The sequence below is a fragment of the Saccharibacillus deserti genome (assembly GCF_013618475.1).
Classification (GTDB): Bacteria; Bacillota; Bacilli; order Paenibacillales; family Paenibacillaceae; genus Saccharibacillus; species Saccharibacillus deserti.
Window position 1 is genome coordinate 1 of the sequence record NZ_JABJVN010000002.1, and the last position, 57,671, is coordinate 57,671.

A 57,671-nucleotide genomic window follows, 5' to 3' on the forward strand; every position below is an offset into this window, starting at 1 on the left:
TCACGGCCGTGACGATCTCGACGCCGAACGGCGATACGGTAGCGGAAAACGCGACGCTGGCGCTTGAGGCAGAGGTCACGCCAAACGGATCGAATCAAGAAGTAACCTGGGCGGTCGCTGCCGGAACGGGAACGGCCACGATCGATGCGGAAACCGGCGTACTGACCGGCCAAACCGCAGGCACGGTGACGGTCACGGCGACGTCGGTCGGTAATTCGAACGTATCGGATACCCAGGTGATTACCGTAGTGAGCACGCTATAGGCGATTAATTAAGAAATTTTCGGTCAAAATTCGAAAGAGGAGCCTTTCAAGGCTCCTCCAACGTGTCGAGAAAGTCGTATTCTGAACAAAGTGAGGAGGCGGAGGGAGAAATTCAGTGTAGGAACGATAGTGTTCGCCTTTGAAATCGAGAAAATTCTGCTGAAATTTAATCTTCTTCTCGATTTCAACACGCGACCGGAACGAATTTCTCCCGCAGCTGACGAACTTATAAAACGAATAGGACTTTCTCGACAGCCAGGAGGAGCCTTTCAAGGCTCCTCTTTTTTGAGTGAAGATTTGCGGATTTCTTTGCATACGAGTATGTTAAAATGAAAGTGTTAAAATGAAAGCAAACAATCAAAAAGAAACCGAATATCGAAGGGAGAACGAAATGCGTAAACTTGTATTTTTCGTAGGAGGCGCCGGGAGCGGCAAGACCACGCTGGCAAAAGGAATCACCGACAAGCATCATGCGGTCTTCCTTGATATGGATACCGTGTCCCGCCGGGCAAGCGAGAAGATTATGCGGATTGCGGGCCACGATCCCGACGACCGCGATTCGGCGGCTTACAAAGAATTGTGCAGGGATCTGGGCTATGAAATGACCATGGATGTGGCGCGGGAGAATCTGGAGCTGAATGCCGACGTGTTCGCGGTAGGTCCGTTCACCAGCGAGATCCGGAATGCGAACTGGATTCACGAAGAACTGGCGAAGATCGGCGCCACCGTAAACGACGTCGAAGTCAAAGTCGTGTACGTCTATCTCGCCGATATGACGCAGTACAAGAAGCGTATCGAAGAACGCGGCCACAAAGCCGACGAGTGGAAGCTGGCGAACTGGGACCTGTTCGTGAAGCGCATGGAACGGACCGATGTGGAGTGGGACCTGCCGGGCGATTCGGTTCTCTATTTCGACAACTCCGCTTCGACGCTGGAAGAAAACACGCTTGCGGTCGAGCGTTTTGTGTACGGCACACGGGATTAGGCGGAAAGTTTGCGCGCCGCCGGAACAATAGGCCGGGCGCATCGCACAAGAAAGCGAGGCCTCTCCGCAGGGAGAGGCCTCGCTTTCGGCCGTGCTTATATCGTATTTGGTGGGTACGACCCTGTCCAACCGCGGAACTGTCTGCGATAGACGATCACGCGAGCTTACGGTTCTTCTTCCCGGTCGTACAGCCTGCTCTTCGGCTGTTCGCTCTTCAGCTCCTTCGACAAGCGGCGGAAATGCCGCATATGCAGCACGAACGTATACCCGCGCAGCGCAGCCAGCAGAACAGGCAGCAGAATGCCGGGCAGCGTATACAATTCAAAGTAGAAGATGGCGGCAATCGCCAAGGCGACAAACAGCACATCGAACATCATTTTCTGCTGCAGGCGAAGCTGGAGCTTCCGCTTATCCATCCGCAGGTTCTCCGCTGCGGCCGCCTGCCGCTTGGCCTTCCGCCGCTTCCCGCAGCCGGACGGCAAATTCGTCTTCCGACAGGATCCGGACGCCGCTGCCGCCCGCCGCAAGCCGCGCGGCCGACTGCGTCTTGCCGCTCATGTACCCGCCTGCGGCGTATTTCGCATAGTCGCTGCGTCCGACCACCACATAATCGGTCTTCCATTCGACCGATTCGGCGCACAGCGCGCCCAGTCCGGCGGCTGTGCGCTGGGCTTCTTCGCGTTTCATGCCGCTCAGGCGCCCCGAGAACACAATCCGCTTGCCGTAGAGCGGATTGCCGCGGTCGGCCGCCGTATTCGGCGCCGGAGGCGCGGCTTTGCTCTTCGCAGCCCGGCCGGGTACGATGCTGCCGGCCGCGGAACCGCCGGTCTTCCCGGCGGCCGGTACGCTTCCCGTTCCCCGCGCGGCGGAAGCCGCTGCTTTTCGGCTCCGTCCGCCTTTGGTACCCGAAGAAAAGGTGAGATGCTCGCCGCTGTCGAGCATCTGGCCCAGCCGGTAGCCGTAGCGTTCGGCCAGACCCCCGCAGTCCGATGCTTTGCCTTCTTCCAAGCAGCGAAGAAAGATACGGGCGGCCGCCCGCGCGTCTTCCAGCGCGTCGTGATGCTTGAACGCATTCAAGCCCAGTTCGCGGGTGACCGTATTCAGCTTATGGTTGGGCATATCCGGCCAGATTCTGCGCGCCAGCAGGCACGAGCACATGTAGCGGATATGCGGCATTTCCAGTCCGTGAGTCACGGCGCTGCGCCGCAGTACGCTCATATCGAACGAAGCGTTGTGCGCGACCAGCACGCGATCTTCGATCCGCCGCCGCAGTTCCGGCCAAATATCGGCAAAAGACGGCGAGTTGACGACCTGGTCCGGCGTGATGCCGTGTACCGCGATGCAGAAGTAATCGAAGTCGTCGTGCGGATTGACGAGCGTATAATATTCGTCGACAATTTGTCCGCCGCGCACGTCGACAAGACCTACCGCGCAGACGCTTGCCCGTTTGGCATTGGCCGTTTCAAAGTCGATGGCCACAAAGTCCATAACGTCGATCCTCCTTTTAGGGATAAAATGCCGGTCAGCTGCCGATAAACGGACAGCGCCGGACAAAATCGGGTTTGCCGACCTGGTCGACCAGAAAGCGCGCAACGTCCCCGTTGTAGATGCGGTTGCCCGTCATCCGTTCGGGATCGGCTTTGACCGCGCATCCGCCCTGGCCTTCCTTGACGACCGGCAGGCGCACCAGCGTCCATTCCACGGAACTGTGCTGAAGCACGTTCAGTTCCCGCAGCCGGTCGGAAGCGAACTGCGGATGAAGCGAACGCAGCATGCGGGAGACGACGCGGCCTCCAAACGACTTGCGCTCGCCCTGAACTTTGAGCGACAGTCCGGTTACGCCGATATAGCGCCTTACGCCGGCCCGTTCCATCTCTTCGATCACACGGCAGGTCACCGTGCTGTAAAGCGGTTCTTCCTCCGGCGGTCTGCCGAACGTATTGATGACGGCGGAGCAGCCGGCCAGCAGTTCGCGCAGCGAATCGAAACGCGTGACGTCTCCCTGCACAACGGAGAGTCTCGCGGCCATTTCCGGCGGAAGCTGCATGCTTCGCACGTTCCGGACAAGCATCCGCACCCGGTAGCCCTGCTGCAGCGCACAGCTGACGACATAGCGTCCCACGCTGCCCGTTCCGCCGATGACGGCGATGAGCTTAGACTGATTCATGTGACCCTCCATCTATATCGATCCTGAAAATTCGGTATCGGGATCTGCCGCCGCAGCGGCGGCAGTCCTCTTTACCATTATGCGATTCCGGCGTTCCGGTTTCAACTTTGCAGCCTGCGGGGCGGCAGACAAGGAGGGGCTTTTTACATAAATCGTAATCTTTCTTAATACGGGGCGAATGTTTCTTTCCTACACTGGAAAAGGTTTGAAACCCCATACAGAAGGAGCGGATTGATTTGCAAAAGGTTGGACCTGCACGCGGAAAAAGCAAGGCGGCTTGGATGGCGGGAGCCCTGTCGGCGGCCATGCTTCTCGGAACCGGAGCCCAGGCGGCGTCGGCGGCCGATCAGCCCGAAATTCAGGCGCAGAACGTAATTCTCTTGATTCCGGACGGTATGGGCATGGACGGCACGACACTGACCCGCTGGTACAACGGCGGCAAGCCGCTGGCCATGGACGAAATGGCCAGCGGACTGGTGCGGACCTATTCGGCCGATGCCGCAATCGCGGACTCGGCGCCGGCGGGCACGGCTTTTGCGACCGGCTACAAATCGCATACCGGTTATGTAGGCGTACTGCCGGACCGCAACACGATGCCGGGCCTCGATCCGATTGCAAACGGCGACGCCAAGAAGCCGGTCGCGAACGTGCTGGAAGCGGCGCGTCTGTCCGGCAAATCCACAGGGATCGTAGCCACTTCGGAAATCATGCACGCCACGCCGGCGGCATTCAGCGCCCATTATCCGGATCGCAGCAACTATGATGCGCTGAGCGAACAGCAGGTCTACGCGGATATCGATGTGGTGCTCGGCGGCGGCGCGAAATACTTCACGCCGGCCGGCCGCAAAGACGGAGAAAATCTGCAGCAGGTTATTCGCGACCGGGGTTACGACCTGGTAAACGATACGGCAGGCATGAAAAAATCCGGATCCGACAAATTGTGGGGCATGTTCGCGGAGACCGCGATGAGCTACGACATGGATCGCGATCCGGCCAAACAGCCGAGTCTTGCCGAGATGACGTCCAAAGCGATCGATGTACTGGACCGCAGCGAAGACGGATTCTTCCTCATGGTCGAAGGCAGCAAGGTCGACTGGGCGGCCCACGCGAACGATCCGATCGGCATCATCAGCGACGTGAATGCTTTCGACAAAGCCGTAGGCGAAGCGCTTGAGTTTGCCAAAAAAGACGGCAATACGATGGTGATCGCGGTTACGGACCACGGCAACGGCGGCATCTCGATCGGCGACCGCGCAACGACGGGCACGTATGACAAAGAGCCGCTTGCCACGTTCACCGCGCCGCTGCTCAAAGCGAAGCTGACGGGCGAAGGCGTCGAAAGCAAGCTTGCCAATCCGCGGACCAACAGCAATATCAAACAGGTGATGGCCCAATACTACGGCATCAACGATCTGAGCAACAAGGAAGTCGAAGCGATCCGCCGGGCGGAAAAAGGCAAATTGAACTCGGTCATCGGACCGATGATCAGCGAACGCGCGCATATCGGCTGGACATCGGGCGGCCATACGGGCGGCGATGTGGTCTTGTATTCCTACGCGCCGGACGGCCGCAAGCTGAGCGGGCTGCTGGAGAACACGGACATTGCACGGGCCATGGCTTCGGCGCTGGGTCTCAATCTCTCCGAAGTCTCGAAGCAGCTGTTCGTACCGGCCGAAGAAGCGTTCAAAGCCAAAGGCGCACAGTGGAAAATCGACAGCGCGGACAAAGCCAATCCGGTGCTGGTCGTGACCAAAGGCAAAGACACGCTGCGCCTGCCGGTGTTCAAGAGTACGGCGGAACTTAACGGCAAAAGCGTACAGCTCAAAGGAAACGTGATCGACAACGGCGTGAAACTGTTCGTGCCGCAGGATGCGGTGGATCTGCTGCCTTAAAAAGGCGATAATGAGCGGCCCGGCATGAACCCGATTCCGCCCGCCGGCGCACGGTTTGACGCCGGAGCGCAGAGCCGGCAGGATCGGACTTCAGCGTTCAGACTTCGGAGGATGTTTTCCGGAGTCTTTTTTTGTCTTGGCGTGATACCAAGCATCTTCAATCGGGTATTGATACAAGAGCAGCCTGCCTGCTCGATCGGCCGAATTCCATGACAATCAACCCGGGAGAACACTATGATCCTATTTGAAGAAGTAACCAAAATTTATGACGACGGGCGTACGGCTGCCGCCGGATTGTCTTTTGAAGTCCAAAAAGGCGAATTTTTCGTTCTGATCGGCCCAAGCGGCTGCGGCAAAACGACGGTGCTCAAGATGATCAACCGTTTGATCGAAGCGAGCGGAGGGCGGATCGGTATCGACGGCCGTCCGATCGGCGGATACAAGCCGAACGAACTGCGCTGGAATATCGGGTATGTGCTGCAGCAGATCGCCCTGTTTCCCCATATGACCGTGGCGGAGAATGTCGCGGTCGTGCCGGAGCTGATGAAGAAGCCCCGCGAAGAGATCGACAAGACGGTAGACCGTCTGCTGCACCAGGTGGGACTTGACCCGGACGTATACCGCAGCAAACGTCCGGACGAACTGTCCGGCGGCCAGCAGCAGCGGGTAGGTGTGGTGCGCGCGCTTGCGGCCGACCCCGATATCCTGCTGATGGACGAGCCGTTCAGCGCCCTGGATCCCGTTACGCGGGAAAAGCTGCAGAACGATCTGTTGGAACTTCAGCGCACCATCCGCAAGACGATCGTATTCGTGACCCACGATATGCGGGAAGCGCTCAAGCTCGGCGATCGGATCTGTCTGATGGACGGCGGACGGATCGTACAGATCGGCACGCCGGACGAGATCGTGAATCGCCCCGCGAACGACTTCGTGCGCGAGTTTCTGGGCGGGGAGAACGCCGGACTGCCGCTGCGCGGAGCCCGTTTGTCCCTGACGGCCGCAGAATTGTGCGAGCCGCTCGAACCCGACAGCCGTCTGGCGGCGGACGGCGCGGTCACGATCGGAGCCGATACCGAACTCGGTGATCTGCTGTGGCATCTTGCGGCGGAAGAACGGCTGCTGGTGCGAAGCGGCGATGTGGTGATCGGACTGCTGGAGCGTGAACGGACGCTCAAACGGATTGCCCGCGAACTGGCAGAAGGGGGCGAAGAGCGATGAATACTTTTCTCGATGTGCTTGGCGAACGCCAGGGTCAGCTCTGGTCGACGCTTGGCGAACATATCGCCCTGTCGTTCATTTCCCTGCTGATCGCTTCGCTGATCGCCGTTCCGCTCGGTCTGCTGCTGGCGAGAAGTCCCCGCTCCGCGGAAGGCGTGATCGGGGTCACCGCCGTTCTGCAGACGATTCCGTCGCTGGCTCTGCTCGGCCTGATGATTCCGCTGCTGGGAATCGGCCGTATCCCGGCCGTGGTCGCGCTCGTTATTTATGCGCTGCTGCCGATTGTACGCAATACGTACACCGGCGTGCGCGAAGTGGACCCATCGCTGCTCGAAGCGGCCGACGCGATGGGCATGAACCGCCGCCGGAGGCTGATCCGTGTCGAGCTGCCGCTGGCGATGCCCGTCATCATGGCGGGGCTGCGTACGGCAACCGTACTGATTATCGGGACGGCCACGCTGGCCGCGCTGATCGGCGGAGGCGGTCTCGGCGAGCTGATCCTGCTCGGGATCGACCGCAACGACACGAACCTGATCCTGCTCGGCGCTATACCCGCGGCACTATTGGCCATTATTTTCGATACGGCGCTGCGTTTCCTCGAGAAGCTGTCGCTAAAGCGTTCGCTTGCGGCATTGGGCGGATTCGCCGTCGTAATTGCCGCCTTCCTGATTATCCCGCTGCTCGGCCAATCGGGCAAAGCCGACCTGGTGATTGCGGGCAAGCTGGGGGCGGAACCGGAAATCCTGATCCATATGTACAAAGAATTGATCGAGCAGGATACCGACCTTGAAGTCGAACTGAAGCCGGGTCTCGGCAAGACTTCGTTCATATTCGCGGCTCTGCAAAATGGGAATGTGGATATTTATCCGGAATTTACGGGAACGGCCATCAGCGAATTCATGAAGACGACCGCCGTCAGTACCGATGCCGCGGAAGTGTATGCCCAGGCCCGGGACGGCATGAAAAGCAAGTTTGGCATGGCGATGCTCGAACCGATGGCCTACAATAATACGTACGCGCTGGCCATGTCGAAGAAATTGGCCGATCAGTACGAGGTCAAGACGATTTCCGATCTCAAGCCGCTGCAAAATAATCTGGAAGCCGGATTTACGCTGGAGTTTTCCGACCGCGAAGACGGCTATCTCGGGATTCAGGAGCGGTACGGAATCAAGTTCCACACCGTATTTACGATGGAGCCGAAAGTCCGCTACCAGGCGATCGAGAGCGGCGACATCGATCTGCTCGACGCCTATTCCACGGACAGCGAACTGGCGCAGTACGATTTGACCGTGCTGGAAGACGATCAAGGACTGTTCCCGCCTTATCAGGGCGCTCCGCTTATGCTTCAGAGCACTCTGGAAGCCCATCCGGAGCTGGCCGACACGCTGAACGTATTGGCCGGTCAGATCACCGACGACGAGATGCGGAAGATGAATTATGCGGTCAACGCGGAAGGGCGTCCGGCGGCGGAAGTGGCGCGGGAATTCCTGACGGCCAAAGGGCTGCTTGACAGCCGTTAAGAGCGGCCGAAGAAGCGGATGACCCGGAAAGGGCGGATCGACATGCAACAAGGAATAGGATCGGTTCCCGAGAAACCGGTCGAGTATTATCCCCGCAAAGGCAAAATGCTGCAAATCGCTTTGTTCGGACTGCTATTCGTTATAGCTGGGTTTTATCTGATGATTATCGGCTTTGGGCCGGGGGAAGACCATTCGATCTTCGGCGGAATCATGGGGGGGCTGTCGCTGCTGCTCGGATTGGCGGGCTTGGTCTTGGGAGTGAAACAGTCGTTAAGCCGGCAGCCGGGGCTGATCCTCGACGAGAACGGGCTGTACGACCATACATCGGCTTCGGGCGCCGGATTTGTGGCCTGGAGCGCGATCAGCCGGATTGAACCTTACGCGCTGATGAACCAGCCGTTTATCGGCGTCGATCTGTACGATCCGGCCGAATGGCTCGAGCGGCGCGGCGCGGTTTCCCGGGGCTTGATGAAAGCGAACCGCGGACTCGTGTCGTACCCGGTCAATCTTGCCATGCAGGGTTTCGGGCGCGAAGCGGCGGACATTCTGATCGAGATGGAAGCGTACTGGCAGCGTTACGGCGATCCGGGCGCAGCGCGGAGCAGCATGGAAGATCCCGACCGAAGGTACTGAGACTGGGCGGGGGAGAACGGATTTCGGACGGATACGTCAAAAACACCGAAAAGGCCGCGGCCTTTTCGGTGTTTTTGTGTGGGCTGCGCGTCTGCGCAAAACTGCCAAACCTGCTTATTTCGGCACGTTTCCGCCCGCAATCCGGTCTCCCGAATCGCCGGAAGGGTCGGTCTTCTGATCGTCCGGACCGGCATGGATGATCACCGAGCGGCCGGCGATAGACATCGGGCTGTCCGGCTGAAGGTCCGCGCCTTCGAGGAAAAATTCCTGAGAGACTTTGCCGTTTGCTTCGACCGTCAGGTTCTTGGTAAAGTCGCCGACATGCGCACCTTTGGGATTATGATGTCCGTGCTCGTGGGTGGTCGGGTTGAAATGGCCAAGCGCGGTCGCGAAATCGCCGCCTTTGATCGGCATATGGTGAATATGGATACCGTGTGGGCCCGGCGGCAGTCCCGTCAGATTAACTTTAACGCGTACGCCGTCTTTTTCTTCCGTCAGATCGATACTGCCGCGGGTTTTGCCGTCGGCGTTTTTGACGATCGTCTTGGCGGAGCCGGCCGAGACCGCTTGGTTCGACGCGTCCCAGTACACGGGAACGTCAAGCATGTCGCCGACTGCACGCACGGGCACATAGGTCGTGCCGTTGTAGCTCAGCGCCGGAGGATTGGTTCCGTTGTGATGGCCGGTAGGCGCCGGCGCCTGCTGGCGTTCGCCGAACGCGAAGAAAGTGACTTTGGAGACGACCGCGGAAACGGATGTGCCGGCTGCTCCGGCCGTCAAGCCCGAGAACAGGACGGCTCCGCATACGAATGAAGCCGCGAGGTGCTTTTTGCCGAGAGGTTTTTTGGCCATGTCTGGAATTCCTCCTTGGAAGTTGGAGTCGGACGGGAAAGCGCTCTTCGCTGGTCCTTACCCGTGCCCGAATCCGGCGAAACGAAGGTGTAAGCTGTTTTATAGTCAGGTCTGTAAAATAGTGCTACCCAGAAAGCGGCCGATTTGCTACAGTAGAAAAACTGGATTTGGCTTTAGGAAGAAACGATGCTTCGAATTTTATGGAATAAAATGGTACACTTCAATTATCCTTAATCAGGGAAGAGGGATCGCGGTTTGCATAAAACGATCAGTCTGGCGCTTGGTTCGATCTGCGCCGTCTTTCTGTTTTTTACCATGATATCGGCGATCCGTTTCGTACAGTCCGCCTGGCAGGTGCCGCAGACGCAGATGCAAGAGACGGACCGGTACCGGCTTGTACTGATTACGCAGGATCTCGGCACGCCGTTCTGGAACAAGGTGGGCGAAGGCGCGGAAGAAGAAGCCCTGCGCCTCGGCGCCAATCTGGAAGTGTGGGGGACGTACGGGGAAGACCGCGAAGATTTTCTCAAACAGCTCGAGATCGCGATCGATTCCAAAGTGGACGGGATTATCGTGCAGGGCATGGACGAAGACCAATTCGACCATCTGACCAAAGTCAAAGCGGCTTTTTCCGGAATCCCGGTCATTACGGTCGCAAGCGATGTGCCGATGTCCGAAAGCATGCGCAAAACGTATGTCGGCTCCGATGCGCGGGCTGCCGGGAAAATGCTGGCGGAGCGGCTTGTCCAGGACATGGGGACAAAAGGGACCGTGGTGCTGATGGGCGACGAACGCGAAGAATACGATCAGAAGCGGAGGGTCGAAGGCGTTCGCGGCGTATTGGACGCTTATCCGGATATTCGCGTGGAAGAGGTGACTACCTCCGACGAAGAAGAGAAGGTCGCTGCGGCGACGCAGGCGGTCATGAACCGGTTTCCCGGCGTGAACGCTTTCGTCTCGGTAGATGCCAATCTGACGGCGGCGATGGTCCAGGAGATCGGCCGGCGCTCGCAGATCGCTCCCTACCATCTCTATTCGTTCGACGATAATCCGGAGATTCTGCCGCTGCTGCGCCAGGGCAAACTGGACGGCATCGTGGAACAATCGCCGGGCGAGATGGGACAGACGGGGGTACGCATGATGATGCGCTGGCTGGACGGGGAGACCGTGCCGCTGGACACCGAAGGCTATCCGACCGCAATCCGGGTCCTGACGACGGAGGATGCGCCATGATCGGAATCCAACGCAAAATCTGGACGCTCACGGCACTGGTCATGTTTATCATGGCCGCGATCTGGATCATGCTGACTTATTACAACCAGAAGACGCAGGATCAATACAACGACATTTTGCAGCGGTATCTGAATATGAACGAGGTTACGGCGGCGAGCCGGCAGACCGTAAACTCGCTGAACATCTACCTGCTCACGCCGACCGAAGGCAATCTCAGCAGTCTGCGGCGGAGCGAAGAAGAACTGCGTAATACCAGGAGTTCGGTCGGTCTGCTGCGCAACGGGAAGAACGATTTTGCGCTGACGAGCTACATAAATTTGATCGACAGCCTGCTCGAAACGACGGACCGTTCGGTCCGGTTCAAATCGGAGCGGGAAAGCGAGGAAGCGACGCGAACCTTTGCCGAAGCGACGCGCATCTCCCGTTATATCTCGGAGATGACGCTGCAACTGCTCGATATCGAATTGAACACGTACGAGCATTTCTACCGTAGTATCATCGAACAGGCCCAGGAGCTGAAGAAGCTCGGCATCTGGATTCTGCTGTCGATCACATTCGGGCTGCTGCTGTTCACCTATTGGTTCTCGCTCAGTATTACAAGGCCGGTGCAGCAGCTGACCAAAGCCGCCCAGGAGTTGGCAAAAGGCCGGTTCGAGCGGCAGATCGTAGTAAATTCGACGGACGAGATCCATTTTCTGGCGACCACTTTCGAACGCATGCGGATCAACATCAACAACCTGATCTACGAAATCCGGAAGAAGGCGCGGCTCGAGAGCGAACTCCAGCAGAACCGGCTGCTGCTTCAGGAGAGCCAGCTGCGCAGTTTGCAGAGCCAGATCAATCCGCATTTTCTGTTCAATATTCTCGATACGCTGTCCAAGAAAGCTTTTCTGGAAGGCGCGGAAGAAACAAGCGATCTGCTGGTCAGCGTCGCCGGCCTGCTGCGCTACAATCTGAAGCGGCTCGACCGCGCGGTCACGCTCTACGACGAAGTTCGCGTGATGCGTCAATACATGGAGATCCAGTCGGCACGCTTCACGGATCGGCTCAATCTGGTGACGGAGATCGACGAGAAATGTCTGTCCGTCCAGATTCCGGGTCTGACGCTGCAGCCGATTGTGGAAAATGCGGTGATCCATGCGATCGAACCGTCGGAAAGCGGAGGAACAATTACCGTAACGATCGCGGACGGCGGCGACGCGGTATGGCTGACGATCGCGGACGACGGCCCGGGCATGAGCGAAGAGAAGAGGACGGGCATTCTCGAAGAGCGCGAGATGCAGCCGGAAGGACATTCCACGGGAATCGGCTTCGGCAACGTGGTCCGGCGGCTGAGATTGTTCTACGGCATCAAGGATGTAATCGAAATCGACAGCGGAGAAGGGCGGGGCGTAAGGGTCCTGCTCAAATTACCGAAGACAAGGAGAAGCGACAACGATGACGAAGCTGCTGATCGTGGATGACGAACAGGTCGGCCGGGAAGGCCTGCAGGCCATATTGCAAAAAGGCTTCCCCGAACTGACGATCGAACAGGCGAAAAACGGGAAGATGGCGGTGGAACTGGCGGAATCGTTCCGTCCCGAGCTGATTCTGATGGATATCAAAATGCCGGGCATGGACGGGCTGGAAGCGGCGGAGATTATCGGCAAAAAATATCCGGCGATCAAAATCGTCATGGTCACGGCTTACGATACGTTCGATTATGCACGCCGGGCACTCAAGCTCGGGGTCAAAGACTATCTGCTCAAACCGAGCAAAGCGGGCGAAATCAAAAAGACGGTCGGCCGCGTGCTGGAGCAGATCGGCGAGGAAAATATCGAGCGCGAACGCAGCCGTCTGCGCGAAGACGCGTTGGAGCGGGTTATGCCCGTCATCGAGACGGATATCGTGACGCAGCTGCTGTTCGACCATGTGCACGAAGTGCATTCGGACGAACTGGTGGCCTGGCTCGGGGCGGATGCCGGCAGCGAGACTTTCGCGCTGTCCGTGCTGGTGCCCGACGGAGCCGAAGGCGCCTACGGCGCAATCCGCGACCGCGTGCGCCGCGAAGCCGCGGGCTGGGTCGGGGCGCTGTACGGCCGGCAGATTCCGGTTATCGCGTTCCGCGACCGCAGCCGGCCTTTTCGCGCCCAGGCTTCCGAACTGGCCCGGGGGCTGCTCGAAGCCGGAAGAACCCGTTCGAACGTGCACGAAGGCTGGTTTGTCGGCGTGGGCAGCGTCTGCGCCTCGCTGGCGCAGGTGCGGCAGTCCTACCGCGAAGCGCTGCTTGCCACACCCGACCCTCAGCAGCCCGTGCGGTACCGCCTGTATACGGACAAGCCGGAGAGCGGAAATTCGGATTCGGTACTGGATTATCCGGACAAGCGCTGGGAACAGCACTTTTTCGAACAGATCCGGGTCGGCGACTGGGATGGGATCCGGACGGAAACGCTGGATTTCCTGCGCCGCTGCGAGAGCGAAGGAGCGGACCGCCTGCAGGCGCAGCAGCGCGTATCGGAGCGTCTGTGGGTCGCGCTGCGCGTACTCGCGGAGATGGGCGTAGACATGGATACGCCGACCTTCTCGTTCCAGGCGCACGATTATCGCCAGCTGCGCGCCGAGACCGGCTCGATCCTGGACCGGATCAAGCAGGCGTACGCGGAGCACCTCGACCGGATCAAGCCGGACACCGTGCGGCGGATCAAGCAGTATATCGCCGAGCGTTCGCACGAAGACATTTCGCTCGAATCGATCGGCGAGAAGTTCGAACTGAGTCCTTTTTATATCAGCAAACTGTTCAAGGAGCAGGTCGGCGTCAACTATATCGACTTTCTGACCCAGTGCCGGATCGACAAAGCGAAGAAGCTGATGAGCGACCCGGCCCGCAGCCTCAAAGAAATCACGTTCGAAGTCGGCTACCACGACCCGAACTATTTCAGCAAAGTATTCAAAAAGATGTGCGATATCTCGCCGACGGAATACCGCAAAGCCCTCCTGGGAGGCGCAGAATGACCGCCGAACGGAGCCTTGAAAAAGGCGGAGAAGAATGTCGGCGTGGGACCGCCGAACGGAGCCTTGAAAAAGGCGGAGAGGAATGTCGGCGTGGGACCGCCGAACGGAGCCTTGAAAGAGGCGGAGAAGGCTGGCAGCGGAGAACCGCCGAACTCCGCCTTCGCCTACTGCCTCTGCTCGCATTGCTTGCGCTGCTGCTCGCGCTTGCGGCCTGTTCCGGCAGCGAACAGCCCTCGCCGCCCGAAGCTGCCGGCAGCGCGGTTCCGGCAGCCTCGACCTCAAGCGATACCGGCAGAGCTGCGCCTGCTTCAGGCGAAGGCGCTGCGGCAGCGGCGGTCAAGCCGGATGCCGTAAGCGGAGAGAAGCCGATCACGATCGGCTTTGCCATGGATACGCTGCTGGAGGAGCGCTGGAAGAAAGACCGCGACCTGTTTGTCGAAGCCGCCGGGGAACTGGGGGCGGACGTGATCGTCAAGTCGGCTGCCGGCGACGATGCGCGGCAGATTTCCCAGGCGGAAGCGATGATCAGCCAAGGCGTCGACGTACTTGTCGTCGTGCCGCATAACGCCGAAGCGACAGCGGCCATCGTTAGTAAGGCGCACAAATCGGGGATCAAAGTGCTGTCTTATGACCGGCTGATCAAAAACGCGGATGTCGATCTGTACGTCTCGTTTGACAATATCGAGGTGGGACGCCTCCAAGCCCAGACGATTGCGAAACAGGTGCCTTCCGGCAATTACGTCTATATTGGCGGAGCCGATACGGACAATAACGCGCATCAATTCAAAGACGGCGTGTTCGAAGTGCTCCAGCCGCGGATCGATCGCGGGGATATCCGGATTGTCTACGACCAGTGGTCGAAAGACTGGAAGCCCGTACACGCACTGGACCATATGCGCGAGGCGCTGGACGCCAACGGCACCGGCGGGATCGATGCCGTGATCGCGGCCAACGACGCCACGGCGGGCGGCGCGGTGCAGGCGCTGGCGGAATACGGCCTGGAAGGCCGCATTCCGGTCGCGGGCCAGGACGCGGACCTTGCGGCGATGCGCCGGATCGCTTCCGGCACGCAGACGATGACCGTCTACAAGCCGATCGGCCGGCTGGCCGAAGAGACGGCGCGCCTGGCCGTCGCGCTCGCCAAAGGCGATCCGACCGGCGCGACCCGCCGCGTCAACAACGGCAAGATCGAAGTGCCGTCGATCCTGCTTAAGCCGGTCGCCGTCGACGCCTCCAATCTGGAGGAGACGGTGATCGCCGACGGTTTTCATTCGCGGGAAGATGTGTATGGGACTGATGAAGGCGAGTAAGGCGAAGGTTTAGCGGGGATGCAGCGCCGCGGCCGCGCACTTATTTGGATCCAACCAGCCGCTAACAAGGAAATAACGGTCTCTATGCAGTTATTTTGCATCAGGCCGCTCCGCAAACTGCGTTAGAAGCCGAACCAAGCTCGAATTCAAACGCCGAACCGGTCTCCGGTTTACTCAAACGTTCATCCGGAAGCTCCAAACTCCCAATTTCGACTCCAGTACTGTCCGCTTTCGACTCCGGTGCGACCCGCTTACCCTACCCAACGACCCGAGACCTTTCCCAAGCCGGAGAAGGTCTCTTTTTTGTGCCCGCGGCGAAGCGAATTTCAGCAGGACGGCCTTTTTTTGCAAACGCTTACCCATTCTCCTTAAAAAAGTACAGACGGTCGCAAAAGAGTGCTAACGATAAGCGCTTACATCAAGCTGAAGCGGTGCTATATTTGATCTTGCCAGAAGGAATCAACCACACCAGACAAACCGAAAGGGGTTCGTTCATTTGAAAAAGCATTTTAAGGGGATTGTGCTTCTCATTGCGGTCATGATGTTCTCGATCGTTGCCAGCGCCTGCAGCAATACCGGCGGAAGCGGCGGAGGAAGCGTTAGCGTCGGAATCGTACTGCCAACGAAAGATGAGCCGAGGTGGGTACAGGACGAGCAGCGATTCAAGGACGCGCTGTCGGGTACCAAATACACCACCGAAATCCTGTTCAGCCAGGGCTCTTCCGCCAAAGAAAAAGAGAATGTGGAAACGCTGCTGAACAAAGGCATCAAGGTTCTGATCATCTGCCCGCAGGACGGCGACGCCGCTGCTGCAGCGGTAGAAGCGGCCAAAAAAGACGGCGTAACCGTCATCGCTTACGACCGTCTGATCACAAGCACGGACGCTGTCGACTACTACGTGACTTTCGACAGCCTTGCGGTTGGCGCGGCTCAAGCGCAGTACCTGATCGACAACGGCAAAGGAAACGGCCAACCGCTGTACCTGTACGCCGGCGCTGCAACCGACAACAACGCCTTCCTGTTCTTCCAGGGCGCATGGGAAGTCCTGCAGCCTAAGATCGCGGACGGAACGTTCAAGATCGCGAACTCGCCGGAAGCGGAAGCGCTCAAAGATACCAAAGATCTTTCCCGCGACCAAATGAGCAGCATTATCGGCCAGGTTACGACCAACTGGGATCCGAACGATGCCAAGAACAAAGCCCAGACTCACCTGACGTCCGCCGCTGCCGACATGAAAGGCGACGTCGCCATCCTCGCTCCGAACGACGGTACGGCACGCTCGATCGCCGACGTATTCGGTTCCGACAGCGCCGTAACCGACTATGTCATTACCGGCCAGGATGCCGAGCAGGCTTCGATCCAGTATATCCTTGACGGCAAGCAGTCCATGACGGTATTCAAAGACGTGCGTACGCTCGTTAAAGACGCAATGGGCATGGCTGTCGAAGTACTGGACGGCAAATCCCCGGAAACGACAGGCTCTTACAACAATGGCAACGTGGACGTCAAAGCCAAACAAACCGACGTGATCGTGGTCGACAAAGCCAACGTACAAAAAGAACTGATCGATTCGGAATACTACAAAGCGGAAGACTTCACGGGGCTGTAAGGATCGAACCCATTTGGGAGCGGTCAACCACAGTAAATAGCCGGCTGGGATAGGGACGGGGATGCCCCGTTCCTCTTTCCCGGTACACCGGGCAGCAAGGGGTGCGACAGAAATGGGCGGAAACATATTGGACAAAAAGCAAGGCCGGACAGCCGGAAGCCCGGACGGCAACATTTTGGAGATGCGCGGCATTTCCAAAAACTTTACGGGCGTCAAAGCGCTCTCGGATGTGAATTTCCAGGTTAAAAAAGGCGAAATTCATTTTCTGGTCGGCGAAAACGGCGCGGGCAAATCGACATTGATGAAGGTGCTGAGCGGGGTCTATCCGTACGGCACATACGAGGGAGACATCGTCTACGAGGGTACGGTCCAGCAGTTCGGCAAGATTACGGACAGCGTCAAGACGGGAATCGCGATCATCTATCAGGAGCTGGCTTTGTTCCCGGACCTGAGCGTGTACGAAAACATTTTTGCGGGAAACGAAGTGAAGCGCGGCGGCGTGATCGACTGGAACGAGACGATCATCGAAGCGCGCAAAATGCTGCAAAAGGTCAAACTGAACGTCAATCCGGAAACGATCATCCGCGACCTGGGCGTCGGCAAGCAGCAGCTCGTCGAGATTGCCAAGGCGCTCAGCAAAAACGTCAAACTGCTGATTCTGGACGAACCGACGGCGGCGCTGAACGAGAACGACAGCGAGAACCTTTTGGAACTTTTGCGCGAGTTGAAGAGCCAGGGCATTACCTGCATCATGATTTCGCACAAACTCAAGGAAGTCATTGCGATCGCCGACAAAGCGACGGTCATCCGCGACGGCAAAACGATCTGCACGCTGGACGCTGCCAAAGGCGAGATCACCGAAGCGACGATCATCAAGAACATGGTCGGACGCGATATCGAAGACATCTATCCGAAGCGCCCGGACAAGAAGTTCGGCAGCCCTATTCTCGAGGTCAAGAACTGGACCGCTTACGATCCGACACTTGGCCGCAACCTCGTCAAGAACGTCGACCTCTATGTGAAAAAAGGCGAAATCGTCGGTATTGCGGGCCTCATGGGCTCGGGCCGTACGGAGTTCGCGCTCAGCATTTTCGGCAATCCAAGAAATTACAAGCTGGACGGCGAGCTGTATGTCGACGGCAAACCGAGAAAGTTCAACCACACGAGCGACGCGATCAAAGCGGGCATCGCTTACGTAACCGAAGACCGCAAAGGCGACGGCCTGTTCCTGATCCAGGACATCAAGAGCAACGTCAGCGCGGCCAACCTCAAAGGAATCTCGCCGGGCGGCATCATCAACGACAACGAAGAAGTCAAAGTCGCCAACGATTACAAAGGTTCCATGAACATCAAAGCCCCGTCCGTAGAGCAGATCGTCGGCAACCTGAGCGGCGGCAACCAGCAGAAAGTCTCGCTCGGCAAATGGTTGTTCGTCGGCCCGCAGCTGCTGATCCTGGACGAACCGACGCGGGGGATCGACGTGGGCGCCAAGTTCGAAATCTACACGATCATGAACAAACTGATCGCCCAGGGCATGAGCATCATCATGATCTCGTCCGAACTCGGCGAAGTTCTCGGAATGAGCGATCGCATTTACGTCATGGCCGAAGGCCGGATCAAAGGCGAAATCGCGGCCGAAGAAGCCGATCAAGAAAAAATTATGCATTTCGCCACGCAATAGGAGGGGAAAACCGTGAACTTCTTTCAAGAAGCCAAATCTTTGCTCAAAGTGAATATCCGCGATTACGGCATGTATATCGCTTTGTTCGTCATCATGCTTACCTTTACGATCCTGACGGACGGACTGTTCATCTCGTCGCGGAACATCAGCAACCTGCTCGACGCCACCGGATACATTGCGGTATTGGCCGTCGGCATGACGCTGGTCATCGTCATCCGGCATATCGACTTGTCGGTCGGTTTCGCCGCCGGCTTCATGGGCGCGATCGCCGCGATCATGCTGTCGCAGCTCGGCGTACCCGTCTACTTCACGATTCCGATCATCCTCATTCTCGGTATCGTCATCGGGATGTTCAACGGCGTGCTGGTCGCATCCGTAGGCATTCCGGCCTTCGTCTCGTCGCTTGCGGCGATGCTGATCTTCCGCGGCGCCCTGCTCCAGGTCACCGAGAAGACCGGCACGATCATTGTCAAAGACGATACGTTCAATGCGCTCGGCAATGGCTTCCTGCCTTCGCTCGGACATATCGCCGGGCTGAACGTCTTGTCGCTGATCCTCGGCGGACTGGTGATTCTGTACTTCGTGTACGCCGAAATCTCCAAACGCAACCAGAAGATCAAATACAAATTCGAAGTCCCTTCCAACAAGATCTTCGCCGTCAAACTGGTCTTCGTATCGGCGATTATCGCTTACGTAACCTGGATTCTGGCCGGCTACAACGGTTTTTCCTGGACAGTCGTCATTACGCTGCTCGTCGTTGCGATCTACCACTTCCTGACGACCAAGACCGTACTCGGCCGTCATATCTATGCGGTAGGCAGCAACCCGGAAGCGGCGCACCTGACCGGGATTAACGTCAAGAAGATCACGTATATCGTCTTCGGTTCCATGGGGATGCTGTCCGCCCTGTCGGGGATTATGTACACGGCCCGTCTGCAGTCGGCAACGACAACGGCCGGTACGCTGTTCGAGCTTGATGCGATCGCGGCCGCTTACGTCGGCGGCGTATCCGCAGCCGGCGGCGTCGGCAAAGTCACCGGCTCCATCATCGGCGCGGTCGTTATGGCTTCGCTGTCGAGCGGCATGAACCTGCTCGGCGTCGGCATCTCGTATCAGTACATGATCCGCGGCGGCGTATTGGCCGCAGCCGTTATCTTCGATGTCATGACACGCAGAAAAAGAGGCTAAAGCACGGTTGGCCTGTTCGCTCCAGGTTTTGTGTTCAAGTCACTTCCGGTTCCCGTTAGGGTGCTTAAGCCGCTTTCGAGATTCTTCCGCTTGTCGGGAGGAAACGCGAAAGCGGCTTTTTTGCGCGGAAGCCGTTTCCCGGCGGAAATGGAATGGCGCTGCGGTTCTGTCGGTTCTGTCGCTGCCGCCGCGCTGTCGTCGTCACTGTTGCGGCCGCTGCGCAGCGGGCGACGTATCCGGAACGGCTGCCCGCCTGCTGTCAGGCAGGCAGCCAGGCAGCCAGGCAGCCAGGGCAGATCCCCCCGTCGACCGATCGGAACCGTTTCCGGCGTTTGAAAAATCTAACGGACCGAGGCGACGCTTAGAAGCGGATTCGAACGGTTTGGGAATTCTAACGGAATCAGATGACGCTTAGAATGAAATTGGGCTTGCTTTTGACGGAAAAAGAGGGCAAAAAAGCCGCTAACGGATATCGAATCCGTTAAAATCCCGGAAACGCTTGATTCGGCCCTCTAAGGGATATACAATCCGTTAGCCGAGCCGAGCCGAGCCGAGCCGAGCCGAGCCGAGCCGAGCCGAGCCGAGCCGAGCCGGAATTTGCGGACCCGGCACATGCCGCGCTGCCCGTTCGGCTTCCCGCAGGGATCGCGGAGCCGGACATCTACCGCTTTGACGGGCCGGTCGTCTGCGGGCGCGCTACCTTTTCGACATCCGATCTGGTAAAGTTACAGGGTAAGGTCTTACATAAGGCGCTTCCGCGCCATTAAGTAAGCCGAAAACGATTTCAATCTCAAGGAGGAGTCATAATGAGCGAGGCGGCAAGCGGCAAGATCAAGTGGGGCATTCTGGGAACGGGCTGGATCGCCGAGCAGTTTGCGGCCGATCTGAAGCACGCTTCGAACGGAGAACTGTATGCGATCGGATCGCGCACGCTCGAGAGTGCCAGCAAGTTCGCGGACAAGTTCGGCGCGCCGGTATCGCACGGCAGCTACGAAGAATTGGCTAACGATCCGGACGTGGACGCGATTTATGTGGCGACTCCGCATCCTTTTCATAAAGAAAACGTACTGACCGCCCTTAACGGAGGCAAAGCGGTATTGTGCGAAAAACCGTTTACCGTCAATTCCCGGGAGCTTGAAGAACTGATCGTGACGGCGCGCGAGAAAAAGCTGTTCCTGATGGAAGCCATGTGGTCGCGCTTCCTCAAGCCGCTTGTGCAGGTGCGGGAGTGGCTGTCCGAAGAACGTCTCGGCGAACTGCGCATCGTCAAAGCCGAATTCGGCTTCGATGCCGGCTGGAATCCGGAAGGCCGCCTGCTGAATCCGGAACTTGGCGGAGGCGCACTGCTGGACGCGGGGATCTACCCGGTCTCGTTCGCTTCTATGGTATTCGGGCCCAACCCGGACAACATCTGGACGACCGCCCATATCGGCGAGACCGGCGTGGACGAGCACTTCACGATTTTGCTCGATTACGGTCAGGGCCGCACCGCTTCGCTGCACGGCGGCGTGCGGCTGGAATTCCCGAACGATGCGTATATCCATGGCACCAAGGGCTATATCCATATTCCGCAGTTCCTGTTCGCGAAGGAAGCGACGCTGCATGTAAACGGCGAAGATCCGGTCACGGTAACGGACGACCGCGAAGATCGCGGCATCAAAGGCTACGCCTACGAAGCCGAAGAAGTCGGCCTCGCGCTGCTGGAAGGCCGCCGCGAGAGCGGCGTGATCTCGCTGGCCGAGTCTATGGGCATTATGCGCCTGTTGGACAATGTGCGTGCGCAGTGGGGTCTCAAGTACCCGTTTGAATAATATCGCCGAGTAACGGGATGCCGGTTCGGCAGATTTTATGGCTTGGCGTCATCTGAATTCAGACCACGAACCCTTAGGGTTCGTGGTCTTTTTTATTAGGTTCCATCCTTGTGAAACTCCCGCCGAAAATCTGTTATTCAACAAAAATATGAGGGGAAGCAATTGTATTCGCTTGCTATCTAACTTATAATTTTCTTGTTCTATCTATATGGGGATATCGTCCCTTTTTCGATCGGATATTAGCTGTTGATTGAAATTGCGTGAAAATACGTCGTTTCAAACCAGGGAGGCGCACTTCCTGGCGTACGGGCGATCGATCGTTTTTCGGACATTAGTGGACATGAAGTAAATATACGCTGTACAACGGGGGAGCCTTTAACCATGAAAAAAGTAACTAAAGTCGCTTTGAGTCTGCTGATTGGATTGGCGGCATTCGTTCCGACGGCAAGCGCCCAGAACCATTCGCTGCAGATCAAAGAAATCGCGCAGCCGAATCCGACTTCGGGCAAATCTTTTAAAAATATCGTGTCCGGTCTTTCCGTTTCGCAAAAGAATCATCTTACCCGGTCCCTGTACAAATTTAATAACTTTAATGAATTCGATATCAATCACTATACGAATGACCAGATCATAGAGTGGATTACTTGGGGAGGGGGATTGGATAAGGATTTTAGATACGAGAGCGGACTGGGCAATTTCTTTCAAGAGGGGAAACTGATCCCGGCCTACAACTGGTATTATTATCCGATCACGAAGACCCGACTGGACGCTTTCACGATGCGCTCTTTGGGAATAAAATTGAAACCCGGTATGTACGACGCGGACTCGGACGGCCTTCCCGAAGCTTTTTACAAAAACAATTTATTTTATTTCATAGGGATCGAAGCGGGAGGAGACCCGATGAATTATTCTCCTCAGGTTCATAAGCTGTACGATCTGGGCAATGGTCTTCATTATGCGGAATTCAACATGCATAGTTGGTTGTACGACGGGACGGATTCTTCCAATGAAGCTGCTTCGATCGATACGTGGACAGCCGGACAGAAGGCCAGAGTGACCGAGAAAGTTCCGGGTTATGCCGTTCTCCGCAAGGTCAAGACAAATGCAGGATACGATTGGAGACTGGTGCGTTACAGTACGGAAGACGGGAAGCTCAGTAATGCCCAGATTCAAGCTTACGCAAAACGAAAATAAAGAAAAAGAGGGGATTTTGCAGGTGAAAAAAATAATGAATCTGCTGTTGACTGCGGGTATGGTCGTAACGCTGAGCGGATGTGGGAAGCCGATTCCGGTGGATCAGGCCATTCCGGGCGCTTACCGAAATCTGGCCGAAGCAAAATCGTACGCTTTTCAGGCGAAAATGAAACTGCGAGTAGACGAAGACTCTGTGAATCTGCCGGAAGAAGGATTCAACGATATGGAGACGGCCCTCTCCTATGGCAGCCCTCTATTTATGCTGCTCGGAAAAGAGGCGACGATTGAAATTCAGGGGGCCTACGACCGGGAAGAGAATAGGGCGGAAGCCGAATTGAAGCTGCAGCTTGATGGCGGCGATGATTCTTCGACCACCATCAAGTCCGTCATCGTGGCGACCGAGGACAACGCCTGGATTAAGATCCCGGAAAACTTCGCCGTAATGATGGGTGAACCGGAAGTCGGCGGCAAATATTATGAACTCGGCACAGGATACAAGATTCCGCTTACTCCCGCCAATCTCAGTCAGCTGGGCACCGAGGGCCTGAAGATCATCACGGAAGATTTGGAAGGGATCGCCCTGAAGAATGTCAAAGGCCAGCGGGGAAACTTGAAAGTCGATACACTGAGCCGGCTGGAAATCACCGAAGACAATCTGGAAGACGTCCTGCGCATCGCGGTCAAGAATATCCTGCCGAAGCTGGTCGAACTGCTGGGGACTTCAGAGTGGCGGAGCAAACTCGATCTCACGGAAGAAGATATCTCGAGTATGAGAAGTTCTTTTGAACAAATTACCAATGAGGAGATTTCAACGGAAGCCAACAACCTCAAGGAAGGGATGGAGCTGCGAAAAGCGTTTGTGGATCTCGGCACGAACAAGAGCAGCCGGTTGAAATATATAGGGGCCAAGTTTGACCTGGATGTGCTGGGGGACGGAGACACATTCACCTTGAAAGCGGACATAAACGCAGTGCTGGATCGCTACAATAAAAAACAGCAGTTGAAGTACGGCATTCCAACCGAAGACGAAGTGTTCCGGGATGGCGAATACGACGAATACACCGAGGAAGATTTGGAGTAAGGAAGGGACAAATCGCAAATCGGCGCTGTTCCTGGTTATCTTTAAAAAGGTTCGTATCCTTTTTCGTTGCAATCTTATCAACTCCGCCCGGTCTTCTTTTTTGAAGACCGGGCTTTTTTTGCGCGGATCACCGGGAAATCCGGAATCAAAGGTTTACATTTTGCCAGAAATAGGCTAAAACAGAGACTTGAACCGACATCATGGGTAAATAAATGCCAGGCTTGCGCCATGGACATCAGAGAGGGGAAAAAGACATTGAAAAAGCGAACATCGATCCTGCTTGCGCTGGCTCTGACCGTATCGGTCTCGGCGGCGCCGATCGGACAACCTACATACGCGGCGGACAGCGCCGTCAGCATCGTGAACGGAACGGCGAAGCCGGCGGATTATGCCCTGCTGGGAAGCTTGAGCGAGGGGCTGGTCTCGTTCTGGGACAGCGGCAGCAAGCTCTACGGATATACGAACACAAACGGCAAAACCATCATCAAAGCCCAATACCGCGAGGTTAAGCCGTTCAGCGAAGGTTTGGCGGCGGTCCAACAAAACAAGCTGTGGGGCTTTGTCGACAAAACGGGCAAAGTAGTCATCAAACCGCAGTACGAACGCGTTGTCGAAGGATTCAGCGGAGGCGTCGCGGCCGTCAAGAAAACCGGCGGCAAATGGACCTATATCGACAAGGCGGGCAAACCTAAGTTTACCGCGGCCTACGACGAAGTGCATGAGTTCAAAGACGGCATGGCCGTCGTCTGGAAGCGCAAAGGCGCGGCGTATCTCGGCGGATTTATCGATCTCAAAGGCAAAGAAATCGTCAAACCGCAGTATGCCATGGTCAACGTGTTCAGCGAAGGATTGGCTCCGGTCATGAAGAACGGCAAATGGGGCTATATCGATAAAAAAGGCAAAGTGGCGATCAAGCCGCAGTTCGACGGGGCTGCGCCATTCAGCGAAGGATTGGCCTTGTTCCTGCAAAACGGCAAATACGGCTACGTGAATGCCAAAGGCAAAATCGTCGTCAAAGCCCAGTACACCGGCGGTCAGCCGTTCAGCGAAGGCCGGGCGGCCGTCAAAGTCGGCGGAACCGCGACCGACCGGAGCGGCAAATGGGGATATATCGGCACAACAGGCAAACTGGTCATCCCGGCGCAGTTTACGGACCAGGGAGCGGAGATCGGCGCGTTCAAGGAAGGCGTCGCTTTCGTGCAGCGCGAAGGCGGCAGCCGTCTGTTGATCGACCGCTTCGGCCGAACGTTGGTCGACCTGAAGACGAACGATATCACGGTCGGCGAATTCGAAGGCGGAACGGCGATTGTCAGCCAACTGGCCGGGTCCGGGCAGTATCACTTCATGCAGAACCCGCTGAAGAAGAAGTAAGCAGATTCCAAGATTTCGTTTGCATAAAAAAGCCGATCCGGCGCTTGAGTCGCTCAAGCGCACGGATCGGCTTTTTTGGTGATGCCTGATTGTCCATGTCCGCTTCAAAGAGGCGAATCAAGCGGTCGGGCCGCTTCCCGTCTCTTCATGCAGCGAAGCGCTCTCCGAATTCGAAGGGTGCTCCCCATTGGGTACGGCGGATTCGACAGCAGGCTCGCCGGAAGCATCTTCCGAACGGGCCGGCATCGGGAATTCCGGCAGCGCATCGAAGTAGGCGCGCAGCTCGGCTTCTTTGCGCGGATCGTCGAAAGCGATCTTGCCGTCCAGATAATGTTTCAGCGCCAGTTCCCAGGTCGGCAAGGCGCGGCGAGCGGCCAGGGATTTGGCGGCCGAACGGACGATGCGGCGCTCTTTCGAGTTGGAGAACATGTCTTTGTACTCTTTGGCCAGCGTCAGGTCCAGCTTGTCGTAGACAGCCCGGAAAATGTCGGCGGTCATCTTGGCATCGTCCAATGCGCGGTGCGCGGCGCCCGAAGCTTCGATTTCCAGCCTTTCCAACGCGCCTTCGACGCTGACATCGTTCTTGAGTCCCTGCGTCAGCAGGAAGCCTTTGAGCAGATCGAGCGAAGGGGTCTGGGTCCAGTAGGTTTCTTCCAGCTTGTGCATACGTACGTCCTGCACAATGCGCTTGATGTCTTCGCCGCCCCAAACGACGAAGGTCAGCGGACCCGGCTGGGCATCCAGCCAGGCACGGAAATCGCCGATGACTTTCGGGAAGCGGGCAGCCGTGTCGATCGACTCCTGCGGAATCCCGGTTTTCTTTTTGATGAACGAATTCAGCTTGGCAAAATAAACGGGCTTGATAAATGCCGAGAACGTATCGGTATCGCGCAGCGATTCGTCCAGACGCACAGCTCCGATCTCGATCACTTCCATCGGGTGCGGACTTGCGAACTTGCGGCCGTTAAATTCAATATCCAGAACAATATAATTCAAAAGGTCTGCCTCCATACCATATCCAAAATAAAAAGCGATCGTCTTTGTCTAGTTTAACAAAAAAACGGCGGCAGAGGGGGAAGGATTGCAAAACGCTGTCCAAACCCTGCAGTTTCACAAAAAAATGGCAAAAATAAGGAAGATGAATAAACTTTAATTCGGAATTGGAAAAAAGACGGAAGATAACAAGTACAAATGTGTAATTTTTTTGTCTAAAAAGTCCGATAAACGGCTTAGAGACGTTGCGATCGAGTCAAAGTGAAGAAAGGGGAAGTTAAATTGAAGAAAACGAAGGTTGAAAAAATCACAAAAAAGCCCGGAGGGTCCAAAAGGATTTCTTTAAAAATCAAGCTTCCGCTGCTGATCAGTCTGCTGACTATTGTAGTGCTGCTGGTTTGCAGCACGGTCATGTACATATTCGGCGCGGAGCTTCTGACCAAGAAAAGCACGGATGAAATGAAAGCGAACGCGGACCGAATCGGCGAAAGTCTGTCGACGACGGTCGATCTGGAAGGCCAAATTTCCGGAGCACTGTCCGTATCGCCGGCGCTGCGGGAACTGCTGACGCTGAGAAAGTCCGGTTCGCTGACCGACGATGCTTTCTTTGCCCCGAACAATGAGGTTCTGAACCGGGCCAATACGATGTTCGCGGAAACGAAAGCCGGTTCGAACGGCATCGAATCGATGATGGTCGCCGATCTCAAAGGAACGGTTGTCGCAAGCAGCAACCCGGATTCGCTCAAAGGGGACCGTTCGGACCGCGAGTATTTCCAGAAAGTCACGGAAACGGGGACACCGTTCGTCAGCGATGCGATCGTCTCCAAGACGACGGGCAATCTGATCGTCGTTTTCGCCCAGCCGGTCAAATCGGCCGACGGCGAACTGCTGGGCGTGTCGATCAATACGATCGCGGCCGACTTTTTCGTAAGCAAGCTTCAGGATATCCGGATCAATGCGGAAGGCTTCATTACCGTCACGAGCCGCGGAGGCACGGTCATCTACAATTCCAAAGACGCGTCGTTGATCGGCAAACCGTATGAAGCCGAAGGCTTTGACAAACTGATCGGCGCCGATACAAAAGGGAAGATCATTCAGGGCAGCGTGGACAGCAAGGATTCGTATATCCGTTACTCCAAAATCCCTGTAGCCGACTGGATCGTGATCGTGCAGGATTCGTATGCCGATATTCAGCGTCCGCTCGGCGATCTGCTGAAAAGTATGCTGATTGCACTGCTCGCTTCGGTCGTGTTGGCCGTTGCGGTGGGTACCTTTATTTCACGCAGCATCACCAATCCGATTGCGCGTCTGACCGGTTTGTTCAAGCATCTGGCCGACGGCGATCTGACCGTACGGGCAGAAGGCAAATACAAGAACGAATTTGCGGATCTCGCGGACAGTTTCAATACGATGGTCGACAGCAACAAGCTGTTGATCGGCCAGATGAACCATTCGATCGAAGTGCTGAATACGAACACGGCCGACCTCGAGCAGACGTCGCAGAATACGGCGCGTTCGATCGGCGAGACGTCCGTCACGACCATGGAAATCGCGAAAGCGATGGAATCGCAGTCGCACGATACCGAGCGGATCGTCGGACGTTTCTACGGAATCGGCGACAAGATCGAATCGTTGGGGCGCAAAACGGAAAATATTCAGGGCAGCGCCGATTCGATCGGACGCGTATTCGAAGCCAGCAGTGTCGTGGTGAATACGCTGATCGACATCAATTCCAAAAACGAACAGGAAATCCAGAATATTTCGACGACCACCGAGATGCTGGCGGAGAGCTCGCAGCGGATCGGACAGATCACGGATGCGATCAACCAGATCTCGGCGCAGACGAATCTGCTGGCGCTGAACGCTTCGATCGAAGCGGCCAGAGCGGGCGAGCACGGCCGCGGCTTCGCGGTCGTAGCGGACGAAATCCGCAAACTGGCCCAGCAGTCGTCCAATCAGGCGAACGAAATCGGCGGCATCATCCGGCAGACGCTGGAACAGGTCGATAAGAGCAACGAGAGCGTCGGCGCAATCCGCGAGATTTCTTCGACGCAGAACGATTATGTGGATCGCACGCGCCAGGCGTTTGAAGACATTGCGAACAGCGTGACGTCCATTACGAGTCAGATCCGCGACATGGCGTCGGAATTCAAATCGATGGAACGCGACAAAGATGAAGTACTGGAAGCTTCGCAGAGTCTGTCCGCTTCCGGCGAACAGGTATCCGCTTCCGTCGAAGAAGTGACGGCGACGGTACAGGAGCAGTCCAATATGGTCCGGCACCTGGCCGACATGGTGCAGAGCATCGAGCGTCTGACCCACCAGTTGGGCGAAGCCGCCGCAGGATTCAAATTGTAAGACCGGAACGGTAAAAAAGTTCAACTGCGTGTTCGTATTCCCTGAGTACGAAGACCCACAGGGAGGAAGCTCGACATGCCCATCATGCCTATCGACACGACCAAAAAAGCTTCCCGTATCGCTCCCGTCCAGCCGGTACAGCGTCCGCAGCCTGCCGGGCTGCGTTTCAAACTGCCGGGAGCCGAAGCGTTCTCCCGAGCCTTACAGCCGCGCCGCAAAGCGTCATACGGACGGAATGTCACCGTCCGCGAAGAAGGCTGGATTCGGCAATACGGGATCCTGCCGGACGGCACGCGCATTCTGCTCAGCGAAGAGCGCGAGCATGAGCGGCATGCGCTTCCGCTGCCGCATGCCGACATACGGCGAACGGTCGCCGTTGCGGAACCCGATCCGCGGCACGATCCGGAATCCAGCATAAAATCCAGCGCAGAGAAACTGCAGGCGCTGCTGAACGACTAACATCTATAAAGGTCCCCTCTCCACGGCAGCGTGGAAGGGGGACCTTTTTGGCATGAATGAACGGGATATTCGCTTCAAATTCGGCGCGAAGAAAGCGAATAACGGCGGGACAACCGTTACTTTTGCGCGCCGGACTCGCCCAACAATACGTTTTGCTCACAGAGGCTGCGCAGGATATAGACCGCCGTCCGGTGGCCAACGCCCAGATGCCGGCACACGTCGTCGGTCGGCCGGATCGGACGACCCGGCGTGCAGGCCAGCCGTACCGTTTCCCGTTCCGCGCCGGAATAGCGGAAGGCGGAACTCGTAGGCTGCCGCTTGATATCGTCCCAGCACCATCCGCAGCAGCGTCACGCAGAGATCCGGCCGCCGGTCCGCGTCGTCGTAGGCGAACGAGATCACCTGGAATCCCATCGCGGTCAGAAGCGTTTCCCGGTTCGTTCCCTGAGGCAAACAGGAAAAGAGCGGGACGTTCTTCGTCGCCGCGGATCGGAGGAAAAAGATGCCGTATACGTGGAACGGTTTTTTCCTGCCGATGCTGTTCAGTTAGCGTATTGTAAAACGAAACAGCCGGAAACTCCAGCGTATTCTTGCCCGCTCCCTTTCTGGCATTCCCGGCGGCCTACAGCCGATGATTCGCTTCCGCATACCGCCCCGGCGGCATGCCTTTGTACTTGCGGAATACCCGCGCAAAGTATCCGGCATCTCCGTATCCGACGCTGCGCGCGATTTCCTGAACCGTGTGTCCGCCGCTGCGCAGCATGGCTTCGGCTTCCTGGATACGCAGCATATTGACGTATTCCGTCAGCGTGCATCCGGTGGAACGCTTGAAGACGTGGCAGAAATACGTCGGCGTCACACAGCAGAGTCCCGCGGCCGTCTTGACGTCGATCGGCTCGCGGAAACGTTCGCTGAGATGCAGCAGCAGGGGATAGACGACGCTGTCCGTTCCCGCGCCGCTCCGATCAACGCGTCCCGCCGCTGCGCCCGAACCGGCCCGGTGACCGCCGGCGTCGATGCCCGGGCTGCCGGCTCCCGCCGTATCCGGCTCGCCGCCGTAAGCCGTCCGGGCGGCGGTCTCCGAACCGCGCAGCGCCAAGCCGAGCGCGGCCAGCAGCGCGGCTTTGACCAGCAGTTCGTAACCCGGCTCGCAGGCTCCGTATTCGGATACGATCCGCAGCAGCTGCAGCCGGAGCTCTTCCGCGGATTCTTTTTCGTAAAAAGAACGCAGCGCAAGCTTCCCTTCCAGCAGCGGCCGCACGTAGCGCGTCTCCGTATGGTCGAGCGCGTGATTGCGCAGCAGCGCTTCGCCGAAGACGAGCGCATACAGTCGGCTGCCTTCTTCGAGCGGAAACGCCGCATGCAGCTGCTTCGTGTTGACGAAAGCGCAGCCGCCCGCCGACAGTTCGCGCAGTTGGCTGCCGACCTGCACGCTGAACCGCCCGTCCGTCACGGCGATCCACTCCAGATGTTCGTGCCAATGCGGCGGAATACAGAACATGTCGGGATCCGATTCGCAGATAAGGAACGCGTTCAGCGGAAAAGTGCGATCCGGGATATCCGTATGCTCGCGGCGCCAAGTTTCCGGCTGCGCGGCGGAATCGCGGGAGGCCTTATCGACAGCCCCGGAAGCGTCCAGACCGGAGAAAGCCGCGGTCGTGCCGCCGGATCGGCTGGGAATTTCTTCCGCGCGGCGGATCGGGAATAAAGCCATCATGAACGCCCTCCTTGTGGGAACCCTGTATTCGCATAGTCGAACAAAACGTAATCCAGTCCTCTATCTTCGTATTCTGCGCTCTGCCGGACAATCCTTTTTCCCGCTTATAATTGTATTCAAGAAAGATAACGCTTCCACACGAACAAAGGAACAGCATAATCCAATCCTATCCCTAGCGGATATTCCGAATGTGATCGAAGCCGGGCTGCCGGAGATGCCGAGACTTTCCGCGCAGCCGATAACCCCGGTCAACCCGGGCAAAGGAGGCCCTACCCTCATGCTGTACAGCCAAGAGAAAGCCCTGATCTGGACCTACGACCACGAGACGCTGCGGATCGAACCGTGGGGACCGAATGCTTTTCGCGTGCGGGCGTCCAAAGACAAGCTGCAAGGCGACGACTGGGCGCTGCTGCCGGCGGGAGAACCTTCGGCGAGTGCGTCCGTAACGATTGCGGAAGACGGCCGAAGCGCGTTTATCGTCAACGGGAAGATCCGGGCGGACGTCGAACGAGGCGGCCGGATCACCTTTACGGACGGGAGCGGCAAAGTGCTGCTGAAAGAGACGCAAAAAACGTACCAGCTCAAATCCGGCGGGCGCGACATCGTGCCGATTCCGGGTACGCGCGACTATGAAGTGACGCTGCGGTTCGAATCGAATCCGGACGAAAAGCTGTTCGGAATGGGGCAGTACCAGCAGTCGCTGCTCAATCTCAAAGGCTGCCGCCTCGAACTCACCCATCGCAACAGCCAGACCAGCGTCCCGTTCCTGCTGTCGGATCGCGGGTACGGCATGCTGTGGCATAACCCGGCGATCGGGCAGGCCAGCTTCAACGTCAACGTGACGGAATGGGCAGCCAAGTCGACCAAGCAGCTCGATTACTGGATCGTCGCGGGCGACACGCCGGCGCAGATCGAAGAAGCGTATGCCGACGCCACGGGCAAAGTCCCGATGATGCCGGATTACGCGATGGGCTTCTGGCAGTGCAAGCTGCGCTACCGGAGCCAGGAAGAACTACTGGGCGTCGCGCGCGAGCATGTCCGGCGGGGTCTGCCTGTTTCGGTGATCGTGATCGACTTTTTCCACTGGCCGAACCAGGGCGACTGGACGTTTGACGAAGCCTATTGGCCCGACCCGGAAGGCATGGTGCGCGAGCTGCGGGAGATGGGGATCGAGCTGATGGTGTCCGTATGGCCGACCGTGCAGACGGAGAGCGTGAACTACGGCGAAATGGTGGAAAAAGGCTATCTGGTCCGCACCGACCGCGGCGTGCGCACGCAGTTCCAGTTTCTCGGACAAAACGAAATCTTCGACGCCACCCATCCGCACGCGCGGGAGTTCGTTTGGGAGCAGATCAAGCGTAACTATTATGGCAAAGGCATCCGGCTGTTCTGGCTGGACGAAGCCGAGCCGGAGTTCGCGGTGTACGACCACGACATTTACCGCTATGACGCGGGACCTGCGCTGCAGGTCGGCAACTGGTATCCGAGCCAGTACAGCCGCGCTTTCTATGAAGGCATGACGGGTGAAGGGCAGGAGAACGTCATCAATCTGGTGCGCAGCGCCTGGGCGGGCAGCCAGCGTTACGGGGCGCTCGCGTGGTCCGGCGATATCGCGTCGACGTTTGAAGTGCTGGGCCATCAGGTGCGGGCGGGGCTGAACATGGCGATCGCGGGCATTCCGTGGTGGACGACGGATATCGGCGGGTTCCACGGCGGCAATCCGGACGATCCGGCGTTCCGGGAATGTATCATCCGCTGGTTCCAGTACGGCACCTTCTGTCCGGTCATGCGGCTGCACGGCGATCGTTCGCCGTACCGCGAAGCGGATACGGGCCTGCCGGGCGGCGGGCTGTGGGGCAGCGGCGCGGACAACGAAGTGTGGAGCTACGGCGACGAAGCGTACGGTATTTTTGCGGAATATATGCGGCTGCGGAAACGCCTGCGTCCTTATTTGACCAAGCAGATGGAAGCCGCGCATCTCAAAGGCACCCCGCCGATGCGCCCGCTGTTCTACGATTTCCCGGACGATTCGGCGGCCTGGGACGTGGACGATCAGTTCATGCTCGGCCCCGATCTGCTGATCGCGCCGATTCTGCATGCGGGAAAGCGCAGCCGCAGCGTGTATCTGCCGGCAGGTGCGCAGTGGACGGACGCCTACAGCGGAGAAGTGTATCGGGGAGGTGCCCCGATCGAAGCCCAGGCGCCGCTTGAGCGGATCCCGCTGTATGTGAAAAACGGGGCCCAACTGCCGATCGCGGAATAAGCCGCATGCGGATGAAGGGTTCGATCCGGCGGCGTTCTCCGGTTCCGGCCGAATTCGCTCCTTCCCGAACGCCTGTTTTTCGGACCGTCCCGGTACCCGAAGCACAGTCTGGCGTTCGCCAATCGTCGCTGTTATACTGGGGAAGGCTCGCGAATAGACAGGCCATTAACCCCAAGCGAACGAATCCAGGAGGAAACCATGACCGAAAAATTCAAGATCGAAACGGACCCTTCCCGCAAGCTCTTTATTGCCGCTGTCGGAAGCTCTTTTCAAATAAGCGACGCGGGAGCACTGGCAATGGCGTTTCTGCAGGAAGGCGGCAAGATCCAGACCCAGACAAGCGAGTATACGTTTGTCGCGGACACTTCCGCGCTTGAACAGGTGGACCCGGCCCTGCTGGGCATGCTGGAGCAGGCTTTCAAGATGTACACGGCGGTCGGATTCAAAAAAGTCTACGTGATCGAACCGAAATCCGCTGCCGCAGGCGCGCAAATCCGCGGAATCGCGGAGAAGATGAACTTCGACGGAGAATTCGTGAAAAGCATGGACGAGATCCAGTAAAAGGACTGCAGCCCGGGCCTCCGGGCCGTTTCTGCACCTACCCAGCCGTTCCCGATGCCCAGGCGCTTCGCGGAGCGGCTTTGCTGCGTCTTCGGCCTTGCGAATCTTCCTTGTCGCCGTTTAAGAAAGCGGTTGCGCATCGGCCGGATCATCGTTAATATTTAGAAGAATGATTAAGGTAACGATGAATGGGAGGAATCGCAATGAAATACCGGAATCTGGGGCGTACCGGCCTCAAAGTCAGCGAGATCGGGCTCGGCAGCTGGCTGACGTACGGCACGGCTGCCGAGCAGAAAGCGGCGGACGCCTGTGTCGAAGCGGCTTTTGAACAGGGAATCAATTTCTTCGATACGGCCAATGCCTACAACCGCGGCGAAGGCGAGAAAGCGATCGGAGCCGCTCTGGGCAAATACGAGCGTTCCCGCTATGTGCTCAGCACCAAAGTCTTTTTCCCGATGGGCGACGGTCCCAACGATCGCGGGCTGTCCCGCAAACACATCATGGAGCAGTGCGAAGCCAGCCTGAAGCGGCTCGGCACGGATTATATCGACGTCTACTTCTGTCACCGTTACGACAGCGAGACGCCGGTCGACGAGACGCTGCGCGCGCTCGACGATCTGACGGCGCAGGGCAAGATCCTGTACGCCGGCGTCAGCGAATGGACCGCTGCGCAGATCACGGACGCGGCGGGCATCGCCGAGCGCCGGAACCTGCGGCCGCTGGCTTCGAACCAGCCGATCTACAATCTGTTCGAACGTTATATCGAAGACGAAGTGCTGCCGGTTTCGGCTGCCGCCGGGCTGGGGCAGGTCGTCTTCTCGCCGCTGGCTCAAGGCATCCTGACCGGCAAGTACAAGCCGGGCCAGCAGCCGGCCGCCGGAACGCGCGGCGCGGACGATACGGTCAATCAGGTCATCGGCAGCTATCTGCGCGACGATGTGCTGAACGTGACCCAGGAGCTGAACTTGCTTGCGGAGCAGCAGGGGATCAAGCTGTCGCAGCTGGCGCTGGCCTGGGTGCTGCGTCAGCCGGGCGTCAGCTCGGCGATCATCGGAGCGAGCCGTCCGGAGCAGGTGCGCGAAAATGCGGAAGCTTCCGGCATTGTGCTGAGCGAAGAGACCCTGACGCGAATCGAGCAGATCATGGAGCCGGTAAAAGACTTCGCGCCGGCACGCTGATCCTGCCGCGAACCCGGAATACGAAGCGCCGTACACGGAATACGCAGTAATCGGTAAAGCCCGACCGCGGAGACGATTCCGCAGTCGGGCTTTGTTGGTGTGCAGTCCGGGTGTAGGGCTTCGGCGCTGCTGCAGCTTGTGCGCAGCGCCGATCAGCCGGGATTTCTGACGGGGTGCTGCCGTTCTTGCCGGCGTTTCTGAATCGCCGCCAGCAGTTTGCGGATCGCGCGTTCGGGACGAAGCCCGATCGGAAGATGTCCCGCGCCGCCGCGGATCAGCTCGGAGATGTCCGTACACAGCGCATCCAGTTCTTCGAGCGTGGCCCGCTGATCGCGGTCGGGAATAAAGCGCGCTTCGCTTCGGTCGGACCATCCGGGCAGCAGCCGGTTCAGTGCCGCATCGCGCGCTTTGTCCGCAGCCGACTGGGAAACGGCCGTACGCATCTGTTCGTGCGCGGCAATGCCCTGGAGAAAAGGAAATTTTTCCGGAGCAAGCAGTCCGCTTTGCTCGGAGGCGCCGAGCATCCGGTACAAACAGCCGTACGCACCGGCCATCCGGTGCTGGGCCCGCTCCAACTCCAGCGGCAGCGTGGCGGGATAGCGCTCCCGGCTGCCGCTGTGATCCACGGAGCTTGGCCCGCGGCGCAGCAGCGCGGCAATATGGTCGGCGGCTTCCGCCAGTTCGGCGAGTTTGGCCGCGCACCGTTCCCGGCCCGCCGTCCGTTCCTGACGGGATCTGCGCTGGATCAGCATCAGGACGCTCGTCAGCAGAAAAGCGGCGGCTCCCGCAGCGATCGCTTCTTTGCGGTCGCTGCGCCGTTTCGCGGCCCATCCGGTCGGCTCGGGTCTATTTTCTTGGACAGGATGAACGTCGATCGGCTGAAGCCTTCCCGATTCCGGCAGATTCATCGGATGCATGCCTCCTTTGCCCTTACGGGTTCGCAATCTTCGCCCGCAGGCGAATATCGGGGTCCGTTAGACGGCTGCGGACACCCTTACTTTCATTTCACCCGGAACAGAGGCAGACAATCTTTCGCGGGGGGTTTATTTTGACAAGCCAAATACAGATATATAACAAAGACGCATTCAATCGGATCAAAGGAGATACGCACATCATGGGAAAAGGGTTAAAAATGCTGTTGGCCGCGGCGCTGACGGCAGGCATATTCACTACGGGTGCACTGCCCGGAGCGGCGGTCCGGGCGGCTTCCGCTGCGGCCAAAACGTTCGGCTATTCCGACCCGGCAGCGGGACGGATCTACGTCCCGATCCGGGTGCTGAGCGATTTCGCGGGAGCGAAGATCAACGGCACTTCGGCGGGCAAACTTCAACTGATCAAAGGCAAACAGCGGATTCTTCTTCAGACCGGACGCAAAAAAGCGGAGATCAACGGCAAAAAGGTAAAACTCGACGCGGCGCCTTTTGCTTACGGAGGCGTGACGTATGTGCCGCTTGGCCTGGCGGCCTCCCATCTGGGTCTGACCGTCGAATGGGACGAATCGACATCCTCGATGCGGATGACGAGCGGCGAGGATACCCTGGATCTGCCGGTGATCGAACGCGGTTCGCTGACGGATCGTCCGGTCACTTACCGGCAGCAGGTGTTCTACGTCGGCGCTTCCGCGTTCCGGGCCCATATCGTCACCGTGCAGCTGATGCATCCCCGGGTCTCGCTGGACGCCGCTTTTGCCCATCACCGGGCGGGTACCGTACAGCATCTGAAATCGATCGCCGCACAGAACGGCGCTTATGCCGCCATTAACGCCACCTATTTCGACGCTTACAGTTCGGCCGTTTACCGGGCGCCGTACGGCTATCTGGTCAGCAAAGGCGACGTCAAATTCGTCAACGGCGGCACCGATCTCACCGTATTCGCCTACGACCGGAACCAGCTGGCGCGCCTTATTCCCGGACTGCAGTTCGGCAAAGCTTTCGAAGCGGGGCAGGTCGAAGGCGCCGTGCAGGCCGGACCGCTGCTGGTCAAGAACGGACGCGTGGCGGTCAATGCGGTCAAGGAAGGCTTCCGCGATCCCGCGATCCTGCGCGGACGCGCGGCACGCAGCGCAATCGGCATCACCCGGAACCACAAGCTGATCATGGTTACCCTGCCGAGCGCTTCGATGCCCCAGCTGGCGCGAATCATGAAGCAGGCCGGCGCTTACCAGGCCATGAATCTGGATGGCGGCGCTTCGAGCGGGCTGTACCTGAACGGCAAATACGTGACCAAGCCGGGCCGCAAAGTCAGCAACGCCCTGCTGGTCAAGGTGAAGAAATAAAGCACGCGGCCGAAACGGATTTCTCCCGCAGCCGGCAAGTTTCTGTAACGAAGAGGAATTTCTCGGCAGCCTGACAACGACCTTCAAAGCGGTCCTTTCTTTATCCGCCGGGAACCGGGAGCTTTGACAAGGTTAAACGTTTCGCTCCGCGCAGGAATTTTCCGCAAGCAAACTTCCGAACTCACCCAGTCTTTTAGCCTAATATTACCGGGACTTTTTACCGATAAAAACCGGGTGATCAAGAAAATTTCGCGGGGATGTGAACGTAGTGAAAGATTGGAAACAAATGCGTGGCGAAGATCTGCGGCTCAAAAACAGGCTGGTCTTCTATTCGCTGGCCATTACCGTGCTGCTGGCCCTTGTGATGTACGTCTCGGTCGAAATGGAAGCGACGGCCCGGTATCTCCTGATCGCCGGCGATCTCGCCAGCGTGATCGTCGTCGGCATTTTGCATTTCAGCCGCAAGCATGACAAAGCGGTCGCTTACGCGGTGATCATCATGCTCGCGCTCTCCCACACGGCGGCCAACATTATCGTGCCGAGCGTGGTCAATATCGTGCCGGTCTATCTGCTGCTCGTCTTGTCGCTCGTCTACATGCAGCGCGCTCCGCTCTATACGGGATTTGCAGGCTCCGTCCTGCTGCTTGCCGCTTACTTCTACAGAGGCGACGCTTACGGCATGGAGCGGGACCATATGGTCGCGCATCTGATCTTCTTTGTGATTATCGGCGTGATTCTGTTCAACTTCCAGCGCATCGCCGACCGCATGTTCCAGCAGTTGGCCGAGACGCAGCAGCGTACGCAGGAAGTATTGGAACGGACAGAACGCCAGAGCGTTTCGCTGCGCGAAAACGTGCGGGTCGTCTCCGACAATATGGAAGCCGTCTCGTCGGGCAGCGAGGAGAATGCCGTCTCGTTCGACGAAATGAATATTGCCGTTCAGGAAGTGGTGCAGGGGGCCGTCTCGCAGAATGAACTGCTGGCCGGCATGACCGAGTCGATCCGCGTCAGCGGCGAACAGCTCGGCGGCATGCTGGCATCGCTTGGACAGCTGCGCGAGAAGAGCGAAACGGCGGCGGATTCGTCCCATCGCGGCGACGAGATCGTCGGCGGTCTCTACCGCCTGATCGGCGAGTTCGAAGCCCAGGTACGCACCGCCGCCGAAGAAGTAAACGGACTGGCCGAGCAGGTCTCGTCGTCCTCGCAGCTGATCGGCACGATTCAGGAAATCTCGTCGCAGACCAATCTGCTGTCGCTGAACGCCAGTATCGAAGCGGCGCGCGCCGGCGAATCCGGCCGGGGCTTCGCCGTTGTCGCCGACGAGATCCGCAAGCTTGCCGATCTGTCCGCCAAGGCGGCGGAGCAGATCTCGGGCAATCTGACGCTGGTCGGCGGCCACTCCAATACGACGCAGCGCAGTATGCGGACCATCGCGGTCCGTATGCAGGAATGTATGGACATGGTGGAAGAGACGCGCGACGTGTTCACCTCGATCAGCTCGTCCGTCGAAGAAGTGAGCGAGTCCGTGAACCGCTACGACGGCCTGATCGGCACGGTCCGCGTCTCGTCGGAAGAGATCGAACGCTCGTCGGAGAGTCTGGCCGCGATCAGCGAACAGTCCACCGCCGCCATGCAGGAAGTCTCCGCTTCGCTGACCGAACTGGTCCGCAAGAACTCCGATATTCTGGACCGTATCCGCCGCAACGAGACGGCGCTGCGCAGTATGGCGGCCGAAGCGTTGGAAGACGAATCGGATAACCCGCAGGCTCTGCTGGGCTGAACGTTCTCCTAAGATCCTCCGGATAAAAAACACGAAAGCCCGCTGCCGATTCCTCGGTTGGCGGGCTTTTGTGTATGAAGAGGGAAGAGCTCAGCGCTTTGTATATCCGGCTTGACGGCAGCGGCGGGATTCAGCGGCATTCGCCCTGCACCGTCATGCGGCCGTCCGCTCCGAGTACAGCCGTCAATTCGCCGCTCAGACTCTCCGTGTATCCGCAGACCGTGTCGCGGTACGTTCGGCCTTCGCTGTCGACGGCTTCAAGCACCAGAGCGCCGGCGCCCTGCATCTCAAGCTCCGGGCGGATACTGCGGCTCTCGCCGCTCGGGATCTTCCGCTCGTAGGCATATCCCGATTCCTGACCGTCCAGGAAGAGTTCAACCGACAGGAGCTGCGCGCCGGAGCGGTTGTCGAGCGTGACGACAAGCGGCCGCATATCCCGGAAGATCGGCAGCAGAACGAAGATGGCGAAGATCGCTGCGCCGACTCCCACGGCTGCCAGCAGCGGGAGAACGAGTCGTTTGGCCCGGCCGGGCGGTTGGGCAGTGGGGCGTGCGGATGTCATGGCGGTTTCCCTCCGTAATCGTAATGAGGCGGTCTGCCCCTAAGAGGAAGACGAAGGATCGGCCGGAATTATAGCACCGATTCGGTCAATTATACCGAAGTTATAAATACGTCACCCCGCCGTAAATGGCAAACAGCACACAGACACCGCCGATCCAGCAGAGCGTGACCAGGTGGCGGCGGGTGTCCGGCAGCAGCTTTTTCTCCAGCAGCATAATCGCCGTACCCAACGCCAGCAGGAGAGCGAACGCGATCAGGTCAAGCCGATAAGAGGGAAGCTGGAGCACCACCATCCCGATCAGCAGCGCCACCGCAAGGATCGTCAGACTGTACATATACACCTTGCCGCGCGGCAGATCAACGAGTTTGCGCCGATCCGGTCCTGTTACGATAAACAGGGGAAGCACGAAATGGACCAGCAGAACAAGAAGGGCATTGCCCAACAGAATAATAGGGAAGGTATGCGGATTCATAGAACGTTCCTCCTTTCTTCAGCCGAGCAGATCCCCAATATAGAAGAACGCCGCCAGACCCACCATCAGCACGGCCATGATCCCCGACGGCCGATGTTCTCTCGTTTCCCGGACGTATCGGCGTTCGATCAGGGCATTCAGAATCATGGACAGCGCCATCAGGCTCAGAGCCGGCACCCACACCGGGCGATCCAGCGATTGGAGCAGCAGCAGGAAGACGGCGATCCCGGGCAGAAAAGCGGCAGCCGTCAGCCCATAATAAGTCCGTTTGGTCCGGGCATCTTCAAACGTCGGTTTCCCCCGCACGATCAGCAGCCGCAGCAGCATGGCGGCAACAGCCAGCAGGCTGAGAATAAGAATAAAAGGTTCCTGCATCATGTTCGACCTCCCTGTGCGGCAGAAATGGATGAATCAGTCAAGCTGCTGCGGCGTTCACACCTGCGGGACGAGCAGCATATAAGCGGCAATTGCGACAATCGTGACGCCATAAGACAAGAGTGTCGCCAGATGTCTTCGCGTAGCCGGCAGATATTTCTTCTCCAGGAGCGCCTGCGACAATCCGAACAAGGCCACAATACCAAGCGCCGCGGCCAGGAAGAACGGTTGGCTGGTGCCATAAATAATCAGTACCGCCAGTGCTGCGGCCAGGATCAGATTGATACCGAACATAAGCAGCTTCGGAGCGGTCCGGTCCAGATCCATCAGCGTCCGCCGATCTTCCCCGCGAACGATCCGCCAGTTGAAAAAGATCCGCGCTGCGAAGATCACGACCAGGATAATCAAGTTGGAATAGTTGGACATAGAATCACCTCTATCTTATAAACGGTGGAATAAGGGGATGGGTTACGGGAAAAGGCGGTTTCGCGCAAATTCCAGCTCGTTCTCAAGGCTTGGAACCCGCTGCGCTCTTCGCGCAGCGGATTCAGCGTAACAGATACAGCGCAAGCGCCAGCACCGCGTGTATGGCGGCCATAATCCCCGATACCACGTGCTCTCTCGTTGCGCGTACATACTTGAAATCGATCACGGCATGCAGCAGATAGATCAAGGCCACCATACCGACAGCGGACGGCAGCGCAGTCTTTTCCGGCAGATAGTAGAGGAAGAGAAGCGTCGGGACGATCAGCAGCGCACTCAGTCCGGTATGCAGCCAGTGGTAACGCCGCTTCAGCTTCTTGTCGTTGAACACGGCACGTCCATTCACGATAAAGATGCCGAGCAGCAGCTGGACCAGGATCAGGCAGCCGATCAGAAAGGCGAATTGATTTAACTTCTCCATAGAACGGTATACTCCTTAGGATGAATTTGGACGAAGATCATTGTACTTCCTATAGACACGCCGGAACGGCTGCAAGTTCGGGGGAATATGAATTTATCTCAATAAATCATAAACCAAAATTGTTATTTCTTTGTGAAAAATATTCCCATTTCTGCCCAGACCAAGTACAATGAGGATAGCAAGCAACGTCTTACGGCCCATGACCTTAGACACGCACGATCGTGATCTGCCCTTTTTCTTGTCCGGCGATGCCGACTGCACATATTCGGCCGCCGCATTACCTTGCCAGATTCCGGAAGCACCGGACCTCTTCACGGGATCTGTCTCATCAGGGAGTGACACCTTATGGCCTATATGATCCCGGAAACCGTGCCCCGTACAGCGACCGCAGGCGAACGCCTGCTGTTCCACACGCTCCGCGAACACCTTCCCGACGATTACATCGTCTACTATGAACCCCAAATCGCCGGCCGGCGTCCCGACTATGTCGTGATCGGACCGGATCTTGGCATGCTCGTGCTTGAAGTGAAAGATTATACCGAGAGCACGCTGTACGAACTTTATCCCGACGAATGGCGCATCTACAACACCAAGGGCGAGCTGCATACCGTCAGCAATCCGCTGCACCAAGCCCGTACCTACGCCTTCAACATCGTGGACAAACTCAAAAAAGACAAAAGTCTGGTCAAAGTCGGCGGCAGCCACTACGGCAGACTCAAATTCCGGTTCGGCTTCGGCGTCGTGTTCACCCGGATGCGGGAAACGCATATCGTCAAGCACCAACTGCACCGCGTGATCGATCCCCAGTTCCTGCTGACCCGAGACGATATCGATACGGAAAATGAAAGCTTCGACGGCACGGCGCTGCTGGAGCGGATGCTGGGCATGTTCCATTTTCCTTTTCACGCCAGCCAACTGCTGAGCGCGGAAGATGTCAAAGCGATCCGCTACCATCTGTTCCCCGAGGTGCGGATCAGCGCGGAGTTCAAGCCGCCGTCACACTACGACGATCAGCTGCTGCTGTCGCTGCACAATCTGCAGGCGATGGATCTGCATCAGGAAGCGCTCGCGCGTCAGCTCGGCGACAAGAACCGCCTGATTCGCGGCGTCGCCGGCAGCGGCAAGACGCTCATCCTATCCGCCCGCGCCCGCCTGCTGTCCAAGGAACATCCGGACTGGAAGATTCTCGTCCTCTGCTACGGCATTCCGCTGTCCCGTGTGCTCAAAGGCATGATCCAGAAGATGCTGGAAGAACCGGAAGACCTGTTCGATTTTGCCGGCATGAGTACGGACGAGAATGGCAATTCGGCTGCCACCAAGCACAATATCGAAACGGCGACTTTCCATGAATGGCTGTGGAACGCGCTGCGTATCCGGGACGATGGGATCGACACCCTGCTGCCCAAAATCGACCGCGGCGAGACCATCCTGCCCAAATACGACGCGATCCTGATCGACGAAGGCCAGGACTTCGAACCGTCGTGGCTGGAACTGCTGAGTAAAGTGCTGAATCCGGAAACCCAGTCGCTGCTGCTCGTGGAAGACAAAGCCCAGAACATTTTCAAACGCAAAACAAGCCTATCGTCCAGCACCGGCCTCGACTTCCGTGGACGTTCCAAGATTCTGAGCATCAACTACCGCAACACGTCGCAGATCGTCGGCTTTGCCTGGGACTTCTACCGCACGCATTCGTCCCTGAAGGATCGCGTCAAAGAAGGCAGCAGCATCGAAGGCGTCGAGATCATCCCGCCCCAGAGCACCAAGCGCAAAGGCGCGGAGCCGATCATCAAGCAATGCGCCAACTTTAATGAAGAAGCATCCTGGGTCGCCCGCGCGATCCGCAAGCTGCATGACGAGAAAAAAGTGCCTTATGCCGAGATCGCGATTCTGTACCGGGTGCGGAACAACTACTCGTATTCGTACGTGGATCGGCTGCAAAAAGAGTTGGATCGATTGGAGATTCCGCACGACTGGATCGCAGAGAACACGGCGTCCAAACGGGCGTATGACCGTGGAGCCGATAAAGTGAAGTTGTCGACGATCGACAGTTCGAAAGGATTGGACTTTAAAGCGGTGTTTATCGTGAACGTGGAGAGTATGCCTTTTAAGCTGGAGGAGAACGTGGAGCGGGAAGTTTCGCTGTTCTATATCGGGATGACTCGGGCGATGGATTGGTTGTTCCTTAGTTATTGTAAGGTGGAGGGGTTTGCGGGGTGGTTAGAAAGTGAAGTAAAAGATTCTATCAAGGATATTACTATTAAAAATTTTGATACAAAGAGCATAGTTAGGTGAATGCTCGATTGGAGAATGGTAATGACATTAAAAGTTTATCGAATTGATACAAGTGTTGTAGGGAAAGTATTTAATATTTTAAGAAAAACAGACCTTCCTGTGGCTCATGGGATTTCGCCTCAATTTAAGCTTGGAAATTCGGTATTAAATGCCATCATTGATTATAAAAAGTTTGAAAATCATTATATTATTAAAGACAAGGATGAATTAGACCGTTTTGAAAATGCACTGGGAAATAGCTGGATTCCAAAAGAACAATATTATATAAGACATCCTAAAATTAAAAAAGACAGGTTACTAATCGAGGCGAATAAGTTTCACGAATATATATAGAGAGAACAGATTTCAGAAATTATAGCATTTTTGAGAAGCCATATTTCTTTAAAGCACCTGACAATACGCTCAATAGAAGATCAAGGTTTTTCAGCATTTTCCAATCTACCCATTGAAAGTATGTAAATAGATGGAAAAGCCGAAGTAAAACTTAAAAATATGAAAGAATTAATTATTGATTGCCCTTCAGGATTAAAGATCTCAGAGCGACGGAAGGATTTTGTATGGTTAGAAGATTTTCCAGAGTTGTTAGCTATTATGGATGATTTTTAAGGAGGAGAGTTTCATCACATTATAGAATGTGGGAATTCGTTTAATTTGGATCTTAAGGAAGCTAAGCTTATGGGAATCAATGCTTCTTGGACAAAGTCTTCAAGATTCGAAATAAGTTTTAAATGCTAAATAATATGTTCTTATTTGTTATTATCATATAATGATTTCAATAGATATGAATTTGGAGGCAAATATGAGCTTACCTTCTCTTAACCTTATTAATATCCTAAAGCGCTGCAAACAATCATCCAAAGAAGCTGTCGAAAACCTCGAAAGCTTCAGCGATTTCAAACAATATATGCATATTCAGCGTCCAGTAGAAGTAGAGCTCGAACAGCAGATCAACGAAGCTTATACTTCTGAGGAAGCACGCTTGATTTTGGTCTGCGGCGGGGTAGGCGACGGGAAGTCGCATATCCTGTCGTATTTGAAAAACAAGCATCCGTTCTTAAATGATGAGTCGCTCTTCTATCTACATAACGATGCCACGGAGAGTTTCTCGCCCAAACGAACCTCGATTGAAACGCTGGCTAAGGTTCTTCAACCTTTTTCGGATGAAGAGCTTCAATCCGGCCATACCAAAAATATCGTATTGGCGATCAACCTCGGTGCGCTGAATAACTTCATCGATTCGGAGGAAGGCAAAGCGTTCTCCAGATTGAAATCCTACGTTTACCAAAAGAAAATTCTAGAGTCGGTAATCGCCGAAGACGAAAGTCCGGATGACCATATTTTCAAATACGTAAATTTTAGCGACTATCATATGTACCAACTTACCGCGGACGGACCGAAGTCGGATTATATCAAAGGAATTTTCCGAAAAATCACGCAGCCGACCGAAAACAATCCGTTTTATCAAGCGTATCTTCGAGATCGTACGGAAGATGCAGAAATCGCAGCCCAAAATCCGATTATGCAAAATTACGAATTGTTGCAGCACGAAGACGTTCAAGACAAAGTCATCTCGCTGCTTATTCAGGTTATGGTCAAAGAAAAATTGATCATTTCCACGCGTGCCTTACTGGATTTTGTATACAACTTGCTCGTTCCTTCCGTCTTGGAGAATATGAGTCATAAGCAGATCGTCGACTATGTACGCGAACAGGATTTTCAAGATTACGTCGCTTGCTTATTGCCGTTCCTCATTTTCGAGAAAGTCGATGCATCTGCGATCCACCAAGCTATCGACCATATCAATCCGACTCGAATGCGTACCGAGAAACTGGACGGATACTTGATCGAGTTCAAGTCGAATCGGGAAGGTGCCGGGCTTTTTGCTAACCACATCAGCATTACTCGTTTACCGTACTTCTCAAGATCGCTTTTCCAACAATCTCCTTGGCGCAACGAAGACAATAAAGAACAAGCCTACAAGCAGCGCTTAATCAAATTGTTTGTCTACTTGTATTATTTTATTCCAAAAGAAGAGCATGATTCATTCAGTGACAAAACGTATGAGCAATTCATGCGCAACTTATTCTACTGGAACAAACACGAACTTCGGATGCTCGCGCGTCTGTACAAAGAAGACATCAGCGAAGCTATTTATAAGTGGAATGGCGAAGCCAACAACGATTTGGTCTACGTACAAGTCGGACAGCCGCAAACGCAATATTATGCACTACAAAAGTTAGAGATTGAGGCGCATATCGAGCGAGCCAATACGCTACCCGATACGGAACTCTTCAAATTCCTATCCATGATGACTATTCGGTTTAGAACCAAGGGAGCGACGTACAAAGACAATTCCGAAATCCCGGCAATCGACATCGACTATTCGCTTTACGCTTTGCTGATCCGCATCAAGCAAGGGTATCGTCCGAATAAAAAGGACAAATTCCAATATATTAAATTCGTTGAGTTTATCGATAAGCTGAACAATACCGGCATTCAAAAGAACGAAATGATCTTTGAGAGCAAGCAGTTCGGAAAGTCGACTCGTTACCGGTTGCAATACGACGAGATCTTCGACGAATATTCGTTTATGGAGACGTGAATCTAATGAGCTATCACTTGAACTTAGAAGAAATTCGCAAGCAATTCAAGTTCGATTCTTCGATCAAGCATAATCCGCGAGTCGAGCTTGAGTTTTTGCCGTATACGACAAAATTCAAAGAAACCCAGTACAACTTCCGTGAAGTAACAGGGGAGTTTATGCGGTTGGTCGGACAAAAGAAATTGCCGGAAGCGGTAGATGCAGAAAAGTTGCTGAACACGGCGTTGGCCGCCATTACGTTTAATCAATCCAATCAAGCGAACCAGCGCGGCGAGTTTCGTCAGATGATGAAGACTCTCTTCTTGGACGAAAATGACCAGTTGTATTTGTTCCATCCGCAAACGCTGTATTACATAAATACGCTGGAAAATGACAATAAGAGACTGGCGCTCTTTTTATACAATGTTCTCTGGAATCAACGCGAAGCTTGGGCTGTCGACACGTCAGACCAAGGCGAAGCCGACCTGATGAGTAAGTTACTGTTTCGTTCGTTGCCGGAGTTGACTGCCGCAAAAGAAGGCGGGAAAAATTACGCGGTGATGTTGCCTGAGATTTCGGACTTGTTCATTCAAGATTTCGAGTGGCTTACTACGAAGAAAGAGCTTTTTACTCAGCAAGTAGAGAAAGTCCTTTCTTACTATTATTTCTTCTATGTGACTCAATTCGCGATTCGTAACGAAGCCTTATTCAATACTAACGACCAAGAAATCATTCCGGTCTATTTCACTTTTGAAGAAGAAGAGCGGTTATCCAAAACAAGAGTCAGTTACGAGTACGGATGGAGAAGTTTGGAGAAATCCGTAAACAAGCTCTTCTCGCACGTTAATCTGTTGAAAATGTTGAATTTTGCGGAGCGCAGCCCAGAAGATGATACTCTACAATGGCCCCTGTCCTATCTGGAAATCGCAGCTCAGATCGAGCGAATGACGGTAGAAGAACAAGAGCAATTCGAGCAAGAACTCGATCAATTAACGGAAGAATATCAGACGAAATTATCTGGTGACAGTAAATGGGGCTTGATGGGGACGACGCCAGACCGTTACGATCTGCCTGCCTTGAATAAAATCAGTCATTTATATCGGATGATCGATTATCAATTCAATCAGACTACCCGTTCCAAACCTTATAACGATTACAAACAATGGTTTGTCCATTTCTGCCAAAAGACGTTTTTGAAGTCTCGCGGCCGGTCGGGCAAAATGTTGATTCTGGATACCGACTATTTGCTCTTTTTAACGAAGATGATCATTAAGGACGAATCCAAAATTCGTCTGAAGCGGTTGGTCGAAGAGTTTGAAGCTAGAGGAATAAAATTCGACCGAGACACGCAAGCGGCAGTTGTGGATTACTTTGAGAAACTGAACTTACTGGAGAAAAAAAGCGATAGTGGGGATGCTATATATGTCAAAGCATTTTTATAATTATTTGGCTGAGCGAATCAGAAGCTTCTTTAACGAGACAAACATTCAGCCTGGCGAGAAGTATCATATTCAATTTGAGCGAGCGGAACAGGTCGAAAGTTTAGTGGAACAAGTGAATGATTTGCCTGAATCTGGGGCTTTCTATATGCAAACCGAAGAAGGCGTGTACCAATCGGTTTGTCTGGTTGCTACAGAAGCCAAAGTTCTGATTGCGTCCAACTCGGAAGAAGTCACGCCGGATTTCTTGACGACACTTCGCAATAAAGTAGGCACGCAAGAAGAGCATTTCATCGATAAAGCTATGCTGCTTATTCATAATTCCAACTTAGACAGTCTGGTACAAGGCATGACTTCTTTTTCCAAAGAGGGAATGCCGTTTCATATCGATTCGATCGAGCGAAATCTCCAAGAAATGATGATCAGTTCGTCGCTATCGCAAGCGGAGAAACAAATTCTCAAGTTCAGCATGGCGGCAAACAAAGCGCAACAAGGCATACATGAACAAGTCACTTTGTTTGATTATGAGAAAATTCTGACCGTTCTGAACAATCAAAAGCTTGAAGACAAAGACTATAAAGATTTTGGTCTATTCCAAGATTCGGAGTTATTCAATACGCCGATGAAGGACAAACAGATCCAAGAGCGTTTGAGCCAAAATCAGGCGCTTTTCACCAATGTAGAAATGGCTCACCAATATGGGCCGATCGACAGCAGCTTGGAGCGTTACTTCGACGATCAGGGCGTGAGAATCCTCTCAGGATCAGACTGGCAAGATACGGATTTCGGCAACGTCGCACGCTCCAATAATAAAAAGCTCGAAGGTAAAGGCCTTGAATATCTTGAGCCGTCCAAAAAGCTTACTCTAGAAGGATTAAGCTATTGGGAGCGCGCTGATGGGGAGACCAAAAGCAAGCAGCGTAAGCGCAATATCATTATCTTCAATCCCCAACAGGCCAAGAAGATTACTTTAGAATTTCCGTTCAACGATTTCATTAAAAATGACTTCATTACGAAGAATACGATTAAATACAATATCCACTCGGAACCATCCGGTAAGAAAATCAAAGTCGAATTGACGCATGCTCCCGGGCAAACCACTTTCTACGGTGTGAAATACAAAACAGACGTGTCTCAGACGTACGAGTTCAAGATCGCCGTTGTTGAGACGGAAGAAAGATGGCTTCAAGCGATCCAGACTTCTTATACCGTGAACTTGGTTAAAGTGAGATCCAGACATTCCAGCATTCTAATTAATTCGGACGACGAGCAATGGATCTTCAACAAAGATCAGCCGGATGTTATGAAGGTTCAGCTGATGGAGGACTTTGCAGACAATCAATTCGAAGTCGGGGAAACGGACGAACTTGTAGTCAGCAAAAACCCGGACATGGCAAACGAAGAAGAGCTTATTCATTTTGTGCTCAAACTATCGAATACGGAAATTCCATTGTCTATTCAAGACGTAGTGGAGCGACCGATCCCGATCGGTGGATTCAGCGTATGGAAAATGAAGCGGGAGAAGCAAGAGCACTTCACCTATCGAATCGAGAACGACAAGATGAAGATCATTCAAGGGACCCGAGAGACTTACGCCCAAGGCGAATTTAAAAAGAACTTGGAGCGGGAACTGAAGCTGATCGAAGCGAACCACTTGTACTTTGTTGAAGAAGTCGGAACTTTGGCTCCCGAACCTATCCATGTTCCTGAACCGGTAAAAGAAGCTTATATCGATCTGCTTCGTTACTTCCGGGATCATCAACTGCTACCTAGCTTGGCTTATTTGGATGAAGATTATGCGGCCCTGGCCAGACGATATGTCGAGGCCTACCTTCATGAATTAAAGCAGTTGCAGAATGGCCAATCCTTACTGCCGTCGCATCGGGACCTCGTTTTGCTAGGCACCATCAAAAAAGGATTGAAGGATTCGGAATGGTTATATACCCCACTACATCCTCTCAATTTGGCATATCAGCTGCAGCTTAGCGACCTAGTCGGCAATGAAGCTATTAATGATGAATTGCTTCGTTCTCTTCGACCTACGCATTTGTTGCCTTATGTTTCTTTTAATAATTCGTTATACAAGGCAATCGAGCCAAGCGATTCTTATGAATGGACGACGTACATCGATCAGAGTTTACCGCGATTTGAATCATCCAAAACGTTCGTGAATAAGCTCGTACAAGAAAAGGTCGAAGAGTTCACGGAACACTTCTCTTATTTGTTTGATCTGGATTATCGAGCCCCATTGAAGATCAATACGATCAATATGGGGGATTGTCGAGAAATCCTTCAAGGTCTGTTCGAGTACTATAAGCGTCAGTTGAAGCGTGAAATCGATAAGACGGATCTATTGCCGATCGAATTGCATATTTACGCGAAGAACGGAATCAATAATGTATTCGAAGAAATGTCTCAGTATTCGGATGCCGAAGAGATTGCGAAGATTTTCAACTTGAAGCTGGAGCTTGAAGGGTATCATTCCGAAGAGCTGTTGAATATATTCCGAGATCAAGTGAAGTTCTATTCTCGTGACGTAGAAGAGGTCACCGAATATGAATACAGCCATATCACGTTCTATCAAATGAGCGAGATTGAACAAGTGGCGACAAGCAATGCTTCGGAGATCATTACCGGGGTATCGCTGTTCGGTCTTGTATCCGGCATTCCGTCCGTATTCATCAATGAAGATTATAAGACGGGGTTTGGTACAAAGTATTATCGCGAATCCGATACGCCTTTGCTTTTGCTCGTTCCAAAGCTCAATTCTTTGCTGCGCGTAGCCCGCACCTTGGATAACTACCAAGAAGACATGAATATCGTGACAGCAATCTCGGCAGAGCATAAGCAGAAGCTGGATGCCGTATACGATTCTTCGCACTGGGTAACTTTTATCGAGCCGAAAGTGGATCTGAGTTTCTTCAAAAACAACGATGCGCAAAAGGACTTATTGGTCATTCACTATAGCGACCAGTACACGTCTTCAAGCGGCTTCGATGCGATTACAGTGACTAGAAGGTCGAAGCAATATCAGAAGCTGATCAAAGAGTTCCTGAACTCCCATCAGATTCAAGCTACAGATCAAGTGTTGCCGCAAATCATCAACTTCTTCAACGCGATTAACGGAAATTGGTTGCTTCGCTTGTTGGCGCAAAAAAATCAATTTCCTAGAGAGAAAATTAGCATTTTGTCTGCGGTGAAATTGGCTTTGGCTGCTTTCGCACATAGGGATATCACTTGGATTCCGATCTCCATGGAAGAAATTCTGCGAATCTCCGGCGGAACAGGGTTGCGTCAATCGGAGGGACTTTTCTCGGCCAGAAACTTGGGGAAATTCGGCTCTTATAGCGATGATCTGCTGCTGATTGGAGTCGAACAGCAAGAAGCAGAGGTGAAAGTACACTTTTACCCGATTGAAGTGAAGATTGGGCACAACGCTCCGAATGTTTACGATAAAGCGATCTCGCAAGTCAAAGAAACCTATCAGCTGCTATTGGATTTCTTGACGGATCGCGAAGAAGATCCGTTCAAAGCGAAGTTGTATCGCAACTTCTTCATGCAGTTGGCTATTGCGAGTGCAGAGAAAATGGATTTGTATTCGATCTGGTCGGAGCAACATTGGGAGAACGTGACGAACAGCGAATTGCGGAAAAAGCTGCTCAATGATGAATATACGATCTCTAACGTACTTCAAGATTATATCGGAGCCGGAGCCGTTATCTCATTCAAAAAAGAGTTGGTTTTCACCGAGATCAAACGAACGGAAGACGTTCTGATCTTCAACTATCCCGAGCAGAGCGGCTACGACTTTATCGTTAAAGATGTCGAAGAACTTAAACGATATATTCAGAGCGAAAACGGAGATATTCCGGCGGATCAGTTGCTTTCGAACTTGTATGTAGCCGGAGAAGCAGCGAGTGTTTCTTCGAAAGAAAATATAGACACCGAAATTGAAGAAGTACGAGTCGAACAAGAACCGGAAATAGAAAATTCTCAACGAGTAGCTGAAGTTTCGGCAGACTATGGGTTGAGCCCAAAATTGATCTCTCCGTTACGCTCTGAAGACGCACCTGTCGTAGAAATGGAAGAGCAAGCGCAAACTGTCGCTTCAGGCAGCCCTCTTGAAATACTTTTCGGTCACAATGCTCAGACCCAGGAAGAGATCAAATGGTACCCGACTTCGACAGATAAAGTGATGCATACCAATACGGGGATCATTGGCACAATGGGAACGGGGAAGACGCAGTTTACGAAGTCGCTAATTACCCAGCTGAGTCGGAGTAGTCAAGACAACGTAAATGGCACGAAGATCGGAATTCTGATCTTTGACTATAAAGGCGATTACATCAAGCCTGACTTTACCGAAAAGACAGGGGCTAAAGTATACGACCTCTACCATCTGCCCTACAATCCTCTCTCGCTCTATGTAACGCAACCGATTCGTCCGTTACTACCGGTGCATACGAGTGGGTCTTTGACCGATACCATTGCCAAATCGTTCAATCTTGGACAGGTTCAAGTAAACACTTTGAAAGGGGTGATTATGGATGCCTATACCCAAAAAGGCATTCTGAAAAATGATTCTACGACATGGGAGCAGCCAGCACCGACGCTTAGCGATGTGTATAACATCTATGCGGGTAGAGAAGACGCTAAAGTCGACAGTCTGTATGCAGCCTTGCAAGAGCTGTACGAGATGGAAGTATTCGAACCGGATGCAAGCAAAACAATTCCGTTGTTCGACATGATTGATGGAATTACAGTTATCAACTTGTCGGGATTTAATGCGAGCATTCAGAATCTGATCGTATCGATCACGCTGGACGTTTTCTATAATCAGATGCAAATGCAGGGTCATAGTGCCGTTAGCGGAGCACGTGGAGAATATCGTGAAATTACTAAGATGGTTTTAGTAGATGAAGCAGATAACTTCTTAAGTAAGGACTTTACTTCGATTAAGAAGATTCTCAAAGAAGGAAGAGAGTATGGAGTGGGAACCATTCTGTCTACGCAGTTCCTAAGTCACTTCTCGACTTCGGATAACGATTACGCAAATTATATTCTGACTTGGATAGTACATAGCGTATCGGAGATGTCTGCAAAAGAAATTCGGATGGTGTTCAGCACGCAGAGTAAGGCAGAGGAAGAGAATATCATGAATCGGATTAAGTCTTTGCAGAAGCATTACAGTGTTGTGAAGGCGGGAGCAGGGCAGCCGATTTGGATGCGGGATCGGGCTTTTTGGGAACTGTAAAAACTCATTTTTAGAATTTAAAGAATTCTTAGGGCATGTTCAATGCGAATTTATATGCTAAGTAGTGCGCTTACATGCTCTAAGAAGCCTAAACATCTTGATTTTTATAATAATATTCAAGGAGGAGTAAAAATGAATTTTAATGCGACACAAAGAACAATAGAAGAAGTATTGAATATGCCTAAAAGGTATGTAGTGCCTCGATTTCAGCGTGAATATTCTTGGAAAATAGATGAAATTGACGAATTGTGGAAAGATATTATGCTTGGATTGAAATATGTCGATGGTAAGTTGACTACGACTGATTACTTTATTGGTTCTCTTGTCTTAGTGGGGGCACAGGATGATAATGTTTTAAAAATTGTAGATGGCCAGCAACGTTTAACAACCATAACTATATTGCTTAGCGCATTAGTACATTATTGTGATCATATTGGAGAAGATAAAATAGCAAAAGGATCTTACACATATATAGAAGGAATTACAAAAGACTCAGAACCATATTTTCGCTTGGATAATGAACGTTCATCTAACTTCATTAAGCAAACCATTCAAAATAGAGAAACAGAAAAAATTGCTCCAAAAGGAATAGAACAAAATAATTTAATGAATGCTTACAAATTCTTTGAAAAAAAATTCTATTCAAAAGAGATTGTAGCTGATGTTAATTATTTTACGAATGCTAATAAAAATAGCGAAAGCAAAGTTGAAGAACTGGAATGCATTAAAGCTGTGAGAGATCAAGTATTGGCTTTTAAAACTATATACATCATTGAGCCAGATGAGAATGAAGCTTATAGTATTTTCGAAACGCTAAATGCTAAAGGATTAGATTTATCGACTGCAGATCTTATAAAAAACCAAGTTTTTAAAGAACTATCAAATGTACATCCGATTGATTATGCCAAAGTTCAATGGGAGAAAATGAAGAAAAATTTATATCAAAGAGAAAATCAAATCGATGCAAAAATATTCATAAGACATTATTGGATTTCTAAATATGAACATGTAGCTGAAGCAAAAGTATATCGCTCCTTTACAAAAAACATACAGAGAACGCAGCAGGATATGAAAATTTTTTTGGAAGACTTGGTTGCGCAATCGAAATATTATAAAATGATTTCTTCTCCCAATGTAGAAGATTGGAATAATAAAAACGTAAAACAAATTTACAAATCTCTTAGAGCATTAAACTTAATGCGTATAGTATCGCCACGTTCTCTCATACTATCCTTATTTGAAAATTATTATAGAGGTGAAATATCAGCAAAATACTTAACAAAAGCAATAAAAGCTATCGAGGATTTTCATTTTTTATTCTCGGCTGTATGCTCTGCAAGTGCTTCTGGCTTAGAAAGCAAATATTCAAGGTTCGCAAGAGAAATAAGAAAAGCAGAAACGAAGCAAAAGAAACATAAAAAAATCGATCAATTAGTAGAAGAACTTATTAATAAGCGACCTGAATTTGATGAATTTTATAATAGGTTTGCTGAAAGACTAGTTTTTTCTGATGAATATACAAAAGAGAAGAAAACTATACAGTATTTCTTTCAGCGTCTAGAATCACATTTGCTCGGAAACGATGAGCTTGACATGAGTAACATGAGTTTGGAACACATAGGGCCTCAAATGAATAAGGATGATTTTATATATACTATTGGAAATATGATTCCTCTCCATCCTGATATCAATAGTAAATGTGGAAATAAAGCTCTTGGTTTGAAGGTGGATTATTATAAGAGATCTAATTTCCATTCAGTTAAGCATTTTCTAAGCGAATTAGGTACTAGTACTTCATGGAATGAAGATGATATAAACAAGAGAACAAAAAAACTTGCTAAGATTGCCTACGATGAGATTTTTGATTTAAAATGAATGAATTTATTTTGGAATTAGAATTTTAAATATTTATGAGAGGCCTTTAAATAAATTCAATTGTTCTTTTGCTAGATTGGCCTCTAGGGAGATTCTGATGGTTTGGCGAGCCTCTTCCAAAGATTTACCAGCAGAACTCAACACATGACTTGGCTTACTAGAACTACAAGCCGATCCAGAAGAAAGCGCAGCATAGTCAGCCAGTTTTTTAAGCAGCAGTTCATTATTCACTCCAATAAACTGCAAACTAATCAATCCAGGAATCTTGTCTTTTTCGTCGCTGTTAAACTTGATCTTCCCGGATAGGTTAGTCTTGAAAATGTCTGTCAAGTACTGCTCAAGCTCGGTCAAACGCTGCACATTCTGTTTAAGATTCGCAGCAGCCAGCTCAGCAGCCTTACCTAGTCCAACTATGTTATGCACAGCAAGCGTCCCACTGCGGTAGTTATTCTCTTGCCCGCCGCCATGCATAAGAGGAGTCAATCGAGTGTAAATCTCTTTCGACTGCTTCCGAATGATCGCAGCTCCGATTCCTTTAGGGCCGCCCATCTTATGGCCAGAGATCGAAAGGAAACGAATGCCTTTCAGCTTCTTTAAGTCTACAGGCACCTTGCCCATGACTTGGGTCGCATCCGTGTGGAAGAAGAGGCCATTCTGTTCAAACAATGCAGAGAGCTCTGCCATCGGATTCAGCGAACCGATCTCGTTATTACCCCACATGATTGAAGTAAGAAGTGGCTGCGATTGCGCAGTCACTTCTTTTACTTTTTCCACATCTACCCGTGCGTACTGGTCTACATCCATGAAGGATACATCATAGCCGCGTTCATTCAAGAAGTTGAAGGCCTCAATAACGGAAGGATGTTCGACTTTAGTAGTCAGCAGCCGTTTATTGGCTCCATCTTCACGACCATAATAATCAGCAATGCCCTTGATAATCATGTTATTGCTTTCCGTAGCTCCGCTTGTAAAAACAACTTCGTCCGGATCGCAGCCAAGCAGCGATGCGACTTGCTCGCGGGCTTTGGCTACGGCTTTTTTGGCGTTTTCGGCCAACGAATAAAACTTGCTGGAAGGATTGCCGTATTCCTCTTGGAGATAGGGCATCATCGCTTCCAATACTTCAGTATGAATTTTGGTCGTTGCGCTATTGTCTAAGTAGATCATATCGATCCCTACTTTCCATTAGAGTAGTAAGGCACGCATAAAGCGTTCAAAATTCCCTGCACTTTTGTATTCGCCTGCAAGCGAACGAATACCGCGTTCCAGATGGGCGTTAAAGTACCCTGGGAAGTATTCTTCGTCCGATAGCTCTTTACCGGCTACTTGAGTAATTAAAGCCTTAAATACGTAATCGTACTCGCCTGTAACCGTATTACGATTGAGCACCAACCCATCCGAAAAGTCTTTCGTGATCGGTTCTACTTTTTCATTATGAATATTGTTGCGCAATGACAAACTGACCGCATAACGGATCAAAATATTCGGCGTGATACCGGTAGAAGAGTGCAGTTGAGTCAAATTGTCTTTGGCATATTTGGATGTTCGTAGAGTGAAGTTCATAGCGGGTTGCTCTCCTCACTAATATTAAAGTAGCGACCCTTCACAATTTTGGCGCTGTCGATCCCTTGATCGAATTCCAAAGTATACGTTCTTGCCGTAATGTCTTTGAGCAGTTCGTATTGGTCGGTTGTCACTTCGGAGTCTGTCGTAAACATGAGTACCTGTTCACCGCATCTTGGGATGAAGTGCTGGATCAAAGCTCGTTTATGATCTTGGTCCAAGCGTCCCATCAAAGTATCAAAGACAAAAGGAAGTTTCCAACCCGAGACTTTGAACATAGCCCAGATCACGGTAAGCATCAGCATTTCTTTCTCGCCGGCGGATAAGCGTTCTTTGGTGATAGCGTGTTGTTCGCGATTATAGAGATGCAGCTCAAAGGTCGAGTGATCGATATGAATACGGTCGATGTATTCTTTTTTGCGGAATAATATATTGACCATCTTGGTTGCTTCGTTCGCGACATCGTCCAGCTTTTTACGCCATTGCCGATCTCTGAAACGTTGACTGACCAGTAGTAGTTTTTCCGTCATAACAAACGAGTTCTCGGCTTTATGATATTCGCGAATCTTATCTGTAATCTTGTTAGATGCTAGGGTATGCAGACGAATAGTCTCGTTCGCTTCATGAATTTCTTTATTATATTGTTCGATCAATAAACGCAGCTGCTCGACGCGTTTCGTTTTCTTTTCAATCTGTTCCAAGATTTCTTTGAATTCGCTGGACTGGTCGTTCTTCTCGATTGCCTTTCGCAGTTTTTGAGACTCTGCAAGCATCTTGGCATTTTGATCGAAAAGATGAATATATTGCTTGGCATCGATTTTTTGAATCAGATTGAACAAGTTATAGATCTCGCTCCGCTGTGCAAACGAAGCCCGGTGGATCAATTGAACGTTCTCCGGCTGCATAATGTCTAGGATACCTTTATGTAGCTGTTCAATATTCAACTCGACATTCGTCTGTCCCGCCGCTCGTTGAAGTTGCACAACCAACTCATTCAGCTTGTTTTTTTCCAAGGCAGACGCCACGTATTCGAACGATTCATTTTCTTTCTCCAGATCAAGTTGCTCGACGACTTTGCTCAAGAGATCTCTGGTCATATAGAAGGGAAGGAGAGAAGTAGTGAACAAACGAATTTGCTCGCTATTTGCTTTTCTTCTATTCTCGATCCCGTTCACTTGAGCCAGTAGATTTTGTCGTTCGTCACGTTGCAGACCGCCGTGTTCGTCAAAGTCTTTCTTGTGCTGCTTGATCTCGTCTTGCAACCGTATCGATTCTTCGTCACTCAAGGCAATCGAACCGATCTTTTCTTCGACAAAGGTCTGCAACTCCGTGATCTTGTCGATCAGCTTTTCTTGTTCTTCAATGTCTAATGCAGCACTTGCGTTTTTCTGCGAATATTGTATGCGATACGTCTGCAAGTCCTTCTCCAAGTTCATAAAAAGGTCTAAGTTGAACAGGATCTTGCCTGACTCGCTTAAATATTCAGGAATCTTCTCGTCGGAGACAATCCTGGAGATGTCTTCCCCGTCAAAAAGACAAAGCTCAAAAAGACGGGGAGGCATTTCTTCGCGTAGACGGTTCTGGAAATCGGACTTCTGCTGCTCATTTAATCGATTGCCGTCTTTTATAACTTCAAATTCTTCTCTGACTTTTCCTTTTTTGAAGTGCCAATGTCTTGTGAGTATATAGTTGGCTTTTCTAAATTCTTCTGTAGACGTATATTCAAGTCTAATCTGATAATCATTTTCCCCGCCTTGAATGGCTTTTCTAT

The 57,671-nt window shown here is 53.6% G+C and carries 46 protein-coding genes (1 of these 46 running past the window's edge); 30 read left to right on the plus strand and 16 right to left on the minus strand.

Annotated elements, in window-relative coordinates; genetic code table 11:
• On the plus strand, positions 1-263 hold a 263-nt coding region (locus HOP44_RS06120; RefSeq protein ID WP_172251620.1), incomplete at its 5' end, for an Ig-like domain-containing protein.
• Between the two features lie 391 nt (positions 264-654).
• Entirely contained in the window at positions 655-1,248 is a 594-nt protein-coding gene (locus HOP44_RS06125) for a P-loop nucleotide/nucleoside kinase family protein (RefSeq protein WP_172251622.1), read from the plus strand.
• Between the two features lie 164 nt (positions 1,249-1,412).
• Here the strand turns inward: HOP44_RS06125 and HOP44_RS06130 are convergent, their stop codons facing one another.
• The 3 genes from HOP44_RS06130 to HOP44_RS06140 are packed head-to-tail and all read right to left on the minus strand — an operon-like array spanning position 1,413 to position 3,415.
• Complete coding sequence (locus tag HOP44_RS06130; RefSeq protein WP_172251624.1) at positions 1,413-1,664, minus strand: hypothetical protein; 252 nt, start codon at positions 1,662-1,664, stop codon at positions 1,413-1,415.
• Positions 1,657-2,736 carry a 3'-5' exonuclease gene (locus HOP44_RS06135; protein WP_172251626.1) on the minus strand — a complete coding sequence of 360 codons (1,080 nt, stop codon included), beginning with the start codon at positions 2,734-2,736 and terminating at the stop codon, positions 1,657-1,659. Before HOP44_RS06135 ends, HOP44_RS06130 begins: the two co-directional genes overlap by 8 nt.
• Before the next feature lie 34 nt (positions 2,737-2,770).
• Positions 2,771-3,415 (minus strand): NAD(P)-dependent oxidoreductase, encoded by a 645-nt coding sequence (locus tag HOP44_RS06140; RefSeq protein WP_172251628.1) that lies wholly within the window; start codon positions 3,413-3,415, stop codon positions 2,771-2,773.
• A gap of 281 nt (positions 3,416-3,696) precedes the next feature.
• Here HOP44_RS06140 and HOP44_RS06145 point away from each other — a divergent pair, with 281 nt between their 5' ends.
• From HOP44_RS06145 to HOP44_RS06160, 4 genes are all read left to right on the plus strand, one after another.
• Positions 3,697-5,307, plus strand: coding sequence for an alkaline phosphatase (locus tag HOP44_RS06145; RefSeq protein WP_172251630.1), 1,611 nt, complete (start codon positions 3,697-3,699; stop codon positions 5,305-5,307).
• Positions 5,308-5,541: 234 nt separating this feature from the next.
• A complete protein-coding gene (locus tag HOP44_RS06150) occupies positions 5,542-6,525 on the plus strand; it encodes an ABC transporter ATP-binding protein (RefSeq protein ID WP_172251632.1) in 984 nt (327 codons plus the stop codon).
• Positions 6,522-8,045, plus strand: coding sequence for an ABC transporter permease/substrate-binding protein (locus HOP44_RS06155; protein ID WP_172251634.1), 1,524 nt, complete (start codon positions 6,522-6,524; stop codon positions 8,043-8,045). Before HOP44_RS06150 ends, HOP44_RS06155 begins: the two co-directional genes overlap by 4 nt.
• Positions 8,046-8,087: 42 nt before the next feature.
• Complete coding sequence (locus HOP44_RS06160; RefSeq protein WP_172251636.1) at positions 8,088-8,678, plus strand: STM3941 family protein; 591 nt, start codon at positions 8,088-8,090, stop codon at positions 8,676-8,678.
• Positions 8,679-8,792: 114 nt separating this feature from the next.
• Here HOP44_RS06160 and HOP44_RS06165 read toward each other — a convergent pair whose 3' ends face one another.
• Positions 8,793-9,530 (minus strand): superoxide dismutase family protein, encoded by a 738-nt coding sequence (locus HOP44_RS06165; RefSeq protein ID WP_172251638.1) that lies wholly within the window; start codon positions 9,528-9,530, stop codon positions 8,793-8,795.
• 255 nt (positions 9,531-9,785) lie between these two features.
• Between HOP44_RS06165 and HOP44_RS06170 the strand changes: the two genes are divergently transcribed.
• The 11 genes from HOP44_RS06170 (at position 9,786) to HOP44_RS06220 (ending at position 24,999) form a co-directional block, all read left to right on the plus strand.
• On the plus strand, positions 9,786-10,763 hold the full coding sequence (locus HOP44_RS06170; RefSeq protein WP_172251640.1) for a sugar ABC transporter substrate-binding protein: 978 nt from the start codon (positions 9,786-9,788) through the stop codon (positions 10,761-10,763).
• Positions 10,760-12,226, plus strand: coding sequence for a sensor histidine kinase (locus HOP44_RS06175; RefSeq protein WP_172251642.1), 1,467 nt, complete (start codon positions 10,760-10,762; stop codon positions 12,224-12,226). Before HOP44_RS06170 ends, HOP44_RS06175 begins: the two co-directional genes overlap by 4 nt.
• Complete coding sequence (locus HOP44_RS06180; RefSeq protein ID WP_172251644.1) at positions 12,201-13,754, plus strand: response regulator; 1,554 nt, start codon at positions 12,201-12,203, stop codon at positions 13,752-13,754. The genes HOP44_RS06175 and HOP44_RS06180 overlap by 26 nt, the downstream gene beginning before the upstream one ends.
• A complete protein-coding gene (gene xylF, locus HOP44_RS06185) occupies positions 13,751-15,064 on the plus strand; it encodes a D-xylose ABC transporter substrate-binding protein (RefSeq protein WP_172251646.1) in 1,314 nt (437 codons plus the stop codon). The genes HOP44_RS06180 and xylF overlap by 4 nt, the downstream gene beginning before the upstream one ends.
• Before the next feature lie 496 nt (positions 15,065-15,560).
• Positions 15,561-16,673, plus strand: a complete 1,113-nt coding sequence (locus HOP44_RS06190) for a sugar ABC transporter substrate-binding protein (RefSeq protein ID WP_172251648.1) — start codon at positions 15,561-15,563, stop codon at positions 16,671-16,673.
• Between the two features lie 112 nt (positions 16,674-16,785).
• A complete protein-coding gene (locus tag HOP44_RS06195; RefSeq protein ID WP_172251650.1) occupies positions 16,786-18,354 on the plus strand; it encodes a sugar ABC transporter ATP-binding protein in 1,569 nt (522 codons plus the stop codon).
• Between the two features lie 12 nt (positions 18,355-18,366).
• Complete coding sequence (locus tag HOP44_RS06200; protein WP_172251652.1) at positions 18,367-19,542, plus strand: ABC transporter permease subunit; 1,176 nt, start codon at positions 18,367-18,369, stop codon at positions 19,540-19,542.
• Positions 19,543-20,348: 806 nt separating this feature from the next.
• The gene (locus HOP44_RS06205) at positions 20,349-21,353 is read left to right on the plus strand and encodes a Gfo/Idh/MocA family protein (protein WP_172251654.1); all 1,005 of its coding nucleotides are present in this window, start codon (positions 20,349-20,351) and stop codon (positions 21,351-21,353) included.
• A 381-nt stretch (positions 21,354-21,734) separates the two neighbouring features.
• A complete protein-coding gene (locus tag HOP44_RS06210; RefSeq protein ID WP_172251656.1) occupies positions 21,735-22,547 on the plus strand; it encodes a hypothetical protein in 813 nt (270 codons plus the stop codon).
• 22 nt (positions 22,548-22,569) lie between these two features.
• A complete protein-coding gene (locus HOP44_RS06215) occupies positions 22,570-23,628 on the plus strand; it encodes a hypothetical protein (protein WP_172251658.1) in 1,059 nt (352 codons plus the stop codon).
• Between the two features lie 255 nt (positions 23,629-23,883).
• Entirely contained in the window at positions 23,884-24,999 is a 1,116-nt protein-coding gene (locus tag HOP44_RS06220) for a WG repeat-containing protein (protein WP_172251660.1), read from the plus strand.
• 117 nt (positions 25,000-25,116) lie between these two features.
• Here the strand turns inward: HOP44_RS06220 and HOP44_RS06225 are convergent, their stop codons facing one another.
• Positions 25,117-25,995, minus strand: a complete 879-nt coding sequence (locus tag HOP44_RS06225) for a 3'-5' exonuclease (protein WP_246369663.1) — start codon at positions 25,993-25,995, stop codon at positions 25,117-25,119.
• 279 nt (positions 25,996-26,274) lie between these two features.
• Here HOP44_RS06225 and HOP44_RS06230 point away from each other — a divergent pair, with 279 nt between their 5' ends.
• Both HOP44_RS06230 and HOP44_RS06235 read left to right on the plus strand, forming a co-directional pair.
• A complete protein-coding gene (locus HOP44_RS06230; protein ID WP_246369664.1) occupies positions 26,275-28,350 on the plus strand; it encodes a methyl-accepting chemotaxis protein in 2,076 nt (691 codons plus the stop codon).
• 75 nt (positions 28,351-28,425) lie between these two features.
• Positions 28,426-28,809: a hypothetical protein gene (locus HOP44_RS06235; RefSeq protein ID WP_172251662.1), complete on the plus strand. Its 384-nt coding sequence runs from the start codon at positions 28,426-28,428 to the stop codon at positions 28,807-28,809.
• 156 nt (positions 28,810-28,965) lie between these two features.
• On the opposite strand, the gene HOP44_RS06240 is transcribed toward HOP44_RS06235, so the two are convergent.
• Entirely contained in the window at positions 28,966-29,223 is a 258-nt protein-coding gene (locus HOP44_RS06240) for a hypothetical protein (protein ID WP_172251664.1), read from the minus strand.
• A gap of 208 nt (positions 29,224-29,431) precedes the next feature.
• On the minus strand, positions 29,432-30,526 hold the full coding sequence (locus HOP44_RS06245) for an AraC family transcriptional regulator (protein ID WP_172251666.1): 1,095 nt from the start codon (positions 30,524-30,526) through the stop codon (positions 29,432-29,434).
• 277 nt (positions 30,527-30,803) lie between these two features.
• On the opposite strand from HOP44_RS06245, the gene HOP44_RS06250 reads away from it, so the two are divergent.
• From HOP44_RS06250 to HOP44_RS06260, 3 genes are all read left to right on the plus strand, one after another.
• A complete protein-coding gene (locus tag HOP44_RS06250) occupies positions 30,804-32,789 on the plus strand; it encodes a glycoside hydrolase family 31 protein (RefSeq protein ID WP_172251668.1) in 1,986 nt (661 codons plus the stop codon).
• 198 nt (positions 32,790-32,987) lie between these two features.
• Positions 32,988-33,350 carry a hypothetical protein gene (locus HOP44_RS06255; protein ID WP_172251670.1) on the plus strand — a complete coding sequence of 121 codons (363 nt, stop codon included), beginning with the start codon at positions 32,988-32,990 and terminating at the stop codon, positions 33,348-33,350.
• 203 nt (positions 33,351-33,553) lie between these two features.
• A complete protein-coding gene (locus tag HOP44_RS06260; RefSeq protein ID WP_172251672.1) occupies positions 33,554-34,528 on the plus strand; it encodes an aldo/keto reductase family protein in 975 nt (324 codons plus the stop codon).
• A gap of 152 nt (positions 34,529-34,680) precedes the next feature.
• Here the strand turns inward: HOP44_RS06260 and HOP44_RS06265 are convergent, their stop codons facing one another.
• The gene (locus HOP44_RS06265; RefSeq protein ID WP_172251674.1) at positions 34,681-35,436 is read right to left on the minus strand and encodes a hypothetical protein; all 756 of its coding nucleotides are present in this window, start codon (positions 35,434-35,436) and stop codon (positions 34,681-34,683) included.
• Positions 35,437-35,642: 206 nt separating this feature from the next.
• On the opposite strand from HOP44_RS06265, the gene HOP44_RS06270 reads away from it, so the two are divergent.
• Both HOP44_RS06270 and HOP44_RS23135 read left to right on the plus strand, forming a co-directional pair.
• Positions 35,643-36,803 (plus strand): phosphodiester glycosidase family protein, encoded by a 1,161-nt coding sequence (locus HOP44_RS06270; RefSeq protein ID WP_172251676.1) that lies wholly within the window; start codon positions 35,643-35,645, stop codon positions 36,801-36,803.
• 268 nt (positions 36,804-37,071) lie between these two features.
• The gene (locus HOP44_RS23135; RefSeq protein WP_172251678.1) at positions 37,072-38,583 is read left to right on the plus strand and encodes a methyl-accepting chemotaxis protein; all 1,512 of its coding nucleotides are present in this window, start codon (positions 37,072-37,074) and stop codon (positions 38,581-38,583) included.
• A 130-nt stretch (positions 38,584-38,713) separates the two neighbouring features.
• Here HOP44_RS23135 and HOP44_RS06280 read toward each other — a convergent pair whose 3' ends face one another.
• From HOP44_RS06280 to HOP44_RS06300, 5 genes are all read right to left on the minus strand, one after another.
• The gene (locus HOP44_RS06280) at positions 38,714-39,145 is read right to left on the minus strand and encodes a hypothetical protein (RefSeq protein ID WP_172251680.1); all 432 of its coding nucleotides are present in this window, start codon (positions 39,143-39,145) and stop codon (positions 38,714-38,716) included.
• Between the two features lie 100 nt (positions 39,146-39,245).
• On the minus strand, positions 39,246-39,617 hold the full coding sequence (locus tag HOP44_RS06285; protein WP_172251683.1) for a hypothetical protein: 372 nt from the start codon (positions 39,615-39,617) through the stop codon (positions 39,246-39,248).
• 18 nt (positions 39,618-39,635) lie between these two features.
• Positions 39,636-39,995, minus strand: a complete 360-nt coding sequence (locus HOP44_RS06290; RefSeq protein ID WP_172251685.1) for a hypothetical protein — start codon at positions 39,993-39,995, stop codon at positions 39,636-39,638.
• Positions 39,996-40,049: 54 nt separating this feature from the next.
• Positions 40,050-40,418: a hypothetical protein gene (locus HOP44_RS06295; RefSeq protein WP_172251687.1), complete on the minus strand. Its 369-nt coding sequence runs from the start codon at positions 40,416-40,418 to the stop codon at positions 40,050-40,052.
• A gap of 121 nt (positions 40,419-40,539) precedes the next feature.
• Positions 40,540-40,896: a hypothetical protein gene (locus HOP44_RS06300; RefSeq protein WP_172251689.1), complete on the minus strand. Its 357-nt coding sequence runs from the start codon at positions 40,894-40,896 to the stop codon at positions 40,540-40,542.
• A gap of 345 nt (positions 40,897-41,241) precedes the next feature.
• Between HOP44_RS06300 and HOP44_RS06305 the strand changes: the two genes are divergently transcribed.
• The 6 genes from HOP44_RS06305 (at position 41,242) to HOP44_RS06330 (ending at position 54,337) form a co-directional block, all read left to right on the plus strand.
• Positions 41,242-43,188, plus strand: a complete 1,947-nt coding sequence (locus tag HOP44_RS06305; RefSeq protein ID WP_172251691.1) for a 3'-5' exonuclease — start codon at positions 41,242-41,244, stop codon at positions 43,186-43,188.
• Positions 43,189-43,209: 21 nt separating this feature from the next.
• Complete coding sequence (locus HOP44_RS06310) at positions 43,210-43,521, plus strand: hypothetical protein (RefSeq protein ID WP_172251693.1); 312 nt, start codon at positions 43,210-43,212, stop codon at positions 43,519-43,521.
• Between the two features lie 466 nt (positions 43,522-43,987).
• Positions 43,988-45,790 (plus strand): DNA phosphorothioation-dependent restriction protein DptF, encoded by a 1,803-nt coding sequence (dptF, locus tag HOP44_RS06315; RefSeq protein ID WP_172251695.1) that lies wholly within the window; start codon positions 43,988-43,990, stop codon positions 45,788-45,790.
• 5 nt (positions 45,791-45,795) lie between these two features.
• Positions 45,796-47,211: a DNA phosphorothioation-dependent restriction protein DptG gene (gene dptG / locus HOP44_RS06320; RefSeq protein WP_172251697.1), complete on the plus strand. Its 1,416-nt coding sequence runs from the start codon at positions 45,796-45,798 to the stop codon at positions 47,209-47,211.
• On the plus strand, positions 47,192-52,462 hold the full coding sequence (dptH, locus tag HOP44_RS06325) for a DNA phosphorothioation-dependent restriction protein DptH (protein WP_172251699.1): 5,271 nt from the start codon (positions 47,192-47,194) through the stop codon (positions 52,460-52,462). The genes dptG and dptH overlap by 20 nt, the downstream gene beginning before the upstream one ends.
• Positions 52,463-52,594: 132 nt before the next feature.
• The gene (locus HOP44_RS06330; RefSeq protein ID WP_172251701.1) at positions 52,595-54,337 is read left to right on the plus strand and encodes a DUF262 domain-containing protein; all 1,743 of its coding nucleotides are present in this window, start codon (positions 52,595-52,597) and stop codon (positions 54,335-54,337) included.
• A 33-nt stretch (positions 54,338-54,370) separates the two neighbouring features.
• Here the strand turns inward: HOP44_RS06330 and HOP44_RS06335 are convergent, their stop codons facing one another.
• The 3 genes in view from HOP44_RS06335 to dndD are tightly spaced (at most 18 nt apart) and all read right to left on the minus strand, a layout consistent with a single transcriptional unit that may run on beyond the window.
• On the minus strand, positions 54,371-55,504 hold the full coding sequence (locus HOP44_RS06335) for a cysteine desulfurase family protein (protein ID WP_172251703.1): 1,134 nt from the start codon (positions 55,502-55,504) through the stop codon (positions 54,371-54,373).
• A gap of 18 nt (positions 55,505-55,522) precedes the next feature.
• On the minus strand, positions 55,523-55,900 hold the full coding sequence (gene dndE / locus HOP44_RS06340) for a DNA sulfur modification protein DndE (protein WP_172251705.1): 378 nt from the start codon (positions 55,898-55,900) through the stop codon (positions 55,523-55,525).
• Positions 55,897-57,671: the 3' portion of a DNA sulfur modification protein DndD gene (gene dndD / locus HOP44_RS06345; RefSeq protein ID WP_172251707.1), read on the minus strand. The gene runs 229 nt beyond the window's last position; only the last 1,775 of its 2,004 coding nucleotides appear in the window; the start codon falls outside the window, past its right edge; the stop codon is at positions 55,897-55,899. Before dndD ends, dndE begins: the two co-directional genes overlap by 4 nt.

Excerpts from the sequence above, each read along its gene's own strand:
- HOP44_RS06125 (WP_172251622.1), top strand. The coding sequence starts at position 655 with ATGCGTAAACTTGTATTTTTCGTAGGAGGCGCCGGGAGCGGCAAGACC.
- HOP44_RS06130 (WP_172251624.1), bottom strand. The coding sequence starts at position 1,664 with ATGGATAAGCGGAAGCTCCAGCTTCGCCTGCAGCAGAAAATGATGTTC.
- HOP44_RS06135 (WP_172251626.1), bottom strand. The coding sequence starts at position 2,736 with ATGGACTTTGTGGCCATCGACTTTGAAACGGCCAATGCCAAACGGGCA.
- HOP44_RS06140 (WP_172251628.1), bottom strand. The coding sequence starts at position 3,415 with ATGAATCAGTCTAAGCTCATCGCCGTCATCGGCGGAACGGGCAGCGTG.
- HOP44_RS06145 (WP_172251630.1), top strand. The coding sequence starts at position 3,697 with ATGGCGGGAGCCCTGTCGGCGGCCATGCTTCTCGGAACCGGAGCCCAG.
- HOP44_RS06150 (WP_172251632.1), top strand. The coding sequence starts at position 5,542 with ATGATCCTATTTGAAGAAGTAACCAAAATTTATGACGACGGGCGTACG.
- HOP44_RS06155 (WP_172251634.1), top strand. The coding sequence starts at position 6,522 with ATGAATACTTTTCTCGATGTGCTTGGCGAACGCCAGGGTCAGCTCTGG.
- HOP44_RS06160 (WP_172251636.1), top strand. The coding sequence starts at position 8,088 with ATGCAACAAGGAATAGGATCGGTTCCCGAGAAACCGGTCGAGTATTAT.
- HOP44_RS06165 (WP_172251638.1), bottom strand. The coding sequence starts at position 9,530 with ATGGCCAAAAAACCTCTCGGCAAAAAGCACCTCGCGGCTTCATTCGTA.
- HOP44_RS06175 (WP_172251642.1), top strand. The coding sequence starts at position 10,760 with ATGATCGGAATCCAACGCAAAATCTGGACGCTCACGGCACTGGTCATG.
- HOP44_RS06180 (WP_172251644.1), top strand. The coding sequence starts at position 12,201 with ATGACGAAGCTGCTGATCGTGGATGACGAACAGGTCGGCCGGGAAGGC.
- xylF (WP_172251646.1), top strand. The coding sequence starts at position 13,751 with ATGACCGCCGAACGGAGCCTTGAAAAAGGCGGAGAAGAATGTCGGCGT.
- HOP44_RS06195 (WP_172251650.1), top strand. The coding sequence starts at position 16,786 with ATGGGCGGAAACATATTGGACAAAAAGCAAGGCCGGACAGCCGGAAGC.
- HOP44_RS06205 (WP_172251654.1), top strand. The coding sequence starts at position 20,349 with ATGAGCGAGGCGGCAAGCGGCAAGATCAAGTGGGGCATTCTGGGAACG.
- HOP44_RS06210 (WP_172251656.1), top strand. The coding sequence starts at position 21,735 with ATGAAAAAAGTAACTAAAGTCGCTTTGAGTCTGCTGATTGGATTGGCG.
- HOP44_RS06235 (WP_172251662.1), top strand. The coding sequence starts at position 28,426 with ATGCCCATCATGCCTATCGACACGACCAAAAAAGCTTCCCGTATCGCT.
- HOP44_RS06240 (WP_172251664.1), bottom strand. The coding sequence starts at position 29,223 with ATGGGATTCCAGGTGATCTCGTTCGCCTACGACGACGCGGACCGGCGG.
- HOP44_RS06245 (WP_172251666.1), bottom strand. The coding sequence starts at position 30,526 with ATGATGGCTTTATTCCCGATCCGCCGCGCGGAAGAAATTCCCAGCCGA.
- HOP44_RS06250 (WP_172251668.1), top strand. The coding sequence starts at position 30,804 with ATGCTGTACAGCCAAGAGAAAGCCCTGATCTGGACCTACGACCACGAG.
- HOP44_RS06255 (WP_172251670.1), top strand. The coding sequence starts at position 32,988 with ATGACCGAAAAATTCAAGATCGAAACGGACCCTTCCCGCAAGCTCTTT.
- HOP44_RS06260 (WP_172251672.1), top strand. The coding sequence starts at position 33,554 with ATGAAATACCGGAATCTGGGGCGTACCGGCCTCAAAGTCAGCGAGATC.
- HOP44_RS06265 (WP_172251674.1), bottom strand. The coding sequence starts at position 35,436 with ATGAATCTGCCGGAATCGGGAAGGCTTCAGCCGATCGACGTTCATCCT.
- HOP44_RS06270 (WP_172251676.1), top strand. The coding sequence starts at position 35,643 with ATGGGAAAAGGGTTAAAAATGCTGTTGGCCGCGGCGCTGACGGCAGGC.
- HOP44_RS06280 (WP_172251680.1), bottom strand. The coding sequence starts at position 39,145 with ATGACATCCGCACGCCCCACTGCCCAACCGCCCGGCCGGGCCAAACGA.
- HOP44_RS06285 (WP_172251683.1), bottom strand. The coding sequence starts at position 39,617 with ATGAATCCGCATACCTTCCCTATTATTCTGTTGGGCAATGCCCTTCTT.
- HOP44_RS06290 (WP_172251685.1), bottom strand. The coding sequence starts at position 39,995 with ATGATGCAGGAACCTTTTATTCTTATTCTCAGCCTGCTGGCTGTTGCC.
- HOP44_RS06295 (WP_172251687.1), bottom strand. The coding sequence starts at position 40,418 with ATGTCCAACTATTCCAACTTGATTATCCTGGTCGTGATCTTCGCAGCG.
- HOP44_RS06300 (WP_172251689.1), bottom strand. The coding sequence starts at position 40,896 with ATGGAGAAGTTAAATCAATTCGCCTTTCTGATCGGCTGCCTGATCCTG.
- HOP44_RS06305 (WP_172251691.1), top strand. The coding sequence starts at position 41,242 with ATGGCCTATATGATCCCGGAAACCGTGCCCCGTACAGCGACCGCAGGC.
- HOP44_RS06310 (WP_172251693.1), top strand. The coding sequence starts at position 43,210 with ATGACATTAAAAGTTTATCGAATTGATACAAGTGTTGTAGGGAAAGTA.
- dptF (WP_172251695.1), top strand. The coding sequence starts at position 43,988 with ATGAGCTTACCTTCTCTTAACCTTATTAATATCCTAAAGCGCTGCAAA.
- dptG (WP_172251697.1), top strand. The coding sequence starts at position 45,796 with ATGAGCTATCACTTGAACTTAGAAGAAATTCGCAAGCAATTCAAGTTC.
- dptH (WP_172251699.1), top strand. The coding sequence starts at position 47,192 with ATGTCAAAGCATTTTTATAATTATTTGGCTGAGCGAATCAGAAGCTTC.
- HOP44_RS06330 (WP_172251701.1), top strand. The coding sequence starts at position 52,595 with ATGAATTTTAATGCGACACAAAGAACAATAGAAGAAGTATTGAATATG.
- HOP44_RS06335 (WP_172251703.1), bottom strand. The coding sequence starts at position 55,504 with ATGATCTACTTAGACAATAGCGCAACGACCAAAATTCATACTGAAGTA.
- dndE (WP_172251705.1), bottom strand. The coding sequence starts at position 55,900 with ATGAACTTCACTCTACGAACATCCAAATATGCCAAAGACAATTTGACT.